Source organism: Aureimonas sp. AU22 (assembly GCF_001463745.1).
In the GTDB taxonomy this organism is placed as follows: Bacteria; Pseudomonadota; Alphaproteobacteria; order Rhizobiales; family Rhizobiaceae; genus Aureimonas.
Genome location: NZ_BBWJ01000010.1, coordinates 1 through 54,723, shown reverse-complemented (window position 1 = coordinate 54,723; position 54,723 = coordinate 1). Strand labels below are relative to the sequence as shown.

Here is a 54,723-nt window from a genome sequence, read left to right as displayed (position 1 = left end):
TTCGTCGGTGAGGTCGGTCAGCGGCGGGCGCACCGGGCCGGGCGCCTGGCCGACGATGGCCGCGCCCGCCTTGATGATCGAGACGGCATAGCCCGTCTGGCGGTCGCGAATGGTGGCGAAGGGGTAGAAGAAGTCCTTCAGGATCGCTTCCATCGTGGCGCGGTCGCCCGCGCGCATCGCCTTGAAGAAGCGCACGGCGAGCGCCGGCACGAAGTTGAACACGGCCGAGGAATAGGTCGTCACGCCCGCGGCGTTGAAGGCCTCGGCGAACAGCTCGTGCGTCGGCATGCCGCCGATGTAGCAGAGCCGGTCGCCGAGCTTGGCGGAGATTTCGCGCACCAGCGAGATCTGGCCCGTGCCGTCCTTGAAGCCGATGAGGTTCGGGCAGGCGTCGGCAAGGCGCGCCAGCGTGTCGGCGTTCACGACGGAGTTGGAGCGGTTGTAGACGACGACGCCGAGGTCCGTCGCCTGGCACACCGCCTTGATGTGCCGGAAGAGCCCTTCCTGCGGCGCGCCGATCAGGTAGTGCGGAAGGAGAAGAAGGCCGTCCGCGCCCGCCGCCTCGGCCCGCCGGGCGACGTCCTTGGCCAGTTCCGTGCCGTAGCCGCATCCGGTGACGATCGGCACCGACCCGGACGCTTCCTTGGCCGCGCGGGTGACGCTGCCGACCTCTTCGGGCGACAGCGAGAAGAACTCGCCGGTGCCTCCCGCCGCGAACAGCACGCTGGCCTCGAAGCCCGAGAGCCATTCGACATGGCGGCGATACGTGTCGAGGCTCAAGGCCCCGTCGGTGTCGAAGTGGGTGACGGGGAAGGACAGGAGGCCGGAGGACAGGGCGACCTTGAGGTCATCGGGAGACATTGCAGCTCACATCATACGACTCGATGCGGTAGTCGTATGATGACGACGTGCAGGGGTCAACCGGTCTTTTCGACTGGCCGGATGCGAGTCAGCGCGCGGTAGCGCTTGATCCCGCCCTGCAGATGATGGCGCATGGCCTCCCTTGCGCCCTCGGGGTCGCGCCTGGAGATCGCGTCGGCCACCGCCTCGTGCTCCTTGAGGATGAGGCGGTCGCGGTTCGGAAGCGGGTCGACGCCACCCATCACGGTCCGGAACTTCACGCGCGGGATGATCCGCTTGCCGATGTGCTCCAGAAAGGCCTGGAAGCGCGTGTTGTTCGTCGCCTTGGCAATGGCCATGTGGAAGGCGAAGTCGGCCTCGTCGGTCGGCTCGCCGCGATCCACCCGCTCGCGGAACTCGTCGACGAGCGACAGGATTTCTGCCTCCTGTGCGGGCGAGGCGCGCAGGGCCGAAAGCCCGGCAGCCTCCACCTCGACGCCGATGCGAAGTTCCAATTCCTCGATGATGTCCGAGATCTTGTCGGTGGCTTGCCGGAAGAGTTCCAACTCGGCGCTCGGCCGCTTCGGACCGATCACGAAGACGCCGACGCCGTGGCGCGAATCGACCAGACCGTCCGCGCGGAGCGCTGCGATCGCCTCCCGGATGACGGTCCGGCTGTAGCCGAAGCGCGAGACCAGGACCGGCTCGGTGGGGAGCTGATCGCCCGGGGCGTAGTCGCCGTCCACGATCTGTTGCCGAAGCGCGTCGATGACGACATCCCGCAAGGAACGGGCTTGGGATGCAACGGGTGCTCGAGCCAATGTCTACCTCCGCCACTGCGCGGTGGCCCTGCTCGCGAAACCTTCAGATGGTTCGCCCAATCATCATATGACTGCCCCGCGCGGATGTCTAATGCCGAACGCATGGGAGTTCCGCGCGGTGGTCGCGTAGGCCTCGAGGCGCCGTGCGGTTGGGCACGCCGGAAGCCTATGGTACGCGCTTTCGATGGACGCCGTGGTGCGAAGAGACCGATCGATGCGAATGCAAGCCACCCCAGCCGCCGATCGTCCAGAACCGGGCAGGGTGGGCTCCGGCCGGTTCGCGGCCATGGCGCGGTTCGCTGTCCTCACGGCGGCGCTATCGGGCGTCATGCCTGTCGTCGCTCCACGCGCCGCATCGCCGAGCGCCCGCGAATGCACGCATGCGGCTGCGACCTCGCAGCCCACCGAGCGCCTCGTCCTCGAGGCCGTGACGAACGGACAGTCCGGGCGCGACATGGTCGCGGCGGTGTTCTCCGGCGATCGGGCGACCGTACGTGCGCTGTCGCAACGCGACCCGGCGCTCCTGACGACGCATGTGCCTCCGGCCCGCTACCCGGATTTCCGTCCCGATGGCCAATGGGGCGACCTCCTGTCGATCGCCGTGGCGCGTTGCGACACCGCGATGCTCGAGGCGTTGCTCGCGGCAGGGGCGGCGCCGAACGGCTCGGTGCCGGGTCTGCCGCTGGACACCGCCGTCGCCGCGCACGACCTGACGGCCATGCGAATTCTGCTGGCGGCGGGGGCATCCCCCGACCCCGGCGGCCCGGACGCGAAGTGGCCGCTGCGCACCGCTGCGCGCGTCGCCGATCCCGAGGCCGCGACGTTGCTGATCGCCTACAAGGCGCAGTTGGATCGCGTCGACGCGACCGGCAGCACCGTGTTGCAGGACGCGGTCGACATGGATTCGATGCAGGTCGCCGAGGCGCTGATCGAAGCGGGGGCAAACCCCTGGGCCGTCGGTGCGGGCGGCGCGTTGCCGGCCTATGGGATCGGCCAGCCGCTGGCGCTGGGATCGCCTGCCGAGGAGGCGGCGCGCAGGCGGCTGGAGGCGAAGTTGCGCGCCGTGGCGACGACGTGGCCGGCACCCAGTCCCGTCGAGGTGAAGGCGGCGATCCGCGACGGGCGCTGGCCGCCGGGCGCTCTTGCCAGGGCCGGCGCCACCACGCCGCCCCCGGCGGTTCTCCAAGCTTTGGGTGCCCCACGCTGAACGCCTGCACCGGGCGACCGAACGCGTTCCCCTCTCGACAAAGCGTAGCCGCCGGCGCGTCCGTCTCCTCCCATGAGGCAGCAAGAGGTCGCGGCCGGCGGTCGTCGATGAGAGGCCTCATGCCTTGCTGAAGAGATCCTCCTCCGCCGGTAGGCGACGGTTCAGTTCCGCCAACGTTCCCGACCGGATCGCGGCATAGACAAGCGTCTGGTCACCCGAATCGCCGCAGACGAAATCGCGCGGGTCCTCGCGCTTCTGGAAGCGGCCCAGCGCGGGAATGAGGTCGGCCGGCGGATACTTCCAGAGGTATTCGCAACTCACCGTCCGGGTGGTGCCGTCGATCGGGAAGGCGATCTCGGCCGTTCCCTGCGCGCCGTCCGGTGGAAGCATCGCGGTGACGTCGCGCGGCTGCACGGCGTGGCCGAGCGAGGCAAGCACGGATGCGGTGATCTCGGCGAGGAGGGGAGCGTCGTATTCTGTGTGCGCCGGCACGAACGTGAGGCGTCCGATGCGGGGGTGCCCATCGTCGTGATATCGGTCGTCGTAGAGCGCCGCAAACGAGCCGATGGCCTCATGGACACCGATGGGATGGCCAGGATCCTGTCGCTGGGCTGCGTTCCACAGCGAACCCGCATCGATCTCGCCGACCTCCAGGCCGCCGACGGCCTCGAGCGCTGCGACCGTGGCCTGGAGGATTCGCAGTTCGTCCGGCGAGGGATCGCCGATGGGAACGTCCTCGACCTCGACCGGCTCGTTCTCGTGAGTCCGATGGTGACCGAATAGGGCCGGGGCGGCGGTAGCCTCTCGCCCGTCCTCGATGCGCGGTTTCGCCCTGCCGATGTCCGGCTTCACGAGGCCGATGCCCGCAAGGACCACGAAGCCGAGACAGGCGGCAAGGCTAGCCCAACCGATGGCGTCGAACGGTCGTCGCAAGAGGACGAGTGCGGCGGCCGCAAGGGCGAAGAACGCCATGCCTGCCCAGAGTTCACGCTTCGAGGGCATGAGGGTCTCCATGCGTCGGGGATCCGACAGGGGAAAACGCAAGACGTTCCGGGCGGCCGATCTGCCCATCGTGGGACGTCCGGAGAGGTCTGCGCGGAGCCAAGGCACGGGTTTGGCATTCTCGTCGTCATTGGATTGCACTAGCTTTGCCCACCGAACGAAGGAGAGGCCGATGACGGTCCACCCGCCGTCAAGCCAACGTCGGTTTCTACGATACGCGGCAGCGCTCGTCCTCGCCTCATCGGGCGCGATCGCACCGACCGGCGCCGCAGCGGAGACGATGACGATCGGATCGATGAGTTTCGATCTTCCCGATGCGCGCTCCGGATGGAAGGCCCAGCGGCTCAAGGATGGCTTCATCCTCCAGAAAGAGTTTCCGAAGACCGAGGACAACCGCCGCAAGGGAGCGGCCGTCATCCAGGTCGTCGGTCCCTTCGCCGACCCGCCGGGGTCGTTCGACAAGGGCTTCGACACGGTGGTGGGGCTCATCAAGGGCATGCCCGCCGAAGATGTCACGACGAAGTCGAACGGCACAACGATCAACGGGCATCGGATCCGGCACGAGTACCGCTGCTGCGGCCGCCTGAACGAGCTGTCGGCCGGCCAGCGCGTCGTCGGCTTGGCCTCCCAGGGCAAACAGGCCTTTTTTGCGCTGCTCGACTTGCAGCTTCGCGGCGACGCGCAGGACAGTGCCGAGGCGGACTTTGCCGCGCTCGTCCGTTCGCTAAAGCTGGAGGAGAGCGACCGGCCGTTCGAGCTCGTCCCGAAGGCGGGCGATGGCGGGCTGGATGGGGTCTACACCCATCTCGAGACCGGGCTGAGGCCCAACGCTTTCGGTGGCGTGGACTTCTACTCCGACAGCAACGTCACGGTGTTCGACCCCTCCGGGCTGTTCACGACCGAAATGCCTGCGGACGGGGATCTCTCCGCGCACTGCCGGGAAAAGCCACGAGACTGCGGGATCTACGCGTTGAAGGGCGGGGGGCTCTTTTCCCTTGAGAACGAGATCGAGATGCGGGCCGTCGACGACGACTTCGGAACGCTCGCTGCCGAGACGAAGCCGTTCAAGCGGTCCGGCAAGGACCTCGTGATCGGGGAGGCGGACTATGCTCTCGTGCCGCCGTTCCCGGAGGGCACGCCGTTCGAAGGGCGGTGGCGCTCGTTCTTCGCCTCGTCCGGGACGACGGCGACGAGTTCGGGCGGTGTCAGCTCGGAGCGGATCGTGACGCTCGGCCGGGACGGATCGTTCCGGCGGACGGGGTCGACGGGCGTGATGTCGAGCAACGAGATCGGCGGATCGCGCGTCGGATTTGCCTCGGGCGGCGAGCGTCCCGCCGAGAGCGGGCGGTACCGCGTGAAGAACTATACCTTGGAACTCGTCGGCGACGACGGGACCACCGAGCGCCACTCGATCTTCGCGCCGGACAAGGGTTCGGACAGCCTGCTCGTGATCGACGGGTCGAACTATCTGAAACAGGAATGATGGCCGGGTTCGGCTCCTGACCGCGGCGCGTTTCGCCAACTCAGGAGCGCGGCGGCCGCTCCATGCGCGGCGTCGCTCGCATCAACGAGACGGGGTCCCCGCCTTGTCCTGGCTCTGTCTCACGCAGTCGATGAAGGCGCGCAGTATCGGCCGCATCTGGCGCCGGGAGGGGTAGTAGAGGTGGAACCCGGGAAAGGGCGGGGTCCAGTCGTCCAGGATCCTCACGAGGCGTCCGGCGTCGACGTGCGGCGCGACCTCATGGTCGAGAAGGTAGCCGACCCCCAAGCCGTCCAATGCGGCCGCCAGCATCAGTTCGGGCTCATTGAACGTCAGCGGCCCCGACACCTGGACGTCGATCGCGCGCCCGTCCTGCTCGAACTCCCAAGCGTAGATCGTTCCCGCACCGACCATGCGATAGTTGATGCAGCGATGCGCCATCAGGTCGCGAGGGTGGCGCAGCGGTGAACGGTTTTCCCGGAGGTAGGACGGGGCGGCCACGACGGCCATGCGAAGGTCCGGCCCGACGCGCAGCGCGATCATGTCCTGCTCCAGCTTCTCCCCGAGGCGAATGCCCGCGTCGAGCCGATCGTCTCCAGCACCGGTGAGAGGGTCGACAGAAGCGTCTCGCCAGCCTCGGTCGGTGCGACGCTCCGGCTTGTGCGCTGGAGCAGGCGGTATCCGAGCGACGCCTCCTGTCGACGGATCGTAAGACTGAGGTTGGACTTCGAGGTGCCGAGCGCGGCGGTGGTCCGGACCCGTTTCATGGGTCAGGACCAATCAGATGGACTACGCGCTTGCGCTCAAGCTTCGATGTCGTCCGCCCGTCTCCCCCGTCCAGCGAAGGTGTAAGCCGCTTCCATCAGGCGTAGCGTCTCGAGATTGTCCAGCCGATCGGTCGGGAATGGCTTGCCCGTTCGCAGGCCCTGGACGAACGAGGCGATCAGGCCCGAGAAGCACGCCTGGTAGTTGGCCGCGAGATCGTGCTTGTGCCGATCCTCTGGCCGGCTGACGAGATAGATCTCGTCGCGGTCGAGGATCAGCGTATCGGCCGAGCCGATCACTTCGAGCCGGTCGGTCGGCAGCGGCGGATAGCCCATGGCCGAGATGTTGCCATCGAGGACCACCGAAGCGCCGCCGGCACGCTCGCGCATCATGATGACGCCGACATCCTCGCCCGCCAGATCCGGGTTGGTGCGGGCGGTATAGGCGGACATCACGTCGAGCTCGCCCAGCATGGCGCGCAGCGCGTCGAGCTGATGGATCAGCATCTCGAAGATCAACAGCCGCTCGAAGCGCGCGAGATAGGGCTGACGCCCGAGGAGGAAGGGCGTCTCGCCCTCGCGGGCCACCATGGAGGCGGAGCGCATGGTCAGGCGCACGTGCTGCACCTTTCCGATCCGCCCTGCGGCGATCCATTCGCGCACCTCGGCGTAGTGCGGGCGGAAGCGGTAATTCTCGTGGATGCAGAAGCGCACGCGATCGCCGATGTCGCGGATCAGCGCTTCCGCCTCGGCGACGGTCGGGGTCATCGGCTTCTGGCATACGATATGAACGCCATGGTCGGCCGCAAGGCGGGCGAGCGGCGCGTGAAGGCCGACCGGCGTGATGATGTCGAGTGCATCCAGCCGTTCCCGCGCCAGCATCTCGCCGACATCGGTGTAGACCGCGCCGATGCCGAACTCCGCGGCGGCGGCCTCCGCCTTGGCACGGTCCGGATCGCATATGGCGACGACGACGGCGCCCTCGGCCGCCGCCCAGCCCGCGAGATGGAAGCGGCTGATAGCGCCCGCCCCGGCAACGCCGATACGCAGATCGTTCGAGATGTCCATACGCGTGGTCACTTTCCTGAGGAGGCGGATGCCGGCCGATCGGCGCGTTGAGGCAGGAGCCGGGCGACGAGCGGCGCCACGAGCGCGCCGATGGTCAGCATGGCGAGGATCGCGGCGACCGGGCGGTCGACGAAGGGCATGAGGCTGCCGCCCGACTTGATCAGCGAGGTGACGAAGTTCTGCTCCACCATCGGCCCCATCACGAGGCCCAGCACGAAGGCGGCGACCGAATAGCCGAAGCGGTCCATGGTGAAGCCGACCACGCCGAAGGCCGCGACGACGAGGATCGAGAACGGGCTGTTGGTGACGGCATAGGCGCCGACCGCGCAGCACAGGAGGACCGACGCCATGATGGCCCAGCGGGGTACCTCGAGGACATAGCTCGTGCCCCGGATCATCATGATGCCCAGCGGGATCATGATGATGTTGGCGACGAGGAAGATCCAGTAGATCGCGTACATGCTGGCCGCGTTCTGCGTGAACAGCGTCGGGCCGGGGTTCAGGCCCTTCATGTAGAGGACGCCGATGGCGATGGCGGTGATCGTGTCGCCGGGGATGCCGAACAGGAGCGAGGGCACCCAGCCGCTGGCGAGCGAGGCGTTGTTGCTGGCGCCCGCTTCCACGAGGCCTTCGGCGTGGCCCGTGCCGAACTTCTCCGGCGTCTTCGAGAAGCGCTTGGAGATGGCGTAGGAAACCCAGGCCGCCATGTCGGCGCCGGCTCCCGGCAGCACGCCGATGATGACCCCGACCACGTTGCCGCGCAGCATCTGCCAGCGATAGCGCAGCGTGAGCGCCCACTGGCCGCCCAGGATGCTGCCGAACCGGCGGCGCGGCAGCTTGGGAGGAGGCGGCGTCGTCATGGCGCGCATCACTTCGGCGACCGCGAAGACGCCCACCAGCACCGCGATCACGTCGATCCCGGACAGGAGGTCGATCGACCCGAAGGTGAAGCGGGGCGTGCCGGCGGCATTCTCCATGCCGACGCAGGAGACGAGCAGCCCGACGAGCATCGCCGCCATGGCCTTCGTCTGGGAGCCGGACGAGACCAGAGTGGCGCAGAGAAGGCCGAGGCACCCCAGCCAGAAATACTCGTAGCTCGAGAACTCCAGTGCCAGCTCGGCCAGAGACGGGGCGATCAGGACCAGCGCCAGCGTGCCGACGATGCCGCCGATGGCGGAGAACCACAGCGCGGCGCCGAGCGCGATCTCGGGCTCGCCGCGCTTGGTGAAGGCATAGGCTTCCTGCGTGTAGGCGGCCGAAGCGGGCGTGCCGGGAATGCGCAGCAGCGTGCCCGGAATGTCGCCGGAGAAGATCGCCATGGCGGAGGACGAGATGATCGCCGCGACCGCGGCGATCGGGGAGAGATAGAAGGTGATCGGCACCAGCAGCGCCGTCGCCATGGTGGCCGACAAGCCCGGGATGCAGCCGATCACCAGTCCGTAGATGGAGGAGAGGAGGACGACCAGCGCGACTTCGGGCGTGGCGATGAGTTGAAACGAGGAAGCGATAACGTCCATCGGATCACCAGGGCAGCGTGAGAAGGCCCGCCGGGAGCGGCACCCGCAGAAGGCTTGAGAAGATCGTATGGATCAGGGCCGGCATCACGACGGCCAACGGCAGGGCGACAAGCGGTCGTGCGCCGAGAAGCAAAGAGGCGGCGAGCACCACCACGAAGCCCGACAGGAGGAAGCCGAGCGTTTCCACCGAATAGACGTAGAACACGAGAAGCAGGGACGGCAGCGCCAGCCGCAGCAGCGTCGCGCCGCGCGATCGAGCCAGGTCGACGGGCTCCTCCTCCTCGCTCACGCCGGCGGAGAACAGGATCAAGAGCGCGCAAAGGCAAAGGCCCGCGCCGATCACATAGGGGAAGACGGCCGGCCCGATCGGTTGGCCGGGAACGGATGGAAGCTGCGCGGCGGCGGTGATGGTCGCCGCTCCGAGGCCCGCCAGGGCGAGGCCACCGATCCGATCGGCTGTGGTCGTCATGATGCCCTCCCGAGAACCGCAGCTGCCCGGGCGGGCGCGCTGCCTTGTCTTTTGGCGCAGACATGCGGCTGCATCTCCCAAGCAGCCGCATCGTTCGTTCGTGCGGCCGGCGTCAGTTCGAGACGAGCCCGGCTGCCGTCATCACCTCGGCGAACTGGGTTTCCTTGTCCTTCATGAAGGCGGACATGCCGTCGGCGTCGGCCCATACCGTGCCGAAGCCGCGGCCCTTCATGAAGTCCTGGTACTCGGCGCTGTCGTAGACGGTCTTGAGAGCCGTCCCGAGCCGCTCGGCCACGTCGTCCGGCGCGCCGGCGGGCAGGACGATGCCCCGCCAGGACGAGGCGACGGTCCAGTCCACGCCGGCGCTTTCCGCGAGCGTCGGGATGTCGGGCCCCTTGGGACTGCGCTCGGCCGCCATCAGGCCGATCGTCTTGACGCGTCCGGCCTCGGTCATCGCCTGCGCCTCGGGTAGGGATGACACGACGACGTCGACGCCGCTTGAAGCCAGCTCCTGGAGCGCCGGGGCCGCGCCCTGGCTGGGCACCCAGACCGCCGCCGTGCCGGGCACGTCCGCGCGGACCAGAAGCCCGGCCATCGCCAGATGCCAGATCGAGCCCTGGCCCGAGCCGCTGAAGCGAACCGTCTGGCCGCTGCGGATCGCCTCCAGCAGGTCCTTGGCCGTGCCATAGGGCGAGTCGGCGCCGACATGGATGGCGGCAGGATCGGTGTTGACCAAGCCGACCGGACGATAGGCTTCGTAGGTCAACTGGGTAAGGCCCAGCCGATGCAGCATGTTGATCTCGGCGGTGACGAGGCCGATCGTGTAGCCGTCCGGCCGGGCGCTGGCGATCGCCTGGTGGCCCACCACGCCGTTGCCGCCGGTGCGGTTCACGACGTTGACCGGCTGGCCGAGTTCGCGCTCCAGTCCGCCGGCCACGATGCGCGCCGTGGCGTCCGAACCGCCACCCGCGCTCCAAGGCACGATCAGGGTGATGGGGCGGGCCGGAAAATCCTGCGCCCCGGCGGGCAGGGAGACATTGAGGGCGGCCGCACTGATTGCGGCAATCAGAAGTCGTCTGTGCATGGAACCTCCCAACGCGGCTCTCCTTGCCGCCATAGTTGTCTTACAAGCATGGAGTTGGCAGACATGCAAGAGGCACTCATCATCCTCATTGGGATACCGGCTCTCTAGAAATTCTGCCGAGATCATGTCCCCGTCAACTGGTCTCAGATCGTTCACAAGACTCGCAACTTGTAAAAATATGTCACGTCGATTAGAAGCGGGCCACATCGATCCCCAGGAGCTCCCATGAAGACGATCCTCTCGCTCGACGATCTGGCCCGGTCCGTCATCGCCGTCCCGCCCTTTGCGGCGACGCCGGATCTGGCCATCGCGGAGGAGGCCAACGGCCGATTGATCCGGCATATCGAGGCGGGCGGCGTATCGACCCTGCTCTATGGCGGGAACGCCAACGTCCAGAACTGGCCGGTATCCGTCTACGGTGAGTGGATGGATGCGATCGAGGCCCGTGCGGCAGGTGACACATGGGTGATCCCGTCGGTCGGACCGGATGGCGGCAAGCTGCGCGACCAAGCCGCGCTCCTGGCCAAGCGCCGCTATCCCGCGGCGATGTTTCTGCCCTTCGCCGGTCCGCGCACCGAGGCCGGCCTTTCGCGCGCCGTGCGCGACTTCGCGCAGGCCGCCGGCATGCAAGCGATCCTCTACATCAAGTCGGACGATTACGTGTCAGCGCGGACGGTCGCGACGCTGGTTGCCGACGGCAGCCTGTTCTCGGTGAAATACGCGATCCCGCGCGTCGATCCCGCCGTCGATCCGGTTCTCGATGAACTGATCGGCGCCATCGGCCGGGAGCGCATCGTCAGCGGCTTCGGCGAGCCGCCGGCGCTGCCGCACCTGCGCCACCAGAAGCTTGCCGGCTTCACCGCCGGCTGCGTGTGCATCGCTCCGACCCTGTCGCAGGCCTTCCTGCGGGCGCTGAAGACGGAGAATCTTGCCGAGGCCGAACGCCTGCTCGCGATCTTCGCGCCGCTGGAGGCGCTGCGGGAGGAGGGCGATCCGATTCGCGTTCTCCACTCCGCGATCGGCCTTGCCGGCATCGCCGACATGGGGCCGGCCCTGCCGATGCTGACCCCGGCCGAAGAGCACCTTTGGCCGCGTATCGAGACGGCCGCGCGCGAGCTCCTCGCGGCGGAAATGGCGGCGCGCGAGGCCGGCACGCGATCGGCCGCCGCTGCGGAGTGAGGGCTGGCTCCGGCGGGCGCTTCGGTTCCCTTCCTTTCCGGAAGAATTGAATCGAGCGCCCGGCGCTTTTTCTGCGCCGTCCTGGCAGCTATGTAGACAGGCAGATCATCGATCGGGCCGGCGATCGGCTCGTGCCGTAGGGGCGGTGTCCAGCATGCAGAGGGATCGACCCGCCGCCGACCGCAAGCTCGGCGACTATGTCTACGACGGGATCTTCTCGTTGATCGCCTCCGGCGAGTATGCCGAGAATGCCCGCCTGCCGAGCGAACTCGAACTCGGCCGGCGCTTCAGCGCCTCGCGACCCGTGGTCCGCGAGGCGTTGGCTCGGCTGCGGGACGATGGGCTCGTGCAGTCTCGGCAAGGGTCGGGCAGCTTCGTGAGGCGCAAGCCGGACGCCGATGTGCTGCGCTTCGTCGAAATCGGCTCGGTCAGCGACATCCAGCGTTGCTACGATTTCCGCATCGGTTTCGAAGCCGCCTCCGCAGCCTTGGCGGCAACCGCCTGGCGCGACGATGAACTCGCCGATTTGCAATCCGCCCATGCCGAGATGGGCCGTGCGCTATCGGGAGGCGAATTGGCCGTCGAAGCCGATGCGCATTTCCATCGCGCCGTCGCCCAGGCCACGCGCAATCCCTACTACGTGTCGGTCCAGACCTCGCTGGAAGCCAATATCAAGGTCGGCATGCAGTTGGCCCGCAACCTCTCGCTTTTGAAGCCGGCCATGCGTTCGCAGATCGTCCAGTCCGAACACGACGCGATCGTGGAAGCGATCGAGCATCGGGACGCGATCAAGGCAGCCGAAGCGATGTCGACCCATATCCGCAATGCCCGCAGACGCATGTTCGACGGGCAGGATGGGTAAAGAACCGGCATGCGGACCGGCTGCTCTACGAGGGAATTCGTCCCATGACGTCCATACAGTCCGCCCAAGCTCTGGGGTCTCCCGATCGGGGCAGGCACGGAAGCGATCGACCGCTACCGTTCTCTGTTCCGTCAGCGCCAATCGACTTACAAGTATGGAGGCTGAGCCCCTGGGGTCGGGACCCATTGATTCGAGGAGTGCCGTCTGAATCAGGCTCTGCGGGAGGACTGGATATGAGCGACCTGTACTGGCTGACGGACGAGCAGATGGAGCGGCTTCGTCCGTTCTCTCCCAAGAGCCACGGCAGGCCACGTGTCGACGACCAGCGGGTTCTCAGCGGCATCATCTTCGGCAACCGCAACGGTCTGCGCTGGCGCGACGCACCACGGGACTATGGGCCCGCGAAGTCGCAACCGCATCGAGCTCATGTTCGGGCCGCTGAAGGACTGGCGCCGCGTCGCAACACGCCACGACCGATGCCCAACGCTCTTCTTCTCCGCCATCACGCTCGCCGCCATGTTCTATCTTGGCTCTGAGCTATGAGTCCTGGCCCTAGGTGTCCTGATATTCAGACGTGACAGGGGGCGCGTCGCGCGTCGCGGCGAACCAGCGGCAAAGGTCGTTGAGGAAACAGGTCTCGCAGCGCGGGCGGCGCGACAGGCAGATGCTCTTGCCGAACTGGAGCAGCCAGAAATGGCCGTCGCGCCGCGCCCAGTCGGGGACGTCGCGCTCCAGCGCCGCCGCCGTCTTGTCGGCGGTGCGCTCGTCCGTCAGCCCCAAGCGGTTGCAGACGCGGAAGACATGGGTGTCGACGGCGATCACGTCCTCGTCGAAGGTGAAGCTCATGACGATGTCGGCGCATTTGCGCCCGATGCCGGGCAGGCTCATCAGCCCCTCGCGCGTCTGCGGCACCACGCGGCCGTGCTCGTCGATCAGCGCCGCGCAGAGGCGGCGGATGCTTTTCGCCTTCATGTTGTAGAGGCCGCAGGGCTTGATCGCTCGCGCGATCTCGTCGTCCGAGAGCTTCAGCATCTCGTCCGGCGTCGTCGCCAGTGCGAAAAGCGCCCGGACCGCGGCGGCGGTGTTGACGTCGCGGCTCTGGGCGGACAGGAGGCAGGACACCACGGAGCGGAACGGATCGGGCTGGTCCTTGGGACCCTTGGCGTCCGGCGTGCGGCCGGGCATGTGGGTGCTGAGGCGCCGGAAGGCCTCCTCGCGCTCGGGCGCGCTGAGGGCGCCTCGATCCACCGTTTCCTCGCGTCGTGCGTCCATTCCGCCCTCCCGATCCGCTGCGGGGGCAAGACGGTTTGCCGGCCAACGGGTTCCCCCGTGCGGCGATCAGCCCGGGCCCCGCATCGCGAACTCCCAGCCGAGCATGGCGCGCTTGCGCGCCAGGCCCCAGTGGTAGCCGGTGAGCGCGCCCGACTTGCCGACGACGCGGTGGCAGGGCACCACGAAGGAGATGGGGTTGCGCCCGACCGCCGCTCCCACCGCGCGCGAAGCCTTCGGGCAGCCCATTTCCGCGGCGATGCCGGAATAGGTGTGCGCCCCGCCGAAGGGGATCGCGAGCAGCCGCTCCCAGACGCGGACCTCGAAGTCGGTGCCGATCAGAACGACACGCAGGGGAGCCGCCGCGCCCCATTCCGCCGGACGGAAGATGCGGGAGAGACGACGCGCCGCCCCCTCGTCGCTACGCATTGCCGCCGCGCGCGGCCAGCGGCCCAGCATGTCGGACAGGGCATGGGCGTCGCCGCCCCGGTCCTCGTCGGAGAAGGCGAGGCCGGCGAGCCCCTGTTCGGTCCAGATGGCGAGGGCCCGGCCGAAGGGCGTGTCGGCGAAACCATAGGTGAGGGCGAGACCCTCACCCCGCGCCTTGTGCAGGCCGGGGCTCATCGCCTCGTGCTTGACGAAGAGGTCGTGGAGGCGCGAGGGACCGGAGAGACCGACCTCGAGCGCGGTGTCGAGGAGCGGCAGGCCATCTCCCAGGAGCCGGCGCGCGTGGTCGATGGTCACGGCCTGGAGGAAGGCCTTGGGGCTGAGCCCCGCCCAGCGACGGCAGGCCGATTCGAGGCGCTGGGCGGTGACGCCGCAGGCTTCCGCCACCGCGTCGAGCGAGGGCTGGCTGCGATATTCGGTCGAGATGAACTCGATCGCCGCGCGCACGAGCGGATAGTCGGACGGGGGCGGTAGCTCGGTCAGGCCGCGGGACACCGGGGCCAGCGCTTCGGCCTCGACGGGGGAGGGGGCGTGTCGCGTCATCGGATCGCTCCGTGAAAGATCGTCCGGCCGAATTTGGACCGCGCTGCGCCTCGAAACCACCCGTTTTCCCTCGCGTCGGCGTCAGCCGCGCTTGGCCTCGTTGAGCGCCCGGCCGAAGGCCACGGCGAAGCTCTCGCGGTCCTCCGGGTTGAGGAAGGCGCCGATCTCGGTCTGCCGCCCTTCGCCCGAGACCGCCATGTGGGTGACGCCGGCAAGCTCGTGCCGGCGCACCAGAAAGCGCGTCCAGAACGGGTTGTAGCGGGCCTCACGGACCGCGCCGCGCGCCGAGGTCTTGCGGATGGTGAGCTCGGTGCGCGAGACGCGGACCTCCTCGGACGCCCGCGCCGAGCGGAAGCTCGCTTTCAGCGCTACCCAGAGAAGAAGGACGTCGAGCCCGAAGAAGCCGACCACCGGCCACGCCCCGTGCGAGACGAAGACCGCGCCGGACAGGAGGCTCAAGCCCCCGAACAGGGCCATCGTGATGTTGAAGCCCCGCTTCCCCAGCGACCGGTAGGGGGTGAGAAGGGCATGGAAGACGGTGCGATCGGAGCCGTCTGTCATCCGCGTCTTGCCTCGCAGGCTGGATCCGTTCCAATGAAAGGCCGGCTCATCGGCCTTGCCGGCGGATCATAGGGTGAGAACCATGGCGGAAAAAGCGCCTGCGACCAAGCGCGCGACGCGATCGGCCGAAAAGGCCGAGCCGGTCGCGAAGGCCGTCCGTGCCAAAGCGAAGGCCAGGGCTCCGAAGATCCCCTACTCGGCCGAAGAGGTCGCGGAAATCTTTCGCCGCTTCGCCGTCCAGCGCGCGCATCCGACCTCGGAGCTCGAACACCGCAACACGTTCACGCTGCTCGTCGCCGTGGTGCTGTCGGCGCAGATGACGGATGCCGGCGTCAACCGGGCGACGCGCGATCTCTTCGCCCGCGCCTCGACGCCGGAGGCGATGGCGGCTCTCGGCGAGGACGCCATCCGCGAGGCGATCAAGACGGTGGGCTTCTTCCGCACCAAGGCGAAGAACGTTCAGCGCCTGTCGGAAATGCTGCGTGACCAGCACGGCGGCGAGGTGCCGCGCGAGCGGGCGGCGCTGGAAGCGTTGCCCGGCGTCGGGCGCAAGACCGCCAACGTCATCATGAACACGGCGTTCGGGCAGGAGACGCTGGCGGTCGACACGCACATCCTGCGCATCGGCAACCGCATCAAGATCGCGCCCGGCAAGACGCCGGAGGCTGTCGAAGAGGGCTTCCTGAAGATCATTCCGGAGGGGTTCCTGCGCCATGCCCACCACTGGCTGATCCTGCACGGGCGCTTCGTGTGCAAGGCGCGCAAGCCCGACTGCGCCGTCTGCATCATCGCGGACCTCTGCAAGGCCAACGAGAAGTGGTGCGACACGGCCGCGCCCCTCGTCGCCCTGCCGGACGCGCCGCCGGGGCCTCAGCCCCTGCCGCCGGGGGCGAAGCGACCGGGCGGCTGAACCGGGACGCCCTCGATCGACTCCGGTGTTGTCGACGCGATCGGCAGCCCGCCCTCGCGCTGCGACACGCGTTGGTGGAGGTGCACCATCAGGGCGGCGGCAAAGAGCGGCGTCAGGAGGTTGAGGATCGGGATCGCGAGGAAGGCGGCGAGCAGGAGGCCGGCGGCGAAGACCGTTCCACCATATCGGCTCCTGAGGGCCCGCACGTCTTCCTCCGAGCGGTAGCGCAGCGCCGCGAACTCGAAATATTCGCGGCCGAGGAGATAGCCGTTGATCACGAAGAAGGCGCCGAAATTGACCACCGGCACCAGAAGCAATGCGAAAGCGAGGAGGTTGCCGAGGATCACCACGCCGAAGAACTTCGCCGACAGCACGATCGAGCGGCCGAGCGGCAGGGCGCGGCCGACTGCCTGACCGGGATAGTCGTCCCGCTCCACGACCTCGGCCACGTCGTCGAGGAAGAGCCCGGCGATCACCGCCGAGACGGGCGCGATCAGGAAGGCGAGGAGGAAGGCGAGCGCAATGCCCGCCGCCCAGCCCGCGAAGGTTCCGGCATTGTCGACCCAGGCCGGCATGTCCGGCGTGAAGCGCGAGAAGAACGGGATCGCCACGACCTCGAAGAGCCAGCGCACCGCGAACCACAGCGCGATCAGGACGACGGCGGTGAGACCGAGCGACTTCCAGAGCGCGGCCCGGAAGGGCGGGGAGAAGACATCGCGCAGGGCGCGGGCGGCCGAGGCCAGGATCATCTTGGGGAGGCTCCTCGTGGGTCTCGCCGCTTGAGATGGGACAGGCGCGGCGCACCAGCAATGGGCTCTCCAAGTGGACTTGGTCCCCGTTCCCCGCTACCTCGCCGCTGAAGACGCCCTTTCCAGCCGAGGAAGCCCCATGTCGCTCAAGGTCGCGGTCCAGATGGACCATGTGTCGGGAATCACCATCAAGGGCGATTCGACCTTCGCCCTGTGCCTGGAGGCCGAGCGCCGGGGGCACCAGCTCTTCCACTACACGCCCGACCGCCTGTCGCTCCGCGACGGGCGCGCGACGGCGCGCGTCGAGACGCTGAACCTCGTGGAGGAACAGGGCCGGCACTTCGTGCTGGGGCCCCAGGAGAAGGTCGACCTGTCGGACATGGACGTGGTGCTCCTGCGCCAGGACCCGCCCTTCGACATGAACTACATCACCTCGACCCACATCCTGGAGCGCATCCACCCCAAGACCCTGGTGGTCAACGACCCGGCCTGGGTGCGCAACATGCCGGAGAAGATCTTCGTCACCGAGTTCGCCGACCTGATGCCGGAGACGATCATCACCAAGGACCCCCAGGAGGTCGCCGCCTTCCGCGCGGAGTTCGGCGAGATCGTGATGAAACCGCTCTACGGCAACGGCGGCGCGGGCGTCTTCCACCTGACGAAGGAGGACCGCAACCTGTCCTCCTTCATGGAGACCTTCGCGCTCCTGTTCCGCGAGCCCTTCATCGTGCAGCGCTACCTGAAGGACGTGCGCAAGGGCGACAAGCGCGTGATCCTGATCGACGGCGAGCCGGTGGGCGCGATCAACCGCGTTCCTTCCGAAACGGACGCGCGCTCCAACATGCATGTCGGCGGGCGCGCCGAGGCGACCGAACTCACCGAGCGCGAGCGCGAGATCTGCGCCCGGATCGGCCCGGCGCTGAAGGAGCGCGGCCAGCTCTTCGTCGGGATCGACGTGATCGGCGACTACCTCACCGAGATCAACGTGACGTCCCCCACCGGCATCCGCGAGGTGAAGCGCTTCGGCGGCGCCGACATCGCCGCGCTCTACTGGGACGCCGTCGAGGCCAAGCGCTGAACCGCTCCGGGTTCCTGAACGCCGGATGAACGGGGCGTTCGGGAACCGTTCGCTCCGACCGTGCTTGAATGTCTCCATCGAAGCCTTTTCACCGGACGGCTGCCATGCCCCGCCTCACTTTCCTCCGATCCGCCCTTCTCCTCGGCGCTCTCGCGCTGCCGGGCATCGCCCAGGCCGCGACCGCGATCGCCACCACCAACGTCAACCTGCGCGCCGGTCCTTCCACCGCCTATCCGCCCGTCAACGTCGTGCGCGGCGGCGAGGACGTGCGCGTCTACGGATGCCTCGCCAACCGCTCGTGGTGCGACGTCGACTTCTACGGCCAGCGCGGCTGGATGTCGTCGAACTACCTCGCCTTCGTGCGTGGCGGCACGCGCTACACCGGCGAGCGCTCGGTGCGCTATCTCGGCGCCCCGGTGATCACCTATTCCTTCGGTAACTACTGGGACCGCCACTACCGCGACCGGCCGTTCTACCGCGACCGCCAGCGCTGGGACGGCATCTACGGGCCCCGCATCTTCGACCGCGGACCGCCGCGCGGCGAATGGCGCGACGGGCCGCCGCCGCCCTATGCTCGCCGCGACGACCGCCGCTGGGACGAGCGGCGCGAGGACCGCCGGGATCGCTGGGAGGACCGTCGCGACGATCGGCGCCAGCGTTGGGAGGATCGCCGCGACCGGTTCGAGGACGGTCCGCCCCCGCCGCGCTGGCAGCGAACGGACGCCGGTCCCTTCGAGCCGGAAGGCGAGCGCTACGACCGGGACTACTGATCGGCCGGGACGGATACGAGGGGCGGCGGGAGCCGCCCCTTTTCGCTGGGGACGATCACCAGTTCGTTCCCTTCCTGTTCTTGCCTTGCCCACCCTCGGCGGATTAGCCTCTGGCGCCGGTGTCCCTGCCGGCTGAGCCGGTCGGGGGCAGGCCAGCATGATCTCACGCGTCAGGACCGTCGCCTTCCAGGGCGTCGACGCCATTCCGGTCGACGTCGAGGTGATGGTCGCGCCCGGCAAGATGGGCATGCAGATCGTCGGCCTCGCCGACAAGGCGGTGGCGGAAAGCCGAGAGCGCGTGCAGGCCGCCCTTCACGCCTCGGGCCTGGCGATGCCGCCCAAACGCGTGACGATCAACCTCGCGCCGGCCGACCTGCCGAAGGAGGGCTCGCACTACGACCTGCCGATCGCGCTCGGGCTGATGGCCGCGCTCGGCGCGCTGCCGGCGGAGAAGCTTGCCGAGTACCTCGTTCTCGGCGAACTGTCGCTCGGCGGCACCGTCTCGCCGGTCGCGGGCGTCCTGCCCGCTGCGATGGCCGCACACGACCTCGGGCTCGGCCTGATCTGTCCCGAGGCCGGCGGTCCGGAGGCTGCCTGGGCCAGCGTCGACATGCCCATCGTCGCCGCCCGCAGCCTGATCCAGATCGCCAACCATTTCCGCGGCACGCAGGTTCTCGGCCGGCCCGAGCCCGCCGTGCGCGTCGCCGCCGCCGACCTGCCCGATCTCGCCGACATTCGCGGACAGGCCTCCGCGCGTCGCGCGCTGGAGGTGGCGGCCGCCGGCGGTCACAACATGCTGATGTGCGGGCCGCCCGGCTCGGGCAAGTCGATGCTCGCTGGGCGCCTGCCCTCCATCCTGCCGCCGCTCGTGCCGGCCGAGATCCTCGACGTGTCGCGCATCGCCTCCATCGCGGGCGAACTCTCCGACGGTCGCCTGTCCGACCGCCGGCCGTTCCGCGCGCCCCACCATTCCGCCTCCATGGCCGCCATGGTCGGCGGCGGCCAGCGCACCCGGCCCGGCGAGGTGTCGCTTGCCCATCGCGGCGTCCTGTTCCTCGACGAGCTGCCGGAGTTCTCGCCGGCCGTCCTCGATTCGCTCCGCCAGCCGATCGAGAGCGGCGAAAGCGTCATCGCGCGCGCCAACTACCGCGTCACCTATCCCGCCCGCTTCCAGCTCGTCGCCGCCATGAACCCCTGCCGATGCGGCATGGCCGGCGAGCCGGGCCACACCTGCGCGCGCGGACCCCGTTGCGCCTCGGACTACCAGGCCCGGATCTCGGGCCCGCTCCTCGATCGCATCGACATCCGCATCGACGTGCCCGCCGTGACTGCCGCCGACCTCATCACCGTCGCCCCGTCCGAGCCCTCCGCCACGGTGCGCGCCCGCGTGGAAAACGCCCGCCAGATCCAGGCCCGGCGCTACGAGGCCCTTGGCCTGCCCGCGACGACCCTCAACGCCCACTGCTCGGCGTCGCTCGTCGAGCGCGTCGCCGCGCCGGATGCGGCCGGTGCCAAGCTCCTGCGCGAGGCCGCCGAGCGCATGGCCTTCTCGGCCCGAGCCTACCACCGCATCCTTAAGGTCGCCCGCACGCTGGCCGACCTCGCCGGCGCCGACACCGTCGGGCGCCCCCACCTTGCCGAAGCCATCAGCTACCGCGTCGCGACGGAGCGCCCTGCGGTCGTGGGGTAGGGTATGCGTTCGGGATGCGAGCAGGGGCGCTGCCCCTGCGCCCCGCCAGGGGACATGATGTCCCCTGGGCCCCACCTCATTCGAAGAGTGTCCAAAACGAAGGGGGCCACCGGCCCCCTTCGTTTTGGATAGATCGTCGAATGAAAAGAAGGGTTCTGGAATTCCTTCCCGAGCGGGGCCCGGGGCGGCAGCCCTGCCGTTCCTGGCCGCAAGCCTATCCCAGGATCGCCCGGACCTCCGGCAGCGCGGCGAGCGGCACCTGAGGGCGGGGGCCGATCTGGCTGATGATGTGGCCGGCGGCGATGGCGCCGAGGCGCGCCGAGCGGGCGTGGTCGAGGCCGGCGGTGTAGCCGCGCAGGAAGCCCGAGGCGAAGAGATCGCCGGCGCCCGTGGTATCGACGACATGGGGCACGAAGGTTGCCGGAAAGGCCTGGATCGTCGAACCTTCGACGGTGACGCAGCCGTCCGGTCCGCGCGTGACCACGGCGAGGCGCCCGGCGTCCTGGCCGAGATGATGGAGCGCTTCCTCGAGGATCTCGGTCTGGTAGAGGGCGAGCGCCTCCGCCTCGTTGGCGAAGACGATGTCGACGGTCCGCGAGCGCATGAGGTCGAGGAACTCGGCGCGGTAGCGGTGGACGCAGAAACTGTCCGACAGGGTCATGGCGACCTCGCGGCCGGCGTCGTGCGCGATCTTCGCCGCCTGGAGGATCGCGTCCTTGGCGCGCGGCGGATCCCAGAGATAGCCCTCGAAATAGGTGACGCGCGAGGCGGCCACGATCTCCGCCACGACGTCGGCGGGCGAAAGCTCGACGCAGGCGCCGAGATAGGTGTTCATCGACCGCTCGCCGTCGGGGGTGACGAGGATCATGGAGCGGGCGGTGGGCGGCTCGCCGACCAGCGGCGTGGTCTCGTAGCGGATGCCGAGCGACTGGATGTCGTGGGCGAAGATGCGGCCGAGCTGATCGTCGCAGACCTTGCCGAAATAGGCGCCCGTGCCGCCGAGCGAGACGAGGCCGGCCACCGTGTTGCCTGCGCTGCCGCCGGACATTTCCGTCGCCGGTCCCATCCGGGCGTAGAGGTCCTCGGCGCGCGAGGCGTCGATCAGGGTCATCGCGCCCTTCTCGATGCCGGCTTCCCTGAGGAAGGCGTCGTCGGTGCGCGCGATGATGTCGACGATGGCGTTGCCGATCGTCAGAAGGTCGTAGTCGGCCATGCGGAACGGAAGCCCTTGTTGGGGAAAGGTCAGGCGGAGCCCCAGGCGTTGGGGACGTGGACCGGCCAGCGGCGGGGCAGGACGGCGACGATGTCGAAGCGCAGCGACAGGCGCGCGTGGTCGGGCTGCTTGCCCAGCCAGAGGTCGGCGGCGCGCTCGATGCGTGCCTGCGCGGTCGGGGTGACGGCATCCATGGCGGCTACCAGCGTGGCGCGTGCCTTTACCTCGACGATCGCGACCGTGTCGCCCCGTCGCGCGACGAGGTCGATTTCGCCGAGCCGGGTGCGGTGGCGCACGGCGAGGATGCGGTAGCCCTTGAGGCGCAGCGCCCAGGCGGCCAGCCATTCGGCGCGGTGGCCCTTGGCGAAGCGCGCGCGGCGCTCGGTCAAGCGGTCGGAACTCATTCGCCCTTGAGCGCCAGGGCGCGTTGGTAGAGGTCGCGCCGGGAGAGGCCGGTGAGCTTCACCGCCTCTTGCGCGGCCTTCGCCGGCTTCATCTCGGCCAGCAGCCCGCGCAGGATCGCGTCCACGTCGACGGGCGCCTCGTCGGCCTCGTCCGCCGGTCCGCCGACGCAGACGACGATCTCTCCGCGCACTCGCTCGATCGTGGCGAACTCGGCGGCGAGGTCGGGCAATGGCCCGCGATAGATGGTCTCGAACGCCTTGGTCAGCTCGCGGCAGACGGCGGCCGGGCGGGGGCCGAGCACGGCGGCCATGTCGGCGAGGCTGTCGGCGATCCGGTGCGGCGCCTCGAAGAACAGGAGCGTGCCGGGCACGCGGGCAAGGCTTTCCAGGCGCGCGCGGCGGCCGCTTTCCCGGGCCGGCAGGAACCCGGCGAAGAAGAAGGCGTCGGACGGCAGGCCCGAGGCGAGGAGGGCGGCAAGGGGCGCGGACGCTCCGGGGATGGGGATGACAGGCAACCCACGCGCGATCGCCTCCCGGCCCAGCCGGTAGCCGGGATCGGAGACCAGCGGCGTGCCGGCGTCCGAGACCAGCGCGACGGAACGACCGGCCGCGAGCTCGGCGAGGAGTGCCTCGTCGGCGCTCGCGGCGGAATGCTCGTGATAGGACCAGGCCCGGCGCCGGATGCCGTAGCGCTGCAGGAGCTTGCCGGTCTGGCGCGTGTCCTCGCAGGCGAGGATGTCGGCCCCGGCGATCGTTTCGAGCGCGCGAAGGGTGATGTCGGAGAGGTTGCCGATCGGCGTCGCCACAAGATAGAGCGCCGGCTCCGGCCGGGGGGCGGAGAAGGCCGTGCCGCGCACCGAGTAGCCGGTCCGCCCGTCCTCGGGAACGCCACCCGGCGTATCCTCGAACCCGTCCGCCTCGCTCATGCGCCTCTCGGTGCCCAGAGGATGATGCCCGCGCCGACGAGGCAGAGCGCTGCGCCGGCGAGGTCGAAGCGGTCCGGCCGCGCTCCTTCCGCGCCCCACAACCACAGAAGCGAGCCGAGAATGTAGACGCCGCCATAGGCGGCGTAGGCGCGGCCGGCGTGTTCGGTCTCGACCAGCGTCAGCGCGTAGGCGAAGAGGGCGAGCGAGAGGAGCCCCGGCAGGAGCCACCAGCGCGACGCGTCCAGCCGGAGGACGGCCCAGAGCGCGAAGCATCCGGCGATCTCGGCCAGCGCGGCGAGGGCGTAGACCGCCAGCGTCGGGGCGGGGAAGGCGATCACGCGAGATCCGCCACCACGGCGTCGAGCACCAGCATGCCGGCCGGCGTCGCGCGGATGCGGTCGCGGCCGAGACGCTGGATCATGCCGTGACGTGTCAGCTCGGCGACCGTCTCGGGGTCGAGATCGCGGCCGGAAAGCGCCTGCCAGCGCTGGAGGTCCATGCCCTCCGCGAGGCGAAGGCCCATCAGCATCAGCTCGTCCGCCTGCTCGTGAAGAGCCAGGGGCAAGTCCTCGACATGGCCCGAATCCCAGTCCTCGACCATGCGCAGCCAGGTTTCCGGGTGCTTCTCGTTGGCGACGGCATGGCGCGCCCCGTCCGGCCCCGGAAGCCGTCCGTGCGCGCCGGGGCCGACGCCGGCATAAAGGCCGTAGCGCCAGTAGGTGAGGTTGTGGCGCGATTCCGCTCCCGGCACCGCGTGGTTGGAGATCTCGTAGGCCGGCAGGCCGTGAGACAACGTGATCTGCTGCGTCGCCTCGTAGAGTTCGGCCGAAAGCTCGCCGTCCGGCACGAGGAGCTTGCCGGCCTTGTGAAGGGCATGGAAGGCGGTGCCCTCCTCGATCGTCAGCTGGTAGAGCGACAGGTGATCGGCCGCGAGCCCGATCGCCTGTCGGATCTCGGCCTCCCAGGCCGCGACGCTCTGGCCCGGCCGGGCATAGATCAGGTCGAAGGACAGGCGCGGAAAGATCTCGCGCGCCAGCCGGATCGCGCCGAGCGCCTGCGACACGTCGTGGAGGCGCCCGAGACGGCGCAGATCGACGTCGTTCAGCGCCTGGACGCCGAGCGAGACGCGGTTGACGCCCGCCGCGCGGTATCCCCGGAAGCGATCGGCCTCGACGGAGGAGGGGTTCGCCTCCAACGTGATCTCGGCACCGTCGGCGACCGTCCAGAGGCTCGCGATCTCGTCGAGGATCGCGCCGACCGTTCCCGGCTCCATCAGGCTCGGCGTTCCACCGCCCAGGAAGATCGAGGTCACCGTCTCGCCGCCGGAGCGCTTCGCCTGGGTCGCCAGTTCCCGCCGGAAGGCGGCGACGAAGCGCGCCTGGTCGACCGGCTCGTGGCGGACATGGCTGTTGAAGTCGCAATACGGGCACTTGGCCGCGCAGAACGGCCAATGGACATAGACCCCGAAGCCGGGATCGCCGGCCGGCGGCGTGTAGGGGCGGATCGCCGACAGGGAGCGCAGGGCCACGGTCACGAGACGCCGAGAGCCTCTCGCGCGAAGAGGCGGAAGGCCCGCGCGCGGTGCGACAGCGCCCGCTCCTCGCCCGGCACCCAGCCGTGCTTCTCCTCCGACGACATCTCGCCGAAGGTGCGGGTCTCGTTTTCAGGCAGGAAGCAGGGATCGTAGCCGAAGCCGAGGCTCCCGCGCGGCGGCCAGACGATCGTGCCCTCGATCTCGCCGCGGAACTCGCGCGTCCCGCCATCGGGGAAGGCGAGGCAGAGAACGGCGACGAAGCGCCCCGTGCGCCGCTCCGGGGTCGCCGCGCCTGCTGCCTGGAGCTTCTCCTCCACCTGGCGCATGGCCATGGTGAAATCCTTGGCGGGACCCGCCCAGCGCGCCGAGTAGATGCCGGGATCGCCGCCGAGCGCATCGACGGCGAGACCGGAGTCGTCCGACAGCGCGGGAAGGCCGGTGGCTCGCGCCGCCGCGAGCGCCTTGATTCCGGCGTTCTCCTCGAAGGTCGCGCCGGTTTCCTCGGGCTCGGGAAGGCCCTTGTCGGCTGCCGAGACCACCTCGAAGCCGAGGGGGGCGAGCAGCTCGCGGAATTCGGCGATCTTGCCGGCGTTGTGGCTGGCGACGAGCAGCGGGCCGGCGGCGGGATCGAGGGGCAGGGCGTGGGTCATGGGTGGAAACGCTTCCGTTCTCTGGCGGCGGGCGCGGCTCAGGCGCCGAGCACCGCCTTCTGCCGTTCGACCAGCTGTGCGATGCCGCCCTCGGCGAGCCCGAGAAGGGCGTCGAGTTCGGCGCGCGAGAACGGCTCGCCCTCGGCCGTGCCCTGGATCTCGACGATGCCGCCGCGCCCGGTCATCACGAAGTTGGCGTCCGTGTGCGCCGCCGAATCTTCGATGTAGTCGAGGTCGAGCACTGGCTGCCCCTGGTGGATGCCGCAGGAGATCGCCGCGACATGATCCTTCAGGACGGCCTCGCGCTTCACCATGCCGCGCGTTTCCATCCAGGCGAGGCAGTCGGACAGGGCGACGAAGGCGCCGGTGATGGCGGCGGTGCGTGTGCCGCCGTCGGCCTGGATCACGTCGCAGTCCACCGTGATCTGGCGCTCGCCGAGCGCCCCGAGGTCCACCACGGCGCGCAAGCTACGGCCGATCAGGCGCTGGATCTCCTGCGTGCGGCCGGACTGCTTGCCGCTCGCCGCCTCGCGGCGCATGCGCTCGCCCGTGGCGCGCGGCAGCATGCCGTATTCCGCCGTCACCCAGCCCTTGCCGGTGTTCTTCAGCCAGCCCGGCACGCGCTCTTCGAGGCTGGCCGCGCAGAGCACGTGCGTGTCGCCGAACTTGACGAGGCACGAGCCCTCGGCATGGCGCGAGACGCTACGCTCCAGTGAAACCGGCCGCAATTCTTCGTTCTGGCGTTTGGAAGGCCGCATCGGATGTCCGCTCAAGGCTCGGGGAAGTGTTGCGGTCTCCTTAACGCATGCCGCCGGGAACCGGAAGCGCCGGGACAGGTGATGCGCGCTTGAAGGCGGCTCGGGGGATCCAGGCCCGGATCCCCCGATGATGCCGCCCGACGCGCCCGGTCAGGCTGGATAGGGCCTTCCGATGCGCGAGGAGCGCAGCGCGTAATAGATCCCGCCAGCGATCGCGACCCCGAAGAACCAGCCGTAGACGCCCCACCACGCCGGCATGAGCGAGGTCATTCCCGGCAGGATCGAGGAGAACACGATGCCGATGGCGGCCGCGATCAGCGCATTGACGTGCCAGCCGTTGTCGAAGCGGAACTCGCCGTCCTCGCGATAGAGCGCCTGCACATCCACCCGGCCCCTTCGGATCAGGTAGTAGTCGACCATCATCACGCCGAAGATCGGACCCATCGTGTTGCCGATCATGTTGACGAAGTGCGCGGCTCCCCCTTCCCAGGGCGCGAACGGATAGAGCAGGAGCGCGATCAGCGCCGCGATGTAGCCGCCCTTCTTGAAGTCGATGTGCCTCGGAAAGACGTTGGCGAAGTCGAAGGCCGGCGAAACGAAGTTGGCGACGACGTTGATGCCGAGCGTGGCGACCGCGAAGGTCAGCGCCGCCAGAAGCGCCAGGAACCAGCTGTCGAACTTCGCCGAGATCTGGTCGGGATGCAGCAGCACCTCGCCGTAGACGGTGTAGGCGGCGATGGTGGTGACGCCCGCCACCAGCGAGAACAGGATGAGATTGACCGGCAGGCCCCAGAGGTTTCCCACCGTCAGCGACCGCTCGCTCGGGCAGTAGCGCGAGAAGTCGCAGAAGTTGAGGTAGAGCGCCGAGAAGTAGGTGACCCAGATCGCGGCGACGGCCCCGAGGGCGGCGATCGAACCCGGCACGCCGGGCACGCCCGCATCCTTCGTCTTCTCCAGAAGCACGTCCATCGGGATCGTGTGCTGGAACGAGAAACCGCCCGCCTTCACGACGAGGTAGACGGCCAGCAGGAGCATCATCACCCAGACCGCCGGTCCGGCCCAGTCCTGGAACTTTCGCACCGTTTCCATGCCGTTCTGGATGATCAGGAGCTGCAGGCCCCAGATGACGACATAGGAGATCACCTCGAGGGTGGAGTGGCCGAGCATGTGGCTCGACTGATGGAAGGCGAGCAGGCTGTCGTTGCGGATCAGGAGCGCCACGATCGCGCCGGACGCCGCCGCCGTCTGCGCGCCGTACCAGAAGCAGGCGACGATCGCGCGCACGATGGCCGGGAAGTTGGCGCCCCAGATGCCGAAGGAGGCGCGGGCGAGAACCGGAAAGGGCACGCCGGTGCGCACCCCGGCAAGCCCAACCATGTGCATCAGCACGAAGATGATCAGCGAGCCGATGCCGATCGCGATCAGGAAGTTCAGGAAGCTGCCGCAGAACAGGAACAGGCTGGCAGCGAGATAGTATCCCCAAAGGCTGTGCACGTCCGATGTCCAGACGTTGAAGATCGAGAAGGCGCCCCAGTTGCGCTCCCTGGCCGGTGCGAGATCCTCGTTGTAGAGTTGCGGCGAAGCGCCCTGCGGTATCGTCATTCCGTCCTCCCCATGCCGTAGTCTGCGCCACGTGCGTGTGTCACAGTAACGTGATGTTCAGGCTGGTTGCAAAGGGTTGCTCGGCATCGGGCAGGGACGGGCCGTAGGGGCATCAACGCTGCCGACCGTCGGCTGGAACGGACGTCGCGGAGGCGGAAAACACATCTCCCGCGTCCTCGCGCCGCTTGGCCGCGCCGGGCGCGGCTCATATATTCGATGGCGTGATGAAGCTCGGCCCCAACCTGTCCCTATCCCGTGATTCGCTGGACCGCCGCCTCGACCTCGGCCAGACGCTGGACGAGCGTTCGCGCGAGATTTTCCGGCTGATCGTCGATAGCTACCTCGAATCGGGAGAGCCGGTCGGGTCGCGCAATCTGTCGCGTCTTCTCGCCTCGTCGCTCTCGCCCGCCTCCATCCGCAACGTCATGTCGGATCTCGAAGCCCTCGGCCTCATCTATGCGCCGCACGTCTCGGCCGGGCGCCTGCCGACCGAGATCGGCCTGCGCTTCTTCGTCGACGCCTTTCTGGAAACCGGCGACCTGCCCGAGCGCGAGCGCCTCGAGATCGAGGAGCGGGTTCGCAACGAGGGCGAGCGGCGTCCGGTCGACGCGCTCCTCACCGAGGCCTCGCAGCTCCTGTCCGGCCTGTCGCGGGGGGCGGGCATCGTGCTGGCTTCCAAGGCCGACATCCGCCTGAAGCACATCGAGTTCGTCCGCCTCGACGCCGCGCGCGCCCTCGTCGTGCTCGTGGGCGAGAACGGCGAGGTCGAGAACCGCGTCCTGGAGCTGACGCCCGGCATCACGGCGGCCCAGCTCGTCGAGGCCACCAACTTCCTCAACGCCCACGTGGTCGGGCGAACGCTCAGCGAGGCGCGCACCCGCATCGCGGCCCTCAAGGACGACACCGCCCGGGCCCTCGATCACCTGTCGCAGGAACTCGTGGAGGCCGGGCTCGCCGTCTGGGCAGGCGGAGGAGCGGGCAACCCCTCCCGGCTGATCGTGCGCGGCCGCGCCAACCTTCTCGACAGCGTCACCGCCGCGCCCGACCTTGAACGCCTGCGTCACCTGTTCGACGATCTCGAGTCGAAGAGCTCGATCATGGAGCTCATCGACCTTGCGGAGGCGGGCAACGGCGTTCGCATCTTCATCGGCTCGGAGAACAAGCTCTTCTCCATGTCCGGCTCCTCGCTCGTCATCGCTCCCTATAGCGACGGCGAGGACCGGGTGATCGGCGCGGTCGGCGTGATCGGACCGACGCGGCTCAACTACAGGCGCATCGTGCCCATGGTGGACTACACCGCCCGGCTCGTCTCCCGCCTGCTTTCCGGCACCGCTGCGCCTCGCCGGCCTTGATTTTCGGCATTCGGCATTCGATATCCCGCACCGACTTCCATCCCGGCCGGGGCGTCCGTCGGCCATTGCTGCGACGGGCGAACCGGGCCAGTTTCCCAAGGAGCGCCCTCTTCGATGACGAGCGAGACCGACAAGACGCCGAACGAACGCGATGACCAGGCGACGGCGACCCCCGGCCAGGCTTTCTTCAAGGGCGGCGGCATCGCGGGCGCGGCGCCGGGAGACATGAACGCGCCCGATATCCAGGCTCCGGCGACCGAGGGTGACGAGACCGTGTCGACCTGGGGCGGCGGCCAGGCGTCGGAAGCGGATCGCGCGCGCATCGCCGAGCTCGAGGCCGAGAACGCCGACGTCAAGGATCGCCTGCTGCGCCTCGCCGCCGACATGGAGAACCTGCGCCGGCGCACCGAGCGCGAGATCAAGGACGCGCGCCAGTTCGCCGTCGCCAACTTCGCGCGCGATATGCTCTCCGTCTCCGACAACCTCGACCGCGCCCTCCAGGCCTTGCCCGACGGCGCGCGGCAGGGTGGGGATGCCGGCTTCACCGCCCTCGTCGAAGGCGTCGAGATGACGGGCCGTTCGATGCTCTCGGCAATGGAGCGCCACGGCGTGAAGAAGCTCGAGCCGCTCAACGGACGCTTCGACCCGAATTTCCACCAGGCCATGTTCGAGATCCCGAACCCGGACCTTCCCGCCAACACCGTGGTCCAGGTCGTCCAGGAAGGCTACGCCATCGGCGAGCGCGTCCTGCGCCCGGCCCTCGTCGGCGTCTCGAAGGGCGGCCCGAAGGCCGCAGCGCCCGCGCCCGGCCCCGACACCAAGCCCGGCGTGCCGGACGAGAGCACGAAGGACGCCTGAGCGGCGCGCATGGGATCGAGCAGGGGCGCTGCCCCTGCACCCCGCCAGGGGAAATGGATTTCCCCTGGACCCCTCCTCACTCGAAGAGTGTCCAAAAGCAAAGGGGGCCGCTGGCCCCCTTTGCTTTTGGAAAGATCATCAAATGAAAAGAAGGGTTCGGGAATTCCTTCCCGAGCGGGGACCGGGGCGGCAGCCCCGCCAATCCAGGCAGCGCCCCTCAGAACGTCGGCGGTGTTTCGTCGGCCGCGCGATAGGCGGCGGTGACCGTGTTGGCCATGAGCATGGCGATCGTCATCGGGCCGACGCCGCCGGGAACGGGGGTAATGGCGGAGGCGATGGCGGTGGCTTCGTCGAAGGCGACGTCGCCGACGAGGCGCGTCTTGCCGTCGCCCCGTTCGGGGGCGTCGATGCGGTTGATGCCGACGTCGATGACGATGGCGCCGGGCTTGATGCAGTCGGCGCCGAGTGCCTGTGGGCGGCCGATTGCGGCGACGAGGATGTCGGCCTCGCGGCACAGCGCGGGAAGATCCGCCGTGCGCGAATGGGCGACGGTGACCGTGGCGTTGGCAAGGAGCAGGAGCTGCGCCATCGGCTTTCCCACGAGGTTGGAGCGGCCGACGACGACCGCACGCTTGCCCGAAAGATCCTGGCCGAGCGCGCGGCGCAGCAGCACCATGCAGCCGGCGGGCGTGCAGGGCACGAAGGCCTCCCGCACGAGCCCCGAGGCGAGGCGGCCGGCATTGACGACGGTCAGACCGTCGACGTCCTTGTCGGGGTGGATGCGCCCGACCACGGCGTCCGTGTCGAGGCCCTTGGGCAGCGGAAGCTGCTGCAGGATGCCGTGGATGGCGGGATCGGCGTTGAGCGTGTCGATGAGCGCGAGGAGCGCGGCCTCGGTCACGTCGGCGGGCAGGCGGTGCGTGACGGAGTGGAACCCGCATTCCCTGGCCATCCGGCCCTTCGAGCCGACATAGACCTGGCTTGCCGGGTCCTCGCCGACCAGTACGACCGCAAGACCCGGCGTGATGCCGCGGCGGGTCTTCAGATCGGCGGCCGCCGCCTTGACCGTCGCCAGGACGTCCTCGGCCACCGCCTTGCCGTCGATCCTCGTCGCCACCATCGAGCCGCTCCTTTTGCTGCGTCGCACGGCTTATAAGACGGCACGCGTCCGCTCGCGAGCGGCAAAATCGGCGAGGGCGCGGGAGCAGCCCTGTTCGCTGGCCCCGAGCCTTCTATGATCTCGTGACGAGAGACCGGGAAGGGACGAGCGTCATGCAGCTTGAGGGACAGGTCGCGGTGGTGACGGGGGCGGGATCGGGTATCGGCCGGGCCATCGCGCTGGCCTATGCCCGCGAAGGCGCGAGCGTCGGGATCGCCGATATCGCGGCCGACGCCGCGGGAAGGGTCGCGGCCGAGATCGAGGCCGCGGGCGGTCGTGCACTGGCCGTGACGATGGACGTAACCGACGAGGCGGCCGTCAACGCCGGCGTCGACGCGGTGGCCGAGCGCTTCGGCCGGCTCGACGCGATGGTGGCCAATGCCGGCATCCAGATCGTCCATCCGATCGAGGAGTTCCCCTACGAGGAGTTCCGCCGCGTTGTGGACATCCATCTCGGCGGCTCGTTCCTCCTCACCAAGGCGTCGGTGCGGCATATGTACCGCCAAAAGTCCGGCGCCCTGATCTACATGGGCTCGGTGCATAGCCACGAGGCCTCGGCGCTCAAGAGCGCCTACGTCGCCGCCAAGCACGGCATCCTCGGGCTCGCGCGCACCATGGCCAAGGAGGGCGGCAAGCACGGCGTGCGTTCCAACGTCATCTGCCCCGGCTTCGTGCGCACGCCGCTGGTCGAGAAGCAGATCCCGGAACAGGCGCGCGACCTCGGCATCTCCGCGGAGGAGGTCGTGAAGACCGTCATGCTCGGACGGACCGTGGACGGCGAGTTCACGACGCTCGAGGACGTCGCGGCGCTTGCCGTGTTCCTGGCCGGCTTCCGCTCCGCGGCGCTGACCGGGCAGTCGATCACCGCCAGCCACGGATGGTACATGGGCTGACCGGCCCCGAGCGAGAGGAGAGACTTCGATGGAAATCATCACCGTTCAGCCCGTCGTGGCGCTCATCGCCGGCGTCCTGATCCTGCTGATGCCGCGCCTTCTGAACTACATCGTCGCGATCTACCTGATCGTGATCGGTATCACCGGCCTCATGGGAACCATCTCGCCCTAGCCGCCTTCGCGCTGGGTGGACGGCGAAGGGATGGACATGGCGGATCGGGCGACGGGGCGACGGGTTTTGATCCTGGGCGGCGGGGCTGGCGGGCTCGAACTCGCCTCCCGTCTGGCGGGCAAGGGCGGCGTCGAGGTGACGCTGGTCGATCGCGAGATGACCCATCTCTGGAAGCCGAGGCTGCACGAATTCGCCGCCGGCACCGTGTCCTCGACGCTGGCCGAGATTTCCTTCTACATGCTGGCGCGCATGCGCGGCTTCCACTTCGAGCAGGGCGAGGTGCGCGCCATCGATCGCGCCGGCGCGCGCGTGGAACTCGGCGCCATGCACGACGAGGAGGGCCGCGAGCTCGCGCCGGCGCGGTTCCTTCCCTACGACCTCTGCGTCGTGGCGCTCGGCGGCGTAACGCCCGACTTCGGCACGGAAGGGGTCGCCGAGAACGCCGTACGCCTCGACGGACCGGAGGACGCGGAGGACTTCCGCACCCGCTTTGCCGGCACCATGATCCGCGCCCGTTCGAGCGGCGTGCCGGCCGAGATCGTGATCGTCGGCTCGGGCGCGACGGGCACGGAGCTTGCCGCGCACCTGCGCAACTCCGAGACCGGCTTTCTGGTGCGCGGAGGCAAGGCGCGGGCCGACAAGCTCCTCGGCATCACCATCCTCGAGGCGGCCCCCGTCATCATGCCCGGTATCGACGACGCCTTGCGGGCCAAGCTGGTGGAGCGGCTGAAGCAGCTCGACATCAAGACGGTGACGGACGCCAAGATCGCGGCGATCGAACCGGGCGCCGTCCGTTCGGTCTCGGGCGAGCGCTGGCCTGCCGACGTCTCGGTCTGGGCGGCGGGCCTCGTCGGCCATCCCGTCCTGAAACGGCTCGCCGACTTCGAGATGGACGACAAGGGCCGCATCAAGGTGGATCGCACGCTGCGCTCGACGGTGGACGAACGCATCTACGTCATGGGCGATGCGGCGAGCATGGTGGCGAAAGGCGCCGAGAAGCCGCTGCCGCCGACCGCCCAGGCCGCCTCGCAGCAGGCGGACTACCTCACCGAGACGATCCCGCTCCTCCTCAAGGGCCAGCCGGTCGAACCTTTCGAGTTCCGCAACAGGGGCCGCCTCGTGCAGCTCGGCCGGGCCGGCACGGTCGGGCGCATCGGCTCCGGCCACGGCGACGACTTTCTGATCCACGGCCAGTTCGCCACCGCCGCCTACGACGCGCTCCAGCGGCACCACCAGTGGAAGGTGCTCGGACGCTTGCGCGGCACCGTCGCGATCTTCGCCGACATGCTCTCGCCGGCCAAGGGACCGGCCCTGAAGCTGCACGGATAGCGCGTCAGAACTCGATGCCGCGCTGCGCCTTGATGCCGGAGCGGAAGGGGTGCTTGACCATCTCCATCTCGGTCACGAGATCGGCGAACTCGATGAGTTCGTCGCGCGCGTTGCGGCCCGTGATGACGACGTGCTTCATCTCCGGCTTGTGGTCGCGAAGGAAGTCCACGACCTCCTCGACGGGAATGTATTCGTAACGCAGGACGATGTTGAGTTCGTCCAGCACCACCATCTGGTGCTCCTCGTCCGTTATCAGCGCCTTGGCGCGCTCCCAGGCCTGCCTTGCCGCGGCGATGTCGCGCTGGCGGTCCTGCGTCTCCCAGGTGAAGCCGTCGCCCATGGCGGTGATCGTGACTTCGCCGGGGAAGCGCTCGAGCGCCTGCCGCTCGCCGGTCTCCCACTTGCCCTTCACGAACTGGACGATGCCGACCTTCATGCCGTTGCCGAGCGCGCGGAAGACGAGGCCGAAGGCGGCCGTCGACTTGCCCTTGCCCTTGCCGGTGTGGACGATGACGAGTCCCTTTTCCTGCGTCTTCGTCGCCAGGATCTTGTCGCGCGCCGCCTTCTTCTTCTTCATCTTCTCGGCGTGGCGGGCGTCGAGTTCGTCCTCGGTCATGGCGGCCAGCAGCGGGGATTTCTCGCTCATCGGGTCGGGTCCTGGGTTTCGCCGGCAAATCTTGCCGAGTTGGAGCGGGGATGCCAGAGGCCGCGTGCGATGGCCTCGGCAAAGCGCGCCCGCATCTCGGCGAGCGCGGCCGGATTGTTGGCGTCGATGAAGGCGGCGACCGTCTCGTCCTCGAGATAGGCGGCGTGGACGAGGTCGAAATGCCGATCGGCCACCGCGTTGGTGGTCGCGGCAAAGGCGAAGAGGTAGTCCACCGTCGCCGCCATCTCGAAGGCGCCCTTGTAGCCGTGGCGCATGACGCCCGCGATCCACTTCGGGTTCACGGCGCGCGCACGCACGACGCGGGCGATCTCCTCGTCGAGCGTTCGGATCACCGGGCGCTCGGGTCGCGAGTGGTCGGTGTGATAGGCGGCGGGGGCGCGGCCGGCGAGGTGCTCGACGGCGGCGCTCATGCCACCCTCGAACTGGTAGTAGTCGTCGGAATCCAGAAGGTCGTGCTCGCGGTTGTCCTGGTTCTGGATTACCGCCTCGATCGCGGAGAGCCGCGTCTCGAAGGCGGCGCGTTCCGACGCCCCTTCCGCATCCGCGCCGTAGGCATAGCCACCCCAGTGGAGGAAGGAATCTGCCAGATCCGCCCGCGTCGTCCAGCCGCCCTCGTCGATCAGCGCCTGGAGACCCGCGCCGTAGGCGCCGGGCTTGGAGCCGAAGACGCGATAGCCCGCCCGTCGCCTCGCTTGCGTAGTGTCGAGGCCTGCGCTCTCCAGCGTGCGCGTCTCCTCGGCCATGCGGGCGGCGATGGGATTGTCGCCCTCGTCCTCGTCCAGCGCACCGACGGCCCGCACCGCCCGGTCGAAGAGCGCGATCTGGTCGGGAAAGGCGTCGCGGAAGAAGCCCGAAATCCGCAAGGTCACGTCGACGCGCGGGCGCCCGAGCGCGGCGGGGGGGATGATCTCGAAGCCGGTGACGCGCCCCGAGGCGCGGTCCCAGGTCGGCTTCACGCCGATCAGCGCGAGCGCTTGGGCAATGTCGTCGCCCCCGGTGCGCATGTTGGCGGTGCCCCAGCAGGTGAGACCGGCCGCGCGCAGCCATTCGCCGTGGTCCTGGAGGTGGCGCGCGACGAGAAGCTCGGCGGACTTGCGGCCGAGCGTCCAGGCGGCTTCGGTCGGCACGGCGCGCGTGTCGACGGAGAAGAAGTTGCGCCCCGTCGGAAGCACGTCCGGCCGCCCCCGCGTCGGCGCGCCGGAGGGGCCGGGGGGCACGAAGCGGCCGTCGAGACCCGCCAAGAGCCCTGCGATCTCGGCAGGGCCGCAGGCGGTGACGGCGGGTTTCAACTGCGCCTCGATCTCGTGGAGCACGGGGAGGGTCGCCGTCCAACCGGGCTCGGATCCCCGCTCGCCCGAGACGAGACGCGCGGCAAGAAGTTCCAGCCGCTCCACGGTATCGCCCTTCGTGCGCCAGGGATCGGCCGTGAGGTCCTGCAGAAGCGCGGGCCGCGCGCCCTCCCACGGCTCGCCCATCAGGCAGTCCAGCGGATCGAAGTCGCTCAAGACCAGATCACCCGCCAGCGCGCGCAGGAGCGAGGCGTCGGCGGCCTCGAGCCCGCGCGGCAGGCGGGCGAGCGCGACGGCAAGATCGGTGAGGAGCCGACCCTCGGGTGCTTGCCCGAAGACATGCAGCCCGTCGCGGATCTGCATTTCCTTCAGGTCGCAGAGCCAGGCGTCGAGCTTTTCGAGCGCCGCGTCGTCGGCTTCGTCCGCGGCCAGGCCGGCGTCAGAGCCAAGGCCGGTTTCGCCGAGGAGATCGACGATCTGCCGCTTGAGGAGCGCGATGCGGCGGGAATCGCCTTGGCTCGCCTCGTAGTATTCGTCCACCAGCCGTTCGAGATCTCTCGCCGGTCCGTGGCTTTCCGCACGCGTCAGCGGCGGGGTGAGGTGGTCGACGATCACGGCCGCCGAGCGCCGCTTGGCCTGGCTGCCCTCGCCGGGATCGTTGACGATGAAGGGATAGAGATGGGGCAGGGGGCCGAGCACCGCCTCGGGGAAGCAGGCGTCGGAGAGCGCCAGCGCCTTTCCGGGCAGCCATTCGAGGTTGCCGTGCTTGCCCATGTGCACGATCGCCTGCGCACCGAAGCTCTCCCTCAGGAAGGCATAGGTCGCAAGATACCCGTGCGGCGGCACGAGGTCCGGCGCGTGATAGGTGTCCTTCGGGTCGATGTTGTAGCCGCGTGCCGGCTGGATGCCGACGACAACCCGGCCCAGGCGAGCGAGCGGCAGGGCGAAGCCGTGCGCGGGGTCGAAGAACGGGTCGTCCTCCGGCGCGCCCCAGCGCTCCGTCACCGCGTTCCGCACGGCGGAGGGCAGGGCGTCGAAGGCGCGGCGGTAGTCCGCGAGCGACAGCGTCTCGCGGATCTCGCGTGCCGTCCGGCCGGCATTGGTCGGCCCGGCCAGGAGATGCTCGATGAGGGCGTTGCCGCTGGCCGGAAGGGCGCCAGTGTCGTAGCCGGCCTCGGCCATGGCACGCAGCACTTCCAGCGTGCCGGCCGGCGTGTCGAGCCCGACGCCGTTGCCGAGCCGACCGTCGCGGTTGGGATAGTTGGCGAGGATGATGGCGACGCGCCGCTCGGGCGGCGGCGTGCCGCGAAGCGCCGCCCAGCGCGCCGCCAGTTCGGCCGTGAAGGCGATCCGGCCGGGTTCCGGCCGATGGGCGACGATGTCGCTCTGCGTCCGCGCGTGCCATTCGCCGGCCGACTTGAAGGCGAGCGCCCGGGTCAGCACCCGCCCGTCCACTTCCGGCAGCGCGACGTTCATCGCGAGGTCGCGCGCGGAGAGCCCTTGGGCGGAGGCCTCCCAAGCCTCGCGCGTGGTGCCCGCCAGAACGCCCTGGAGCACCATCGCGCCGCTCTCGTCAAGAACCGTCGGGACGAAGGGGCGGGCGGGCGCGGAGATCGCAAAGCCCGTGAGGTTGACAACGACGGCGGGTGGGCGCCGCGCCAACAGGGCGCGCAGCGTCTCGACGCTGACCGGGTCCTTCAGCCCCGAGACATAGGCGGGCAGCACGTCGAAGCCGCGCTGTTCCAGCGCCTGCGCCAGGGCCTCCACCACGTCGGTCTGCCCGCTCTGAACGAGTGCGCGGTAGAAGGTGATCGCCGCGAGCGGGCGTGCGGGATCGGGTGGGGGCGCGTGGGGGCGCTCCAACCGCCCGGCCTTGAGGATCGGACGCGCGGGCGCCTCGTCCGGCGCCAAGCCGTCCGCCAGCGCCTCGGCGGAGCGCAGGAAGGCATCGGCGTTGGCCGCGCCGCCTTCGCGAAGGTAGCCCCAGAGCCGGTCGCGCTCGGCCTCGGGCAACGTCGAGAAGTGGTCGAGGCCGGGGTCGGGCCGGTCGTCGCCCGGCAGGACGGCGAGCGCGAAGCCGTGTCGACGCGCCGCCGCGCTCCAGGCCTCGCAGCCGTGGGGCCAGTAGGCGGCGCCGCCGAGCAGCCGGACGACCACGAGCCGCACATGCGGCGCCATGCGCGCGACATGGGTGTCCACCGACATCGGGTGCTGAAGGCGCAGGAGGTTGGCGAGACGCAGATCGTCGTCGCCCAGGCGCAGCCGGTCGGCGGCGAAGGCCAGCGCGGCCAGTTCGGTATCGGCGGCCGACAGCACGAGGACGCGCGCCCTCGTCTGGCCGAGGTCCACCGCCTCGCGCCCGTCCGCAATCGTCCCGCGCTGGAGGCTGAGGAGGTGCAAGCTACTCGGCCGCCGCGCGGGGGCTTTCGCCGAGGGCCCGGACGGCATCGCGGATCGCGGCTTCGCCGTCCTCGATCGCATCGTGCAGGCCGATCACGACGAGCCGCGTTTCGCGGGCTTCACCCGGCGCGAAGGGCCGGTCGAAATAGGTCTCGATGCGCTGGCCCACGGCCTGGACGACGAGGCGCATCGGCTTGCCCTGGATGGCGGCGAAGCCCTTGAGGCGCAGGATGTCATGGCCTGCGATGATCGCCCGCAGGGCCTCGGTCAGCGTCTCGATCGAGGCGACTTCGCCCCCGTCCGCGACGAAGCTCTCGAAGTCCTCGTGGTCGTGCGCGTGCCCGTCCGCATGGTGGATCTCGTGATGCGAGCGGCGCTCCCCGATGAGATCCTCCGTCCCCGCCTTCAGGCCGAGCAGCACGTCGGCCGGCAGGCGGCCGTTCTCGGCTGAGACGACGGCGAGCCTGCGCCCGGCCTCCGCCTCCACCTTGGCGCGAACGTCGGAGAGGGTCGCGGCATCCACGAGGTCCGCCTTGTTGAGGACGAGGAGGTCGGCGGCGCGGATCTGGTCTTCGAAGAGTTCCTCCAGCGGGTTGTCGTGGTCGAGGCTCTCGTCGGCCTCGCGCGCCGCCTGGACCTTGGCCTCGTCGTCGGCGAAGCGCCCGGCGGCGACCGCCGCGGCGTCGATCACGGTGACGACGCCGTCCACGGTGACCCGCGCCTTGACCTCGGGCCAGTTGAAGGCGGCGACGAGCGGCTGGGGCAGGGCTAGCCCTGAGGTCTCGATCACGATGTGGTCGAGCCGGTCGGCGCGTTCCAGAAGCTTCTCCATCGTTGGGATGAAGTCGTCCGCGACGGTGCAGCAGATGCAGCCGTTGGTGAGTTCCACGACGTCCTCCTCGCGGCAGGTCTCTACGCCGCAGCCCTTGAGGATGTCGCCGTCGACGCCGAGGTCCCCGAACTCGTTGATGACGAGTGCGATGCGCCGGCTGCCGGCGTTCTGCAGGAGGTTGCGGATCAGCGTCGTCTTGCCGGCGCCGAGGAAGCCGGTGATCACGGTGGCGGGAATCTTCTGCATGGGATCAGCCCTTGAGTTTCAGCGGCAGACCGGCGGCGACGAAGGTCACCTCGCCGGCCAGGGCCGCGACACGTTGGTGGAGACGACCGGCATCGTCGCGGAAGGTCCGCGCCATCGGGTTCTCCGGCACGATGGAGAGGCCGACCTCGTTGGAGACGAGGACGACGAGGCCGGGAAGGGGCGTTCGCAGGACGCCGTCCAGCGCGTCGAACGCAGCGGGGATGTCCCGCTCCTCCAGCATCAGGTTGGTCAGCCAGAGGGTCAGGCAATCCACGAGGATCGCGCGCCCCTCCCGCGCCTCGCGGCCGATCGCCTCGGCGAGATCGAGGGGCTCCTCCACCGTCGTCCAGGGGGGTGGTCGCCGTTCGCGATGCTCGGCGATGCGCGCTTCCATCTCCGCGTCGAAGGCGCGGCCGGTGGCGAGATACAGCGGCTCGAGGCCGCTGTCCCGGACGAGCCGCTCGGCGAAGGCGCTTTTTCCGGAGCGCGCTCCGCCGAGAACGAAGTGAAGGCTCATGCCGGCACGGTCGCCCCACGTCGCGCACGATCGAGCGCCAGGCCGAGAAGCCCGCCGACCGCCGCCCAGAACAGGGCGGACACGACGAGCGAGGCGACGGCGAACTCGGCGGCGAGCGTTGCGGGCACGGGGCTCGCGATGTCGGCTGGGTGCGGGGCGCCGACGAGATGGGGCAGGAGGAGAAGCGCCAGCCCGCCGACCACGGCCGGCACTGACCGGCGGAACACGAGGAGCCACAGCCCGCCGGCCGACAGGGCGACCGTCGCGAGCCACCACGTCTGGCGGGCCGCGAGATCGGCCGCCGGCATCGCCGGCAGTTCGGGCGGCAGGCCGATCGCCGGGGCGAGCGTGACGACGGCGAAGCCGGCCAGCCCCCAGAGCGCGCCGTTGGCGGCCGTCACGGGGCGGTCGAGGCCGAGGCTCGCGGCCAGGATCAGAAGCGAGAAGGCCGCGCCGATGACGATGTTGGCGAGAAGCGTGCCGCCGATCCGCGCCGCTGTGCCGGGCTCTGCCGCTTCCGCCGTGCCGTGGGCATGGGCGGGCGATATTAGGCTCGGGAGGAGGGCGGCGTGGTCGTGCGCCTCGCCGCCGGTCTCGAAGGTTTCGGCGGCGAGGATCAGCGGCGTCGTCTTGAGATGCTGGATCGGCGTGACGAAGACGCCGGCGAGGATGCCGGCCAGAAGCGCGGCCAGAAAGAAGCGTGCGAGCATGGGAGATCCCTTTCGGCCCGGCGGAACGCCCGAGGCGTTCCGATCCGAGGCCGTGTCACTGGAAAGGCGTTCGCGGCCCGGCAAGGGGCTTCGAGCGAACGCGCAGGGGATGTGGAAGACGGCGAAGGCCGCCTCAGTGACAGGGAAGTCCCATGGCATGGCGCGCGTCGTGCGCGGTGTCGTGCAGCGCGTCGGCGCCGGCAAAGCCCGCGCCCCACAGGAGAAAGGCGCCCGCGGCAAAGGCGAGGATCGCGGCCGGCAGGCGCGCGGAGATGGATCGGCTCTGAGCGATCGGCGAAGCGGTCATGGGTTCAACCTCCGTGACGGCGACCGGAATGGCCGCCTTGGCAACGGATGGCAGGTCTCCTGGCTCGCGGGTCATCGGCGGTCCCCTGCCTTCCCGGACGAAACCGTCCAGTGGCGTTTCCAGCAGTTGCCTGCCGGCGGGGGCGCCTCGTCGCTCTACAGTCGCGGGGTCGGCTGCGATACGGGCCCTTGGGTTAAGTCGGCCCTTCGCATTCCCTCTTAGCTCCCTCCGTCAACTTGGCGGGGGAGACCATCCGTGCGCGAGGATAGACGAAGCGGGAGGCCAGTCAATCGAGGCCGAGACGAGAGCGGACGAAGACGGCGCGCTCGGCGACCGACGCGAGCGGAAGGGGCACCGTCTCGTAGCCGAACTCGCGCCAGGCTCGCGTCACCTCGCGGTGCGTGGCGACCGCTTCCGCGTAGTCCTGCGAGCGTTCGCGGTCGGTCTCGTAGATCGCCTCCCAGGGCGGCGCGACGAAGACGCGGGCATGATAGCGCACAAGCTGCGACGCCCGTTCGACATGGACCGGGACCGGAAGGCCGCAGAGGCGGAGATAGCCGACGAGGTCGGGCAGGCCCCGGTCGAAGAGCACCGGACCCGGAAGGCCGGCCGCTTCGTGCCAGGACCGCAGCTCCCATGTCAGCATCGCCTCCGCGAAGGCCGCCCGGTCGCCCGAAGGCAAAGCCGGTCCGCCGATCGCGGACTGGTCGCGGATCACGGCGCGCCCCGCCTCCGGCATATGGGCGAAACCTGTGGAGGCCAGATGGTCGATCAAGGTCGTCTTGCCGGCGCCGGGTCCCCCGGTGAAGGCGACGCGCAGTGGGGTCATCGCTTGTCTTCCTTTCGCTCGCCGCCCTCCCCTTGGAGCGCGGGCCTGCTATGTCCCCGCCGAACCGAAGAACGACGCTCGAGGACCATTTCCATGCATCACCCCGCCATCGCACCGCTCCACACCGCCGTCGTGATCGGGGGCGCGGCCGGCATCGGGCTCGCTGCCGCCCGGCGCTTCGCCAGGGCCGGGCTGAAGGTCGCGGTCGTCGACCGGCGCATGGAAGACCTGGCGAGCGCGCATGAGGAACTGGTGGCGCTGGCCGATGGCGACGAGACGCGGATCGTGGCGGCCGCCTGCGACGTCAGCGATCGTGCGGGCCTCCAGAAGACCGCCGAGCATATCGCCGAGCGCCTCGGCAAGGTGCATGTGCTGATGAACAATGCCGGCATCCAGCCGGGCTCGTCGATCTTCGGAGACCAGGCCAACTGGGACGCCGTGCTTTCGATCAATCTCGGCGGCGTCGTCAACGGAACGCGGATCTTCGGCCCGGCGATGATGGCCCACGGAGAGCCGGCGCTGATCGTCAACACCGGCTCCAAGCAGGGCATCACCACGCCGCCGGGCGATCCGGCCTACAACGTGTCGAAGGCCGGCGTGAGAGTCTTCACCGAGGCGCTGCAGCACGAACTGCGCGAAACGGCGGGCCATCAGGTCCAGGCGGCCCTCCTGATTCCCGGCTTCGTGTTCACCGGCCTCACCGCCAAGGGCCGCACCGAGAAGCCGGACGGCGCCTGGACGCCCGACCAGACGATCGACTTCATGATGGAGCGGCTCGAAGCCGGCGACTTCTACATCCTGTGCCCGGACGGCGAAACCACGCGCCGGACCGACGAGAAGCGCATCCGCTGGGCGGCGGGCGACATCGTGGAGAACCGTCCGCCCCTGTCGCGCTGGCACAAGGACTGGGCCGGCCGGTTCAAGGACTTCGCGTCCGAGGACTGAGCCGCGTCAGAACGAGCGCAGGGAGCGGGGTCCCCGCTGGGGACCGCGCGTCATGTGGCGCAGCGTCGCATCGCGGCGCACGAGGCCGTGCCAGAGCGCCATGGCGATGTGGCCGGCGATGAGCGCGAAGAGCGTCCAGCCGAGAAACCCGTGCAGGAGGTTGGCCGGCGCCGTCAGCGACGGGTTCGCCGCACCGCCGGGGGCGACGAGCTGGTTGCCATAGACGCTGAAACCCCGACCGTTGTTGGCGGCCCGCAGGATCGCCAGCGAAGGCACCACGACCATCAGCACGTAGAGCGCGAGGTGACCGAGCGTCGCGGCACGGGCCAGGAGCCGCGGGCCCTCGTGTCGCGGCCGGTGCCGGATCTGCGACAGGCCCCAGGCGCCGCGTGCGAGCACCAGCGCCCATAGCGTGAAGCCGACCGAATAGTGGGTGCCCCAGAAGAAGCGTTCCACCGCCGTGTCCTCCGCGACCGCGGACAGGAACACCGTCGTGAACTGCCAGACGAACAGCAGCGCCATGCCCCAGTGAAGGGTGCGCGACACGAGGCCGTAGCCGGTTCGGGTATCGGTCAGGGACGTTGCGACCACGAGGCGTCTCCAGATTGCGCTGGCGCAGATCTGGAGCGATTTTTCATGGATTGCCAATTACGGATTCGACATCTTGCGCCCCCGCTCGGGGCGACGGGTCACCGCGCGCGGGCGATGCGCTCGAGAGCCGCGATGTCGAGACAGGCCTCCAACCGCGCGGCGAGGGCGTCGAGCGCTTCCTCGACGTCCCCCTGGTGGGAGCGGCCTGGCTTGGTGACGCCGAGCCCGGCCAGATAGGCCTCGCGCCAACGGTCGCCCGAGAACAGGCCATGCAGATAGGTGCCGCAGACCCGCCCGTCGGCGCTCACCGCGCCCTCGGGCTGCGAAGCGACATGGGCGAAGGGGCGCGCGCGGTCCGGCCCCTCGCTTTGCCCCATGTGGATCTCGTAGGCGGGGAAGGCGATGCCGCCGTGCCCGATCGCCTCGACCTCCCTGAGGGTCTTCGGGCCCAGCATCCGCGTCTCGACGTCGAGAAGGGCGAGGCCGTCCGCCTCGCGCGTGTCGCCCTCGACGCCGTCGGGGTCGAGGATGCGGCGTCCCAGCATCTGGTAGCCGCCGCAAAGGCCGAGCACGTGACCGCCGCGCGCGTGATGGGCGAGGATCGCGCGGTCCCATGCCTCGCCGCGAAGGGCCGTGAGGTCGGCGATCGTCGCCTTGGAGCCCGGCAGGAGCACGAGGTCGGCGTCGTCCGGCCATGGCTCGCCCGGCCGCACCAGCGCGACGCAGACGCCGGGCGTCGCGAGCAGCGGATCGAGGTCGTCGAAATTGGCGATGTGCGGCAGGCGCGGCACCGCGACGCGAAGGTCGCCCGGCTTCGGTCTTTGCGTGGGCCGGCGGTCCAGCGCCACGGAGTCCTCGGCCGGCAGGCGCGCCGTCTCGGGGGCCCAGGGCACCACGCCGAAGCTCGGCCAGCCGGTGAAGCGGGTGACGGCGGCAAGCCCCTCGGCGAAGAGCGTCGGGTCGCCCCGGAACTTGTTGATCAGGAAGCCGCGAATGGGTGCGCGGTCCTCTTCAGGCAGGATCGCGTGCGTGCCGACGAGCGAGGCGATGACGCCGCCCCGGTCGATATCGCCGACCAGCACCACCGGCACCCCGGCGGCGCGCGCGAAACCCATGTTGGCGATGTCGCCGGCGCGCAGGTTGATCTCGGCCGGCGACCCCGCGCCCTCGACCAGCACGAGGTCGGCGCCGGCGGACACCTCGGCGAAGCTGTCGAGGACGGCCGGCAGGAAGCGCGCCTTCAGCGCCTGGTAGTCGCGCCCCCGCGCCGCGCCCACGACGCGTCCCTGCACCACGACCTGCGAGCCGGTCTCCGATTGCGGCTTGAGGAGGACGGGATTCATGTGGACGCTCGGCGCTACGCGGCAGGCCAGCGCCTGGAGCGCCTGCGCCCGACCGATCTCGCCCCATTCGCCGACGCTCGGGTTCCAGGCGACGGCCGCGTTGTTGCTCATGTTCTGCGGCTTGAACGGCCGCACGGTGAGCCCCCGATTGGCGAAGAGGCGGCAGAGGCCGGCCACGAGGACGCTCTTGCCCACATCCGATCCCGTGCCCTGCAGCATCAGGGCCGGGACTGGGGGCCTCGTCACGACCACAGTAGCCGCACCGCCAGCGCGATGCAGACGAGGACGAGAAGCGGGCGGATCAGCCCGGCGCCGAAGCGCATGGCGACGCCGGCGCCGACGCGCGCGCCGAGAAACTGCGCGACGCCCATGGCGAGCCCGAGCTTCCAGTGGATGGAACCGACGAGGGCGAAGACGGCAAAACCCCCGAAGTTGGAGGCGAAGTTGAGAAGCTTGGTGTGGGCGGTCGCCTTCAGGACGCCGTAGCCGGCGAGCGACACGAAGGCCAGCATGAAGAACGACCCCGTGCCCGGCCCGAACAATCCGTCATAGGCGCCGATCAGGGGCACCAGGAACAGCGCGAAGGCGGCCGGCGAGATGCGCCGTTCGCGGTCGACGTCCGAGAGCCCCGGCTTCAGCGCGAAATAGACGGCGATGGCGATCAGGAGGAACGGCAGGAGCCGGCGCAGGAAATCCAGCGGCAGGGACGCGGCAAGCAGCGCGCCGAGACACGCGCCGCCAAAGGAGAGGGCGGCGGCCGGCAGGAGGGGTTTCAGCTGCACGTGGCCCTTGCGCGCATAAGTGATGGTGGCGGACGCCGAGCCGAAGAGCGACTGGAGCTTGTTCGTGCCGAGCGCCGACAAGGGGTCGAGGCCGCCGAGCAGGAGCGCCGGCACCGTGATCATGCCGCCGCCGCCCGCGATCGCGTCGATGACGCCCGCCACGAAGGCGGCCAGGACGAGGAGGATGAAGGGGTCGTCGAAGGGCATGGACGGCGGCTTTCGCGGGACGGGCCCGGAGGCCATAGGCCGGGCTGCCCGTCCGGCCAAGCGGAAACGGTCGGCGATTTGACGAAGCCCGCGCCGTCCGTCATGAAGCGCGGGCCTGACGGTGCCTCGAACGAGGCTCTGACACTCAAGATTTCACGGGCGGCCGACCCAATCCGGGGGCCGACGCGAGAACCGGCGGATCGATTCGCTGCGCAAAAGTTTTGCGCCGCGCCTCCTCCGGCGATGCAAGGACGGAGGACGACGATGAAGGCCTTGATGCTGTGCGGCCATGGCAGCCGCGACCGGGGCGCGGTGGACGAGTTTCGCGGCCTCGCCGAGAAGATGGCGCGCCGCCTGCCCGACTGGAGCGTCGACTACGGCTATCTCGAATTCGCCACCCCGATCATCCGCGACGGGCTGGATCGGCTGAAGGCCAAGGGTGCGACGAACATCCTGGCGTTGCCGGGCATGCTGTTCGCCGCCGGCCATGCCAAGAACGACATCCCGTCCGTCCTCAACACCTATGCCGCGCAGAACGACGTGTCCGTCACCTACGGGCGCGAACTCGGCATCGACCCGAAGATGATCCGCGCCGCCGGGGAGCGCATCCGCGAGGCGCTGCGCAGCGATGGCTGGCGCGACGGCGAGCCGCTGCACGACACGATGCTGGTGGTGGTCGGGCGGGGGGCGTCCGATCCCGACGCCAATTCCAACGTCGCCAAGGTCATGCGCCTCCTGTGGGAGGGCCTCGGCTTCGGCTGGGGCGAGACGACCTATTCCGGCGTCACCTTTCCGCTCGTCGAGCCGGGCCTCACGCACGTCGCCCGGCTCGGCTACGGCCGCGTCGTGGTGTTTCCCTATTTCCTCTTCACCGGCATCCTGGTCGACCGGATCTACGACGCGACGGATCGCGTCGCCGCCGCCCATCCCGGCATCCGCTTCCTGAAGGCGAAGTATCTCGGCGCCCACGATCTCGTGGTGGAGACCTTCGTGGACCGTTTGGAGGAGATCCTCCAGGGCACTAACCTCATGAACTGCCAGATGTGCAAGTATCGCGAGCAGGTGCTGGGCTTCGAGGCCGAGGTCGGCCTGCCCCAGGAAAGCCACCACCATCACGTCGAGGGCATCGGCACGGGGCCTGCGGGGCACGAGCATGGGGCGGGGCATCACCACGACCATTCGCATGGTCACGACCACGCGCACCACCATCATCACGATCATCCGCACGACCATTCCCACGGTCCGGATCACCACCACGATCACGCCCCGGGCCATGACCACAGCCATGGCCACGCACACGGCGAGAGCCACAGGCACGACCACGGCCACGGGCACGGGCACGCGCACACGCATCATCCCTATCCGCATGCCGACCATCCGCTCGGGCCGCGCACGCTGAAAGGGCACTGAGGCGCCGATGCCCGTGCCCGCCCACCTGCGCGATCCCGCAGCGATCTATGCGCTGAGCTTTCGCACCATCCGCGAGGAGGGCGCGCCCGCGCTCGCGCGTCTTGCCCCCGACGCGCAGGACCTCGCGATCCGTATCGCCCATGCCTGCGGCATGGTGGATGCGATCGACGACCTCGTCGTCTCGCCGGGTGCCGTGGCGGCGGGGCGGGCGGCGCTGCAGCGCGGCGCACCGATCCTCGTCGACGCCGAGATGGTCGCGCATGGCGTGATCCGGGCGCGGCTTCCGGCCGGCAATCGCGTGGTGTGCCGTCTGAACGATTCCGGCGTTTCCGAGCATGCGAGACAGGTTGCCACCACGCGATCGGCCGCGCAGGTGGATCTGTGGGACGCCGATCTCGACGGGGCGGTGGTCGCCATCGGCAACGCGCCGACCGCGCTGTTCCGTCTTCTGGAACGGCTCGACGAAGGCGCGCCGCACCCTGCCGTGATCCTCGGCTTTCCCGTGGGTTTCGTCGGCGCCGCCGAATCGAAGGCGGAACTCGCCGCGAACCCGCGCGGGCTCCCCTTCGCGACGCTCACCGGCCGGCGCGGTGGCAGCGCCGTGGCGGCGGCCGCCGTCAACGCGCTCGCCGCCGGCCTCGAGGGCGCGCCGGCATGACGCCCTGGCTGCATCTCGTCGGCATCGGCGACGGCGGGATCGAGACCCTTTCGCCCGAAGCCGCGCGCGTCCTCGCCGCGGCGGAGATCGTCTTCGGCGGCGCCCGTCACCTGGCGCTGCTACCCGCGGACCATCCGGCCGAGCGACGTCCCTGGCGCTCGCCCTTCGCCGCGTCGGCACCCGACATCCTGGCCGCGCGCGGGCGCCGCGCGGTGGTGCTGGCGACGGGCGATCCGTCCTGGTTCGGCCCGGCGCGCTGGCTGCGCGAGGTGATCGAGCCCGGCGCGTTCGCGGTTCTTCCCGCACCCTCCGCCTTTTCGCTGGCCGCCGCACGGCTCGGCTGGGCGCTGGAGGATGTGCGCTGCGTGTCGATCCATGGCCGGCCGCTGGAAGCGGTCGTCCCCGAATTGCGCGACGGCGCGCGCCTGCTGCTTCTGTCGGAGGACGGCGCATCCGCCACGCGCCTCGCGGCGTTCGTCGCGGCGCGCGGGTTCGGGACAAGCCGCCTCCATGTGCTGGAGCACATGGGCGGCGCGGCCGAGCGGATCCGCGAGGCGAAGGCAGCTGGCTTCGATCTCCAGGCCATCGCCGATCTCAACACGATCGCGCTCGAATGCCGGGCTGACGCGGGCCGCCGTGCCCGCTCCACGGTCGCCGGCCTGCCCGACGACGCCTTCCGCCACGACGGCAAGATGACGAAGCGAACCCTGCGCGCGCTGGCGCTCTCGGCGCTCGAGCCGATGCCGGGCGAGCTTCTCTGGGACGTCGGCGCCGGATGCGGCTCGATCTCGGTGGAATGGCTGCGCGCCGCGCCGGGTGGCCGAGCGATCGCCATCGAGCCCGTCGAAGCGCGCCGGGCGATGATCGCCGAGAACGCCGAGCGCCTCGCGCCGGTCGGCCTCGCCATCGTCCCCGCCCGCGCCCCGGACGCCTTCGATGGGCTGCCCGCCCCCGACGCCGTGTTTCTCGGCGGCGGGCTGACGGACGGGCTGTTTCCCGCGGCCTTCGGCGCCCTGAAACCCGGCGGGCGGCTGGTCGCCCATGCGGTGACGCTCGAATCGGAGGCGATCCTCCTCGCGCTCCACGAGGTCCACGGGGGCGAACTCCTGCGCGTCTCGGTGGCGGCCGCCGAGCCCGTCGGCCCCTATCGCGGCTGGCGGGCGTCGATGCCCGTCACCCACTGGCATGTCACGAAGAAGGCTCTTCCATGACCGGCCGGCTTCTGGGCCTTGGCCTCGGGCCCGGCGATCCCGAACTCCTGACGCTGAAGGCGGTGCGGCTCCTGCGCCAGGCGCCGGTCATCGCCTATCCGCTGTCCGAAGGCGCCACGAGCCTTGCGCGCGCGATCGCGGCCCCGCACCTGCCGGGCGGCCAGGTCGAGATCGCGATCCCGCTTTGCATGGCGAGCGAGCGAGCGCCGGGGCAGGGGGCCTACGATCTCGCCGCTCCGAAGATCGCCGACGCGCTCGATTCAGGGCGGGACGTCGCCGTCCTGTGCGAGGGCGATCCGTTCTTCTACGGCTCGTTCCTCCAGCTCTTCGCCCGCCTCGGTCATCGCTATCCCACGGAGGTCGTGCCCGGCGTCTCCTCGGTGATGGCGGCGGCGGCGCGCACGGGCCGCCCTTTGAGCGCGCGCGGCGACCGCTTCTGCGTCCTGCCGGCGACGCTGCCCGACGAGGCGCTGCGGCCGGCGATCGCGGCGGCGGAGAGCGTCGCGATCCTGAAGCTCGGCCGGCATTTCGAACGGGTGAAGGCATTGATCGCGGACATGGGTCTCACCGCCCGGGCGAGCTACGCGGAACGCATCGGCCAGCCGGGCGAGCGCGTCCTGCCGCTCGCCGAGACCGACGCCCGCGCGCCCTACTTCGCGCTGATCCTTCTCTACAAGGGGGGCGAACCCGCGATCCTCCGCGCGCTGGACGAGGGGAATGCCCGATGAATACGCCGGCGATCCTCTGCCTCGGCCCCGCCGCCTCCACCCTCGCACGTCGTCTCGCCGATGCCTTGCGCGGCGAGGTGCATGGCACGACGCGCGTGTCCGGCGCCGACGTGACCTTTGCCCATGCCGGCGAGCACATCCGCGCCCTCTTCGCCGCCGGGCGGCCGATCGTCGCCCTGATGGCGTCGGGCGCCCTGATCCGCATCCTGGCGCCGCTCCTCGCCGACAAGGGCACCGAGCCACCGGTCCTTTGCGTGGCCGAGGATGCCTCGGCCGTGGTGCCGCTCCTCGGCGGGCACCACGGCGCCAACGATCTCGCACGCCGCATCGCGGTTGTCCTCGATGTCGCGCCCGCCATCACCACGGCCGGCGACCTGCGTTTCGGCGTGGCGCTCGACGCGCCGCCCGAGGGCTACGCGCTCGAAAACCCGGCCGACGCCAAGGGCGTGATGGCCGAACTCCTCTCCGGCGAGCATGCCTGGATCGAAGGCCGGGCGGACTGGCTCGAAGCGTCCTCCATCCCCGTCTCCGACGACGGGCGCGTGTCACTGTCGGTGACGGACGCGGCACGGCAACCGGCTCCGCTCGAACTCCTCTACCGCCCGAAGACGCTGGTGCTCGGGATCGGTGCCGAGCGCGGCGCGCCGCCGGAAGAGGCCGTGGCGCTGGCGGAGCGCGTGCTGGCGGAATCCGGCCTCAGCCCCTTGTCGCTCGCCGCCGTCGCCTCGCTCGACCTGAAGGCCGACGAGCCCGCCATCCATGCGGTCGCCGCCCGCTACGGCGTGCCCGCCCGCTTCTTCGACGCCGCACGGTTGGAGGCGGAAACGCCGCGGCTGGCGAACCCATCCGAGGTCGTCTTCCGGGAAGCCGGCTGCCACGGCGTTTCGGAAGGCGCGGCGCTCGCCGGCGCGGGAGCGGACGGCGCCCTCGTGGTTGCCAAGCGCAAGTCGGCGCGCGCGACGGCGGCCCTTGCCCGGGCGCCCCGGCCCGTCGATCCGGCCACGATCGGCCGCGCGCGGGGCAGCCTCTTCGTCGTCGGGATCGGGCCGGGCGGGGCGCAATGGCGCTCGCCGGAAGTCTCCGCCATGGTCGCCCGCGCGAGCGATCTCGTCGGCTACTCGCTCTATCTCGACCTTCTCGGACCTTTGGCCACCGGCAAGCAGCGCCACGACTTCGATCTCGGGGCGGAGGAGGCGCGGGTGCGCTTCGCGCTGGAACTCGCGGCGGAGGGGCGCGACGTCGCGCTCGTCTGCTCGGGCGATGCCGGCATCTACGCGATGGCGACGCTGGTGTTCGAACTGATCGACCGGGGCGACGTGTCTCACAGTGCGCGCCGCGTCGCGATCGCAGTGTCGCCCGGCATCTCGGCGCTGCAGGCCGCCGCCGCGCGGGCCGGCGCGCCGCTCGGGCACGACTTCTGCACGATCTCGCTGTCCGACCTCCTCACGCCTTGGGAGGACATCCAGCGGCGGGTGAAGGCGGCCGCCGAGGGCGACTTCGTGATCGCCTTCTACAATCCGGTTTCGAAGCGCCGCCGCACGCAACTCGCCCACGCCCGCGACGTGCTGCTCAGCCATCGCCCGGCCGAGACGCCGGTGGTGCTCGCCACCAATCTCGGGCGCGAGGGCGAGAGCGTCCGCATCGTGGAATTGCAGCATCTCGCGGTCGACGAGGTCGACATGCTGACCGTGGTCGTCGTCGGCTCCACCAACACGCGCGCCTTCACGAGCGGTGAGGGGCGCACCTATGCCTACACGCCGCGCGGCTATGCCGCGAAGGCCGGATCGGGGATCGGATCGTGACCGTTCATTTCATCGGTGCCGGACCCGGCGCGCCCGACCTCATCACCGTCCGCGGGCTTCGCCTCATCGAGCGTTGCCCGGTCTGTCTCTATGCCGGGTCGCTGGTGCCGGAGGAGATCGTGAAGGCGGCGCCCGAGGGCGCCCGCGTCCTCGACACGGCGCCGATGCATCTCGACGAGATCGTCGCCGAGATGGAGGCCGCCCATGCGGCCGGCCTCGATGTGGCGCGCGTCCATTCCGGCGATCCGTCGATCTACGGCGCGACGGCCGAGCAGATGCGCCGTCTGGACGCACTGGGGATCGCCTACGACGTGACGCCGGGCGTGCCCGCCTTTGCGGCGGCGGCCGCCGCGCTCCGGCAGGAGCTGACGATCCCCGAGGTCTGCCAGAGCGTCATCGTGACACGCACGGCGATGAAGTCCTCCGCCATGCCGGCGGGCGAGGACCTGGCGACATTGGGCCGGAGCGGCGCGACGCTCGCGATCCACCTGTCGATCCGCAACCTCGCCCATATCGAGCGCGAACTCTCGCCCTTGCCGGCCTATGGACCGGACTGCCCGGTGGTCGTCGCCTATCGCGTCGGCTGGCCGGACGAAGCCTTCATCCACGCGACGCTCGCCACCGTGGCCCGCAAGGTGCGCAAGGCCAAGCTCACCCGTACGGCGCTCGTGCTGGTCGGCCGGGCATTGGGCGCCGAGGGGTTCATAGACTCCAAGCTCTACGACGCGGCGCATCCCCATATCCTGCGCTCCGTCCGCGGCAAGTCGGCCGGCTAGGGCGTTCTCCGGAGCCACGCGACCGCCTCTTCGACGCTCGCCACCATCGGCGGCGGTGGGGCGGGCGGGCGGTCGATGAGGACGACGGGAAGCCGGAGAGCCCCCGCAGCCTCGATCTTCGCGTAGGACGCCGCGCCGCCTGCGTTGCGGCAGACGACGTGGGTGATGCCTTTTCCTGCGAACAGCGCGATCTCGGATGCCGCGTCCCCCGGTTTGCCGAGAACGAGGTCGGCCGCGAAGGGCAGCGCGTCCGGCGGATCCACCATCCGCAGGACGGGTCGCAGATCCGGTCGGTGGCGGAACGGCGCGATGTGCTGCCGGCCCAGCGCCAGAAACGGCCGTGCGCCGGGGGGCAGGGCGTCGCACGCACTCTTCAGGCACGCGACGTGGACCCACCGGTCGCCGGGACGCGCGTCCCAGCCGGGGCGATGGAGCGCGAGGCGCGGCACGCCGGCCGCAAGCGCTGCCTCCGCCGCATTGCGCGAAATACCCGCCGCGAACGGATGCGTCGCGTCCACGAGATGGGTGATGCCTTCCGCTGCGAGATAGGCGGCAAGGCCCGCCGCGCCGCCGAAGCCGCCGATGCGGGCTTCGACCCCTTCGGGCAGATCGGGTCGAAGGGTGCGGCCGGCCAGCGACAGCACGAGTCGCTCGACGCGGCGTTCCGTGTGCAGACGGATCGCGAGCGCCGTGGCTTCCGCCGTGCCGCCGAGGATCAGGACGCCGAGCGCTTCTCTAGACGGCACGCGCGATCACCCCGCCCGCCCGGTCCGTCACCAGCACCTCGACGCGGCACGGCGCATCGCCGAGCGCGTCGCGCGCCGTCGCGAGCGCCTTCGATGCGACGGGCGCGGCGAGATCCAGCCCTACCCCGGCGGCAAGGTCCAGCACCTCCTTCGCCGTGTTGGCGCCGAGCACGGCGCCCCGCGTCTCGGCCGCGACCTCGCCCATGAGGGCGAGCAGGAAGCCGGGGTCCACCTGGCTGCGTCCCGAGTGAAGGTCGAGCGACCCCTGCGCGAGCTTGGTGAACTTGGCGAACCCGCCGATCAGCGTCAGCCGCGGCACCGGGTGGCGGCGAAGGTATTTCAGGACGCCGCCGGCGAAGTCGCCCATGTCGAGATAGGCGATGTCGGGAAGCTCGGGATACAGGCGTCGCGCCGCGTCCTCGCTGGTGGAACCCGTCGCGCCGATGACATGGGCAAGCCCAGAGGCGCGCGCGACGTCGATGCCGCGATGGATCGAATGGATCCAGGCCGAGCACGAGAACGGGTGAACGATCCCCGTCGTGCCGAGGATCGACAACCCGCCGAGGATGCCGAGCCGCCCGTTCCAGGTCCGCTCCGCCAGCCGCTCGCCGTCCCGCACCTCGATCGAGATTTCGACGTCCGGCGCAAGCCTGTGGACGGCGCAGAGCGCCTCGACCTCGGCGCGCATCAGGGCGCGGGGCACCGGGTTGATCGCCGGCTCGCCGGGCGGGATCGGCAGGCCCGGCCGCGTCACCGTGCCGACCCCCGGCCCTGCGCGGAACACGATGCCGCTGCCCGGCGGGCCGAAGCGCACGCGCGCGCCGACTTCGGCGAGGTGCGTGACGTCGGGGTCGTCGCCGGCGTCCTTGACGATGGCGGCGAAGGCTTGCGCCTGCGTGAGCGCGGTGCGCGCCAGCGGGAAGGCGGGCCGCTCGCCCTTGGGCAGGACGATCTCGACGGGATCGGGGAATTCCCCGGTGAGGAGCGCGGCGAGCGCGGCCTTGGTCGCGGCGGTGGCGCAGGCGCCCGTGGTCCAGCCGCGCCGCAGCGGCACGCCGTCCCGCGTTTCGCTTGTTCCTGTGCGGCGCTGGCCGAGATCGAGACCCATCGGGGGCTTATAGGCGCGGCGCATCCGTGCGAAAAGCGCCACCGATCATGCCCGTCGTTCCGCCCCGTCCCGGTCTCCTCGTCGCCGCGCCCCAGTCGGGCAGCGGCAAGACGCTTCTCACCCTGGCACTCCTGCGCTGGGCGCGTCGGCGCGGGCTGGGTGTCGCGCCCGCCAAGGCGGGGCCGGACTATATCGATCCCGCTTTCCACGCGGTGGCGGCGGGGCGCGCATCCGTCAATCTCGACCCCTATGCCATGCGCCCCGCGCTGATTCGCGATCTGGCCGAGACCGGTGGCGACGCCCTCGTCGTTGAGGGCATGATGGGGCTCTTCGACGGCGCGGCGGATGGAACGGGCTCGGCCGCCGACCTCGCCGAGATCTTGGGGCTCCCCGTGCTCCTCGTGGTGGATTGCGCCAGGCAGTCGCACTCGGTGGCGGCCTTGGTGCGAGGGTTTCGCGACCATCGCGAGGGCCTGCCCCTGTGCGGCCTCGCGCTCAACCGCGTCGGCAGCGCGCGGCACGAGGCGATGCTGCGCGGCGCGCTCGAGCCGTTGGGCCTGCCGATCCTCGCCGCGCTGCCCCGGCGCGAGGCGCTGGCGATGCCGGAGCGCCATCTCGGTCTCGTCGGCGCCGGGGAGACCGACGGGCTCGACGCGTTTCTGGAGCGGGCGGCCGACTGGTTCGGCGAGGGCGCGGACGCGGCGGCCTTCGAAGCGCTGCTTCGATCCGCGCAGCCACGGCGGAACCCCATCGCCCCGACGGCACGCCTTGCCCCGCTCGGTGCCCGAATCGCGGTGGCGCGCGACGAGGCCTTCGCCTTCGCCTATCCCCACCTCCTCGATGGCTGGCATAAGGCGGGGGCGGCGCTGTCGTTCTTCTCGCCGCTCGCTGGCGAAGGACCGGACGCCACGGCGGATGCCGTATTCCTGCCGGGGGGCTATCCCGAGCTTCATGCCGGTCGCATCGCCGAGGCCGGCGGGTTTCACGCCGGCATGGCGCGAGCGCGCGAGCGAAATGCCATGATCTATGGCGAATGCGGCGGCTACATGGTTCTCGGCGACGTGCTGGAGGACGCCGGAGGTCGGCGCCATCCGATGCTCGGCTTCCTGCCGCTCGTCACCTCCTTCGCCACGCAGCGCCTCCATCTCGGCTATCGCCGGCTGACGGCGCTGCCGGGCGGTCCCTGGGAAGGGCCGCTCGTCGGCCACGAGTTCCACTATTCCACGATCGTCGGGGAGGGCGAGGGCGAGCGGCTGTTCGAGGCCGCGGATGCGCTCGGCGAAGCCCTCGGCGGCGTCGGTCTTCGGCGCGGGCGCGTGTCCGGCTCCTACATCCACGTGGTCGACCGCACGTGAGCGCGCATCTCGTCCACGGCGGGGCGCTGGGCGCGGCGATCGCGCGCTTCGGCGGGCGGCGCGAGGACTGGCTCGACCTGTCCACCGGCATCAATCCTGTGCCC

The 54,723-nt window shown here is 69.9% G+C and carries 55 protein-coding genes, 2 pseudogenes and 1 riboswitch (1 of these 58 only partly in view); of the genes and pseudogenes, 23 read left to right on the top strand and 34 right to left on the bottom strand.

Annotation, left to right across the window (positions count from 1 at the left end):
* Positions 1-861, bottom strand: partial view of a 5-dehydro-4-deoxyglucarate dehydratase gene (gene kdgD / locus AUL34_RS03650; RefSeq protein WP_061931320.1) — the 5' portion only. The gene continues 42 nt to the left of window position 1, outside the view; 861 of the gene's 903 nt are visible here — the first part of the coding sequence; its start codon is at positions 859-861; its stop codon lies beyond the left edge, outside the window.
* Positions 862-917: 56 nt separating this feature from the next.
* Positions 918-1,661 carry a FadR/GntR family transcriptional regulator gene (locus AUL34_RS03645; RefSeq protein WP_061931318.1) on the bottom strand — a complete coding sequence of 248 codons (744 nt, stop codon included), beginning with the start codon at positions 1,659-1,661 and terminating at the stop codon, positions 918-920.
* 286 nt (positions 1,662-1,947) lie between these two features.
* Here AUL34_RS03645 and AUL34_RS03640 point away from each other — a divergent pair, with 286 nt between their 5' ends.
* Positions 1,948-2,868, top strand: a complete 921-nt coding sequence (locus tag AUL34_RS03640) for an ankyrin repeat domain-containing protein (RefSeq protein ID WP_156420766.1) — start codon at positions 1,948-1,950, stop codon at positions 2,866-2,868.
* 117 nt (positions 2,869-2,985) lie between these two features.
* Here the strand turns inward: AUL34_RS03640 and AUL34_RS03635 are convergent, their stop codons facing one another.
* On the bottom strand, positions 2,986-3,870 hold the full coding sequence (locus tag AUL34_RS03635) for a hypothetical protein (protein WP_156420765.1): 885 nt from the start codon (positions 3,868-3,870) through the stop codon (positions 2,986-2,988).
* 295 nt (positions 3,871-4,165) lie between these two features.
* On the opposite strand from AUL34_RS03635, the gene AUL34_RS03630 reads away from it, so the two are divergent.
* Complete coding sequence (locus AUL34_RS03630; RefSeq protein WP_244492430.1) at positions 4,166-5,353, top strand: hypothetical protein; 1,188 nt, start codon at positions 4,166-4,168, stop codon at positions 5,351-5,353.
* Between the two features lie 81 nt (positions 5,354-5,434).
* Here the strand turns inward: AUL34_RS03630 and AUL34_RS03625 are convergent, their stop codons facing one another.
* The 6 genes from AUL34_RS03625 to AUL34_RS03605 all read right to left on the bottom strand — a co-directional run bounded on the left by AUL34_RS03625 (position 5,435) and on the right by AUL34_RS03605 (position 10,252).
* Entirely contained in the window at positions 5,435-5,893 is a 459-nt protein-coding gene (locus AUL34_RS03625) for a LysR substrate-binding domain-containing protein (protein ID WP_061931310.1), read from the bottom strand.
* On the bottom strand, positions 5,890-6,117 hold the full coding sequence (locus AUL34_RS22715) for a LysR family transcriptional regulator (RefSeq protein ID WP_202814933.1): 228 nt from the start codon (positions 6,115-6,117) through the stop codon (positions 5,890-5,892). Before AUL34_RS22715 ends, AUL34_RS03625 begins: the two co-directional genes overlap by 4 nt.
* A gap of 36 nt (positions 6,118-6,153) precedes the next feature.
* Complete coding sequence (locus AUL34_RS03620; RefSeq protein WP_061931308.1) at positions 6,154-7,182, bottom strand: Gfo/Idh/MocA family protein; 1,029 nt, start codon at positions 7,180-7,182, stop codon at positions 6,154-6,156.
* An 8-nt stretch (positions 7,183-7,190) separates the two neighbouring features.
* A complete protein-coding gene (locus AUL34_RS03615) occupies positions 7,191-8,699 on the bottom strand; it encodes a tripartite tricarboxylate transporter permease (protein ID WP_061931306.1) in 1,509 nt (502 codons plus the stop codon).
* 4 nt (positions 8,700-8,703) lie between these two features.
* Positions 8,704-9,168 carry a tripartite tricarboxylate transporter TctB family protein gene (locus AUL34_RS03610; RefSeq protein WP_061931304.1) on the bottom strand — a complete coding sequence of 155 codons (465 nt, stop codon included), beginning with the start codon at positions 9,166-9,168 and terminating at the stop codon, positions 8,704-8,706.
* 112 nt (positions 9,169-9,280) lie between these two features.
* A complete protein-coding gene (locus tag AUL34_RS03605; protein WP_061931302.1) occupies positions 9,281-10,252 on the bottom strand; it encodes a tripartite tricarboxylate transporter substrate binding protein in 972 nt (323 codons plus the stop codon).
* 225 nt (positions 10,253-10,477) lie between these two features.
* Between AUL34_RS03605 and AUL34_RS03600 the strand changes: the two genes are divergently transcribed.
* The 3 genes and pseudogenes from AUL34_RS03600 to AUL34_RS21795 form a co-directional block, all read left to right on the top strand.
* On the top strand, positions 10,478-11,431 hold the full coding sequence (locus AUL34_RS03600; RefSeq protein ID WP_061931300.1) for a dihydrodipicolinate synthase family protein: 954 nt from the start codon (positions 10,478-10,480) through the stop codon (positions 11,429-11,431).
* 154 nt (positions 11,432-11,585) lie between these two features.
* Positions 11,586-12,293, top strand: a complete 708-nt coding sequence (locus AUL34_RS03595) for a FadR/GntR family transcriptional regulator (RefSeq protein WP_061931298.1) — start codon at positions 11,586-11,588, stop codon at positions 12,291-12,293.
* Between the two features lie 233 nt (positions 12,294-12,526).
* A pseudogene (locus tag AUL34_RS21795) lies at positions 12,527-12,715 on the top strand (transposase); the annotation flags it as partial.
* Positions 12,716-12,845: 130 nt separating this feature from the next.
* On the opposite strand, the gene nth (AUL34_RS03590) reads toward AUL34_RS21795, so the two are convergent.
* The 3 genes from nth (AUL34_RS03590) to AUL34_RS03580 form a co-directional block, all read right to left on the bottom strand.
* Positions 12,846-13,565, bottom strand: a complete 720-nt coding sequence (gene nth, locus AUL34_RS03590) for an endonuclease III (RefSeq protein ID WP_061931296.1) — start codon at positions 13,563-13,565, stop codon at positions 12,846-12,848.
* Positions 13,566-13,631: 66 nt separating this feature from the next.
* Positions 13,632-14,552 carry a bifunctional helix-turn-helix domain-containing protein/methylated-DNA--[protein]-cysteine S-methyltransferase gene (locus AUL34_RS03585; RefSeq protein ID WP_061931294.1) on the bottom strand — a complete coding sequence of 307 codons (921 nt, stop codon included), beginning with the start codon at positions 14,550-14,552 and terminating at the stop codon, positions 13,632-13,634.
* 81 nt (positions 14,553-14,633) lie between these two features.
* Positions 14,634-15,113 (bottom strand): DUF2244 domain-containing protein, encoded by a 480-nt coding sequence (locus AUL34_RS03580; RefSeq protein ID WP_061931292.1) that lies wholly within the window; start codon positions 15,111-15,113, stop codon positions 14,634-14,636.
* An 82-nt stretch (positions 15,114-15,195) separates the two neighbouring features.
* Here AUL34_RS03580 and nth (AUL34_RS03575) point away from each other — a divergent pair, with 82 nt between their 5' ends.
* On the top strand, positions 15,196-16,023 hold the full coding sequence (gene nth, locus AUL34_RS03575) for an endonuclease III (protein WP_061931289.1): 828 nt from the start codon (positions 15,196-15,198) through the stop codon (positions 16,021-16,023).
* Here the strand turns inward: nth (AUL34_RS03575) and AUL34_RS03570 are convergent.
* Entirely contained in the window at positions 15,984-16,772 is a 789-nt protein-coding gene (locus tag AUL34_RS03570) for a sulfate transporter family protein (protein WP_082653134.1), read from the bottom strand. The two genes, nth (AUL34_RS03575) and AUL34_RS03570, sit on opposite strands and share 40 nt — an antisense overlap.
* 139 nt (positions 16,773-16,911) lie before the next feature.
* Here AUL34_RS03570 and gshB point away from each other — a divergent pair, with 139 nt between their 5' ends.
* The 3 genes from gshB to AUL34_RS03555 all read left to right on the top strand — a co-directional run bounded on the left by gshB (position 16,912) and on the right by AUL34_RS03555 (position 20,310).
* The gene (gene gshB, locus AUL34_RS03565) at positions 16,912-17,850 is read left to right on the top strand and encodes a glutathione synthase (protein WP_061931287.1); all 939 of its coding nucleotides are present in this window, start codon (positions 16,912-16,914) and stop codon (positions 17,848-17,850) included.
* Between the two features lie 104 nt (positions 17,851-17,954).
* Positions 17,955-18,620 (top strand): SH3 domain-containing protein, encoded by a 666-nt coding sequence (locus AUL34_RS03560; protein ID WP_061931285.1) that lies wholly within the window; start codon positions 17,955-17,957, stop codon positions 18,618-18,620.
* A 157-nt stretch (positions 18,621-18,777) separates the two neighbouring features.
* Positions 18,778-20,310 carry a YifB family Mg chelatase-like AAA ATPase gene (locus AUL34_RS03555; protein ID WP_061931283.1) on the top strand — a complete coding sequence of 511 codons (1,533 nt, stop codon included), beginning with the start codon at positions 18,778-18,780 and terminating at the stop codon, positions 20,308-20,310.
* Between the two features lie 214 nt (positions 20,311-20,524).
* Here the strand turns inward: AUL34_RS03555 and AUL34_RS03550 are convergent, their stop codons facing one another.
* From AUL34_RS03550 to AUL34_RS03515, 8 genes are all read right to left on the bottom strand, one after another.
* Positions 20,525-21,523, bottom strand: coding sequence for an adenosine kinase (locus AUL34_RS03550; protein WP_061931281.1), 999 nt, complete (start codon positions 21,521-21,523; stop codon positions 20,525-20,527).
* Positions 21,524-21,552: 29 nt separating this feature from the next.
* The gene (locus AUL34_RS03545) at positions 21,553-21,927 is read right to left on the bottom strand and encodes a YraN family protein (RefSeq protein ID WP_061931279.1); all 375 of its coding nucleotides are present in this window, start codon (positions 21,925-21,927) and stop codon (positions 21,553-21,555) included.
* Complete coding sequence (gene rsmI, locus AUL34_RS03540) at positions 21,924-22,853, bottom strand: 16S rRNA (cytidine(1402)-2'-O)-methyltransferase (protein ID WP_061931277.1); 930 nt, start codon at positions 22,851-22,853, stop codon at positions 21,924-21,926. Before rsmI ends, AUL34_RS03545 begins: the two co-directional genes overlap by 4 nt.
* Positions 22,850-23,191 (bottom strand): YnfA family protein, encoded by a 342-nt coding sequence (locus AUL34_RS03535; protein ID WP_244492429.1) that lies wholly within the window; start codon positions 23,189-23,191, stop codon positions 22,850-22,852. Before AUL34_RS03535 ends, rsmI begins: the two co-directional genes overlap by 4 nt.
* Positions 23,188-24,387: a radical SAM family heme chaperone HemW gene (gene hemW, locus AUL34_RS03530; protein WP_061931275.1), complete on the bottom strand. Its 1,200-nt coding sequence runs from the start codon at positions 24,385-24,387 to the stop codon at positions 23,188-23,190. Before hemW ends, AUL34_RS03535 begins: the two co-directional genes overlap by 4 nt.
* Positions 24,384-25,037, bottom strand: coding sequence for an RdgB/HAM1 family non-canonical purine NTP pyrophosphatase (gene rdgB / locus AUL34_RS03525; RefSeq protein WP_061931272.1), 654 nt, complete (start codon positions 25,035-25,037; stop codon positions 24,384-24,386). The genes hemW and rdgB overlap by 4 nt, the downstream gene beginning before the upstream one ends.
* A gap of 38 nt (positions 25,038-25,075) precedes the next feature.
* Positions 25,076-25,795, bottom strand: a complete 720-nt coding sequence (gene rph / locus AUL34_RS03520) for a ribonuclease PH (protein WP_061931270.1) — start codon at positions 25,793-25,795, stop codon at positions 25,076-25,078.
* Positions 25,796-25,945: 150 nt separating this feature from the next.
* Positions 25,946-27,397 (bottom strand): NCS1 family nucleobase:cation symporter-1, encoded by a 1,452-nt coding sequence (locus tag AUL34_RS03515; protein ID WP_061931267.1) that lies wholly within the window; start codon positions 27,395-27,397, stop codon positions 25,946-25,948.
* Positions 27,398-27,621: 224 nt separating this feature from the next.
* On the opposite strand from AUL34_RS03515, the gene hrcA reads away from it, so the two are divergent.
* Together hrcA and grpE are read left to right on the top strand one after the other, a co-directional pair.
* Complete coding sequence (gene hrcA, locus AUL34_RS03510) at positions 27,622-28,749, top strand: heat-inducible transcriptional repressor HrcA (protein ID WP_082653132.1); 1,128 nt, start codon at positions 27,622-27,624, stop codon at positions 28,747-28,749.
* Between the two features lie 225 nt (positions 28,750-28,974).
* Positions 28,975-29,607, top strand: coding sequence for a nucleotide exchange factor GrpE (grpE, locus tag AUL34_RS03505; protein WP_370539020.1), 633 nt, complete (start codon positions 28,975-28,977; stop codon positions 29,605-29,607).
* A 217-nt stretch (positions 29,608-29,824) separates the two neighbouring features.
* Here grpE and folD read toward each other — a convergent pair whose 3' ends face one another.
* The gene (gene folD / locus AUL34_RS03500) at positions 29,825-30,724 is read right to left on the bottom strand and encodes a bifunctional methylenetetrahydrofolate dehydrogenase/methenyltetrahydrofolate cyclohydrolase FolD (protein WP_061931404.1); all 900 of its coding nucleotides are present in this window, start codon (positions 30,722-30,724) and stop codon (positions 29,825-29,827) included.
* A 155-nt stretch (positions 30,725-30,879) separates the two neighbouring features.
* Here folD and AUL34_RS03495 point away from each other — a divergent pair, with 155 nt between their 5' ends.
* Genes AUL34_RS03495 through AUL34_RS03490 form a run of 3 tightly spaced genes read left to right on the top strand, consistent with a single transcriptional unit; the run spans position 30,880 to position 33,160 of the window.
* Positions 30,880-31,659 (top strand): 3-hydroxybutyrate dehydrogenase, encoded by a 780-nt coding sequence (locus AUL34_RS03495; protein WP_061931262.1) that lies wholly within the window; start codon positions 30,880-30,882, stop codon positions 31,657-31,659.
* Positions 31,660-31,687: 28 nt separating this feature from the next.
* On the top strand, positions 31,688-31,831 hold the full coding sequence (locus AUL34_RS21790; RefSeq protein WP_082653131.1) for a DUF3096 domain-containing protein: 144 nt from the start codon (positions 31,688-31,690) through the stop codon (positions 31,829-31,831).
* Positions 31,832-31,867: 36 nt separating this feature from the next.
* Complete coding sequence (locus tag AUL34_RS03490; RefSeq protein WP_061931402.1) at positions 31,868-33,160, top strand: NAD(P)/FAD-dependent oxidoreductase; 1,293 nt, start codon at positions 31,868-31,870, stop codon at positions 33,158-33,160.
* Positions 33,161-33,164: 4 nt separating this feature from the next.
* On the opposite strand, the gene cobO is transcribed toward AUL34_RS03490, so the two are convergent.
* The 7 genes from cobO to AUL34_RS03455 form a co-directional block, all read right to left on the bottom strand.
* A complete protein-coding gene (gene cobO / locus AUL34_RS03485; RefSeq protein ID WP_061931259.1) occupies positions 33,165-33,806 on the bottom strand; it encodes a cob(I)yrinic acid a,c-diamide adenosyltransferase in 642 nt (213 codons plus the stop codon).
* Positions 33,803-37,516 (bottom strand): cobaltochelatase subunit CobN, encoded by a 3,714-nt coding sequence (cobN, locus tag AUL34_RS03480; RefSeq protein WP_061931256.1) that lies wholly within the window; start codon positions 37,514-37,516, stop codon positions 33,803-33,805. The genes cobO and cobN overlap by 4 nt, the downstream gene beginning before the upstream one ends.
* A 1-nt stretch (position 37,517) precedes the next feature.
* On the bottom strand, positions 37,518-38,594 hold the full coding sequence (gene cobW, locus AUL34_RS03475) for a cobalamin biosynthesis protein CobW (protein ID WP_061931254.1): 1,077 nt from the start codon (positions 38,592-38,594) through the stop codon (positions 37,518-37,520).
* Positions 38,595-38,598: 4 nt separating this feature from the next.
* Positions 38,599-39,111, bottom strand: coding sequence for a bifunctional adenosylcobinamide kinase/adenosylcobinamide-phosphate guanylyltransferase (gene cobU / locus AUL34_RS03470; protein WP_061931251.1), 513 nt, complete (start codon positions 39,109-39,111; stop codon positions 38,599-38,601).
* On the bottom strand, positions 39,108-39,821 hold the full coding sequence (locus AUL34_RS03465) for a CbtA family protein (RefSeq protein WP_061931248.1): 714 nt from the start codon (positions 39,819-39,821) through the stop codon (positions 39,108-39,110). The genes cobU and AUL34_RS03465 overlap by 4 nt, the downstream gene beginning before the upstream one ends.
* Before the next feature lie 133 nt (positions 39,822-39,954).
* Entirely contained in the window at positions 39,955-40,203 is a 249-nt protein-coding gene (locus tag AUL34_RS03460; protein ID WP_370539018.1) for a CbtB-domain containing protein, read from the bottom strand.
* Positions 40,160-40,397, bottom strand: a riboswitch (cobalamin riboswitch). Its footprint overlaps the gene before it by 44 nt.
* A gap of 17 nt (positions 40,398-40,414) precedes the next feature.
* Positions 40,415-40,957 (bottom strand): AAA family ATPase, encoded by a 543-nt coding sequence (locus AUL34_RS03455; RefSeq protein ID WP_061931242.1) that lies wholly within the window; start codon positions 40,955-40,957, stop codon positions 40,415-40,417.
* Between the two features lie 93 nt (positions 40,958-41,050).
* Here AUL34_RS03455 and AUL34_RS03450 point away from each other — a divergent pair, with 93 nt between their 5' ends.
* Positions 41,051-41,902, top strand: a complete 852-nt coding sequence (locus AUL34_RS03450; protein ID WP_156420763.1) for an SDR family oxidoreductase — start codon at positions 41,051-41,053, stop codon at positions 41,900-41,902.
* A gap of 6 nt (positions 41,903-41,908) precedes the next feature.
* Here the strand turns inward: AUL34_RS03450 and AUL34_RS03445 are convergent, their stop codons facing one another.
* The 3 genes from AUL34_RS03445 to AUL34_RS03435 form a co-directional block, all read right to left on the bottom strand.
* A complete protein-coding gene (locus AUL34_RS03445; RefSeq protein ID WP_061931239.1) occupies positions 41,909-42,493 on the bottom strand; it encodes a cytochrome b in 585 nt (194 codons plus the stop codon).
* A gap of 98 nt (positions 42,494-42,591) precedes the next feature.
* On the bottom strand, positions 42,592-44,055 hold the full coding sequence (locus AUL34_RS03440; protein WP_061931236.1) for a cobyric acid synthase: 1,464 nt from the start codon (positions 44,053-44,055) through the stop codon (positions 42,592-42,594).
* 23 nt (positions 44,056-44,078) lie between these two features.
* Complete coding sequence (locus AUL34_RS03435) at positions 44,079-44,825, bottom strand: TSUP family transporter (protein WP_061931233.1); 747 nt, start codon at positions 44,823-44,825, stop codon at positions 44,079-44,081.
* A gap of 264 nt (positions 44,826-45,089) precedes the next feature.
* On the opposite strand from AUL34_RS03435, the gene AUL34_RS03430 reads away from it, so the two are divergent.
* The 6 genes from AUL34_RS03430 to cobM are packed head-to-tail and all read left to right on the top strand — an operon-like array spanning position 45,090 to position 51,410.
* A complete protein-coding gene (locus AUL34_RS03430; RefSeq protein WP_061931230.1) occupies positions 45,090-46,235 on the top strand; it encodes a sirohydrochlorin chelatase in 1,146 nt (381 codons plus the stop codon).
* Between the two features lie 13 nt (positions 46,236-46,248).
* Complete coding sequence (locus tag AUL34_RS03425) at positions 46,249-46,893, top strand: precorrin-8X methylmutase (RefSeq protein ID WP_202814932.1); 645 nt, start codon at positions 46,249-46,251, stop codon at positions 46,891-46,893.
* A complete protein-coding gene (locus tag AUL34_RS03420; RefSeq protein WP_061931224.1) occupies positions 46,890-48,104 on the top strand; it encodes a bifunctional cobalt-precorrin-7 (C(5))-methyltransferase/cobalt-precorrin-6B (C(15))-methyltransferase in 1,215 nt (404 codons plus the stop codon). The genes AUL34_RS03425 and AUL34_RS03420 overlap by 4 nt, the downstream gene beginning before the upstream one ends.
* On the top strand, positions 48,101-48,832 hold the full coding sequence (gene cobI, locus AUL34_RS03415) for a precorrin-2 C(20)-methyltransferase (protein WP_061931221.1): 732 nt from the start codon (positions 48,101-48,103) through the stop codon (positions 48,830-48,832). The genes AUL34_RS03420 and cobI overlap by 4 nt, the downstream gene beginning before the upstream one ends.
* Positions 48,829-50,634 carry a precorrin-3B C(17)-methyltransferase gene (gene cobJ / locus AUL34_RS03410; RefSeq protein WP_061931218.1) on the top strand — a complete coding sequence of 602 codons (1,806 nt, stop codon included), beginning with the start codon at positions 48,829-48,831 and terminating at the stop codon, positions 50,632-50,634. The genes cobI and cobJ overlap by 4 nt, the downstream gene beginning before the upstream one ends.
* On the top strand, positions 50,631-51,410 hold the full coding sequence (gene cobM / locus AUL34_RS03405; protein WP_061931215.1) for a precorrin-4 C(11)-methyltransferase: 780 nt from the start codon (positions 50,631-50,633) through the stop codon (positions 51,408-51,410). The genes cobJ and cobM overlap by 4 nt, the downstream gene beginning before the upstream one ends.
* On the opposite strand, the gene AUL34_RS03400 is transcribed toward cobM, so the two are convergent.
* The gene (locus AUL34_RS03400; protein WP_061931212.1) at positions 51,407-52,156 is read right to left on the bottom strand and encodes a cobalt-precorrin-6A reductase; all 750 of its coding nucleotides are present in this window, start codon (positions 52,154-52,156) and stop codon (positions 51,407-51,409) included. The genes cobM and AUL34_RS03400 overlap by 4 nt on opposite strands.
* Entirely contained in the window at positions 52,146-53,264 is a 1,119-nt protein-coding gene (locus AUL34_RS03395) for a cobalt-precorrin-5B (C(1))-methyltransferase (RefSeq protein WP_061931396.1), read from the bottom strand. The genes AUL34_RS03400 and AUL34_RS03395 overlap by 11 nt, the downstream gene beginning before the upstream one ends.
* 47 nt (positions 53,265-53,311) lie before the next feature.
* On the opposite strand from AUL34_RS03395, the gene AUL34_RS03390 reads away from it, so the two are divergent.
* Positions 53,312-54,619 carry a cobyrinate a,c-diamide synthase gene (locus AUL34_RS03390; RefSeq protein WP_061931209.1) on the top strand — a complete coding sequence of 436 codons (1,308 nt, stop codon included), beginning with the start codon at positions 53,312-53,314 and terminating at the stop codon, positions 54,617-54,619.
* Positions 54,616-54,723: pseudogene (locus AUL34_RS22785) on the top strand (threonine-phosphate decarboxylase); the annotation flags it as partial. The gene AUL34_RS03390 and the pseudogene AUL34_RS22785, both read left to right, overlap by 4 nt.

Coding starts and splice junctions, on each gene's coding strand:
- AUL34_RS22715 (WP_202814933.1), bottom strand. CDS start 6,117: ATGAAACGGGTCCGGACCACCGCCGCGCTCGGCACCTCGAAGTCCAAC.
- AUL34_RS03595 (WP_061931298.1), top strand. CDS start 11,586: ATGCAGAGGGATCGACCCGCCGCCGACCGCAAGCTCGGCGACTATGTC.
- grpE (WP_370539020.1), top strand. CDS start 28,975: ATGAACGCGCCCGATATCCAGGCTCCGGCGACCGAGGGTGACGAGACC.
- rdgB (WP_061931272.1), bottom strand. CDS start 25,037: ATGACCCACGCCCTGCCCCTCGATCCCGCCGCCGGCCCGCTGCTCGTC.
- AUL34_RS03490 (WP_061931402.1), top strand. CDS start 31,868: ATGGCGGATCGGGCGACGGGGCGACGGGTTTTGATCCTGGGCGGCGGG.
- AUL34_RS03605 (WP_061931302.1), bottom strand. CDS start 10,252: ATGCACAGACGACTTCTGATTGCCGCAATCAGTGCGGCCGCCCTCAAT.
- AUL34_RS03560 (WP_061931285.1), top strand. CDS start 17,955: ATGCCCCGCCTCACTTTCCTCCGATCCGCCCTTCTCCTCGGCGCTCTC.
- AUL34_RS03455 (WP_061931242.1), bottom strand. CDS start 40,957: ATGACCCCACTGCGCGTCGCCTTCACCGGGGGACCCGGCGCCGGCAAG.
- AUL34_RS03620 (WP_061931308.1), bottom strand. CDS start 7,182: ATGGACATCTCGAACGATCTGCGTATCGGCGTTGCCGGGGCGGGCGCT.
- AUL34_RS03450 (WP_156420763.1), top strand. CDS start 41,051: ATGCATCACCCCGCCATCGCACCGCTCCACACCGCCGTCGTGATCGGG.
- AUL34_RS03460 (WP_370539018.1), bottom strand. CDS start 40,203: ATGACCCGCGAGCCAGGAGACCTGCCATCCGTTGCCAAGGCGGCCATT.
- AUL34_RS03635 (WP_156420765.1), bottom strand. CDS start 3,870: ATGCCCTCGAAGCGTGAACTCTGGGCAGGCATGGCGTTCTTCGCCCTT.
- AUL34_RS03545 (WP_061931279.1), bottom strand. CDS start 21,927: ATGAGTTCCGACCGCTTGACCGAGCGCCGCGCGCGCTTCGCCAAGGGC.
- AUL34_RS03435 (WP_061931233.1), bottom strand. CDS start 44,825: ATGCCCTTCGACGACCCCTTCATCCTCCTCGTCCTGGCCGCCTTCGTG.
- rph (WP_061931270.1), bottom strand. CDS start 25,795: ATGCGGCCTTCCAAACGCCAGAACGAAGAATTGCGGCCGGTTTCACTG.
- gshB (WP_061931287.1), top strand. CDS start 16,912: ATGTCGCTCAAGGTCGCGGTCCAGATGGACCATGTGTCGGGAATCACC.
- AUL34_RS03630 (WP_244492430.1), top strand. CDS start 4,166: ATGAGTTTCGATCTTCCCGATGCGCGCTCCGGATGGAAGGCCCAGCGG.
- AUL34_RS03440 (WP_061931236.1), bottom strand. CDS start 44,055: ATGCTGCAGGGCACGGGATCGGATGTGGGCAAGAGCGTCCTCGTGGCC.
- AUL34_RS03610 (WP_061931304.1), bottom strand. CDS start 9,168: ATGACGACCACAGCCGATCGGATCGGTGGCCTCGCCCTGGCGGGCCTC.
- AUL34_RS03515 (WP_061931267.1), bottom strand. CDS start 27,397: ATGACGATACCGCAGGGCGCTTCGCCGCAACTCTACAACGAGGATCTC.
- AUL34_RS03570 (WP_082653134.1), bottom strand. CDS start 16,772: ATGATCCTGGCCTCGGCCGCCCGCGCCCTGCGCGATGTCTTCTCCCCG.
- AUL34_RS03465 (WP_061931248.1), bottom strand. CDS start 39,821: ATGCTCGCACGCTTCTTTCTGGCCGCGCTTCTGGCCGGCATCCTCGCC.
- AUL34_RS03550 (WP_061931281.1), bottom strand. CDS start 21,523: ATGGCCGACTACGACCTTCTGACGATCGGCAACGCCATCGTCGACATC.
- cobU (WP_061931251.1), bottom strand. CDS start 39,111: ATGAGCCTTCACTTCGTTCTCGGCGGAGCGCGCTCCGGAAAAAGCGCC.
- AUL34_RS03585 (WP_061931294.1), bottom strand. CDS start 14,552: ATGACGCGACACGCCCCCTCCCCCGTCGAGGCCGAAGCGCTGGCCCCG.
- cobO (WP_061931259.1), bottom strand. CDS start 33,806: ATGAGCGAGAAATCCCCGCTGCTGGCCGCCATGACCGAGGACGAACTC.
- rsmI (WP_061931277.1), bottom strand. CDS start 22,853: ATGAGCGAGGCGGACGGGTTCGAGGATACGCCGGGTGGCGTTCCCGAG.
- cobJ (WP_061931218.1), top strand. CDS start 48,829: ATGAATACGCCGGCGATCCTCTGCCTCGGCCCCGCCGCCTCCACCCTC.
- cobI (WP_061931221.1), top strand. CDS start 48,101: ATGACCGGCCGGCTTCTGGGCCTTGGCCTCGGGCCCGGCGATCCCGAA.
- AUL34_RS03580 (WP_061931292.1), bottom strand. CDS start 15,113: ATGACAGACGGCTCCGATCGCACCGTCTTCCATGCCCTTCTCACCCCC.
- AUL34_RS21790 (WP_082653131.1), top strand. CDS start 31,688: ATGGAAATCATCACCGTTCAGCCCGTCGTGGCGCTCATCGCCGGCGTC.
- nth (WP_061931289.1), top strand. CDS start 15,196: ATGGCGGAAAAAGCGCCTGCGACCAAGCGCGCGACGCGATCGGCCGAA.
- AUL34_RS03390 (WP_061931209.1), top strand. CDS start 53,312: ATGCCCGTCGTTCCGCCCCGTCCCGGTCTCCTCGTCGCCGCGCCCCAG.
- AUL34_RS03495 (WP_061931262.1), top strand. CDS start 30,880: ATGCAGCTTGAGGGACAGGTCGCGGTGGTGACGGGGGCGGGATCGGGT.
- hrcA (WP_082653132.1), top strand. CDS start 27,622: ATGAAGCTCGGCCCCAACCTGTCCCTATCCCGTGATTCGCTGGACCGC.
- AUL34_RS03640 (WP_156420766.1), top strand. CDS start 1,948: ATGGCGCGGTTCGCTGTCCTCACGGCGGCGCTATCGGGCGTCATGCCT.
- AUL34_RS03625 (WP_061931310.1), bottom strand. CDS start 5,893: ATGATCGCGCTGCGCGTCGGGCCGGACCTTCGCATGGCCGTCGTGGCC.
- cobW (WP_061931254.1), bottom strand. CDS start 38,594: ATGCAGAAGATTCCCGCCACCGTGATCACCGGCTTCCTCGGCGCCGGC.
- AUL34_RS03395 (WP_061931396.1), bottom strand. CDS start 53,264: ATGGGTCTCGATCTCGGCCAGCGCCGCACAGGAACAAGCGAAACGCGG.
- AUL34_RS03420 (WP_061931224.1), top strand. CDS start 46,890: ATGACGCCCTGGCTGCATCTCGTCGGCATCGGCGACGGCGGGATCGAG.
- AUL34_RS03615 (WP_061931306.1), bottom strand. CDS start 8,699: ATGGACGTTATCGCTTCCTCGTTTCAACTCATCGCCACGCCCGAAGTC.
- nth (WP_061931296.1), bottom strand. CDS start 13,565: ATGGACGCACGACGCGAGGAAACGGTGGATCGAGGCGCCCTCAGCGCG.
- AUL34_RS03600 (WP_061931300.1), top strand. CDS start 10,478: ATGAAGACGATCCTCTCGCTCGACGATCTGGCCCGGTCCGTCATCGCC.
- AUL34_RS03430 (WP_061931230.1), top strand. CDS start 45,090: ATGAAGGCCTTGATGCTGTGCGGCCATGGCAGCCGCGACCGGGGCGCG.
- AUL34_RS03555 (WP_061931283.1), top strand. CDS start 18,778: ATGATCTCACGCGTCAGGACCGTCGCCTTCCAGGGCGTCGACGCCATT.